Here is a 56,168-nt window from a genome sequence, read left to right as displayed (position 1 = left end):
CTCAGAAGCCACGATTTCGACATGGCCCTGTCCTGGGTTGGCATGGAACAAATCGACCTTCCGGTGGAGGTCGCGGGGCGCCCGCTGACGGCGAAAGTCAACGCCGGGATCAATCTTCTCCGTTCCCCGGAAGCGGAAAAGGGCATTCATATGTCCCGGATCTATCTGCTGCTGGACGAGCTAACCCAGGGCGAAATTACGCCGGCGGTACTGCGCCGTTTACTGGGAGAATTTTTGGTTTCGCACCAGCGCAGCAGCGACCGCGCCAGCGTGGAAATCACCGGCGAACTGCTGCTGTCCCGCAAATCTTTAACCTCAAACCACTTTGGCTGGAAGGCTTACCCCATCCGCATCCTGGCGGAGCGTGGGGAAAGTTTTGCCGTCACGCTTCGGGTGGGGATCCCGTATTCATCTACCTGTCCGGCCTCGGCGGCGCTGAGTCGCAATCTCGCGCAGCAGCAGTTTCAGCGGGACTTTGGCTCGCGAAAGGAGGGGGTGTCCGTCGAAGAAATGCTGGCCTGGCTGGGCGAGAAGGGCATGCCGGGCACGCCCCACAGCCAGAGAAGCTGGGCGTGGGTTAGCTGCCAGCTGAAGCCGGATGTTGCTACGTTGCCTTTCGAGGAACTTATCGACCGCTGCGAGGCTGCGCTTGGCACGGCGGTGCAAACGGTGGTTAAGCGTAGCGACGAGCAGGCCTTCGCCCTGGCCAATGGCCAAAATTTGATGTTTTGCGAAGACGCCGCTCGCCGCCTGAACAAGGCGATGCAGGACGCGCCTTTTAGCACCGCTTTTAGCCTTCGCGTTGAGCATCAGGAAAGCCTCCATGCGCACAACGCGGTGGCCCGTATTCACTGGACAGGAAATCACCATGCTGCGTAAAAACCCTTCAGGCCATCTGCCACAGGTCTCTCCCAAAGCGTACATCGATCCCACGGCGGTGATTTGTGGCCGGGTCATTATTCATGACTATGTTTATGTCGGGCCTTACGCGGTGATCCGCGCCGATGAGCTGAACGCCGAAGGCGACATGGATCCTATCGTGATCCATTCCCATTCGAATATTCAGGATGGCGTGGTTATTCACTCGAAAAGCGGGGCGCCGGTGACCATTGGCAGCGGTACGTCGATTGCGCACCGGGCGATTGTGCACGGCCCTTGCCGGGTCGACGAGCGGGTGTTTATCGGCTTTAACAGCGTACTTTTTAACTGCCACGTACAAACCGGCTGCGTCATTCGCTACAACGCGGTGGTTGATGGGGTGACACTGCCGAAACAAACGTATATTCCGTCCACCGAGCGCGTGGGGCCTGACTCTGATTTAAGCCACTATTCACGGGTTGACCCCGCTTCGGTGCAGTTTTCTGAAGAGGTGGCCAACACCAACGTCAAGCTGGTGGAAGGTTACCAACTGCTGCGCAACGAGTTCTGAGCATGCCTTTTTCCCCCGGAGAACCAGCAGCCGAGTTAAGCGTTTCCCTGCGGGCGATTGCCCGTCCGCAGGGCGCAGCCTGGCCGGTGGCGATTAATTTTCACCTGACAAAAGGTGAGCGGCTCAGCGTGATTGGGCCAAACGGCAGCGGCAAAACGTCGCTGCTGCGGGCGCTGAGCCAGGAACTAAAGGCCGAGGGGGAAATAACGCTGGCGGGCCGCCCCTTAAATAAGCTCAACCCGCAGCTGCGGGCGAAGCTCGTGGCGGTCATGTCGCAAAACGATCTCCCCGATTTGCGTCTCTCCATTGAGGATTATGTCGCGTTAGGCCGGCTCCCGTTTGCCCGTGATATGCCGGAGCCAGAACATCGCTGCATTGTGTGTGGGGCGATGAAAGAGGTTGGTGTGCTCGGGATGCGGCATAAATCGCTGGCCTGTCTGTCCGGCGGGGAAAGGCAGCGGGCAATTCTGGCGCGAACGCTGGCGCAAACCTCCCGGTTGCTGTTACTGGATGAGCCGACTAATCATCTGGACCTGGCGGCACGGGAAGAACTGTTAGCGCTGGTGAAAGCTCGCGGCACAACGGTTATCGCCGTCCTGCACGATCTCAACTTAATCGAAGGGTTTGCGGACAAGGTCCTTATTTTGTCGGCGGGGCGACAGCAGGCTTTTAACGTGCCCGACGCCGCGCTGAATACCGAAACACTTCGCCCCATTTTCGGCCTCGACAGCTTTACCGTTGACCATCCAGGCCAGCAAGGCAGACGAGTCCGTTTTTTTGAACCTTCGCGCCCACGGTAAATTTTCAGGGATCGCTATGATGTTAAAAATCGCTACCGGCTTCTGGCTGGCCTTTACCTCCTTTACTGCCTTTGCCTCCGGTTTCCCGGTGACCATTGAGAGCTGCGGTAAACCCATTGTCTTTACCGCAGCACCAAAGCGGGCGGTAATCAACGACCTGAACATGTCGGAGATGGCTTTTGCTCTGGATTTACAGCCGCAGATTGTGGGTCTGATCGGCATCTCCGGCTGGTACAAAATGACGCCCGAATTTAAGCGACAAATGGGGACGATCCCTGAGCTTGCGCCCAAATACCCCTCGCTTGAAACGCTGCTGGCCGCCGAGCCAGATTTCTTTTTCGCGGGCTGGAATTACGGCATGAAAGTGGGGGGCGACGTTACACCTCAAAGTCTTGCCAAATACGGCATCAAAACCTTTGTGCTCAGCGAAAGCTGCGCGATTTCCGGGGAAAGCAAAACCAAGGCGACCCTGGATCTGCTTTATAACGATGAGCTTACGCTTGGCAAAATTTTTGGTAAGGCGGAGGTTGCTCAGAAGCTGGTTGACGGCTGGAGAGCGCGGCTGGCGGCCCTCCCCAAAGCACTACCGGGCGCAAGGCCACTGAAAGTCTTTGTGTATGACTCCGGGGAAGACAAACCGTTTACCAGCGGAAAATACGCCATGCCGCAGGCCATTATCGAGGCCGCTGGCGGTAAAAACGCCATGGAAGGGCTGGACACCAGCTGGGGGACAACCTCCTGGGAAAATGTTGCGTCGGCCGAGCCGGATGTCATCATTCTGCTGGATTACCAGACCGGCGGGGGCGCTGATTCGCTCCGCCAGTTCCTTGAGCGCCACCCGCTGATGAAGCTCACCCCGGCGGTGAAACAGCATCGATATCTAAAACTGCAGTACGCCGAGTTGACGCCCGGCCCGGCAAATATCGCCGCGGTTGAGAAGCTCGCTCGCGTTCTGTTCGCGGCACAGTGAGGGTTTTAGCCTGGCGTTACCGCCGGGCCGCATGCCTGGCGGGGTTTCTCGTCATATTGTTTGCGGTGCTTAGCTTAACGGAAGGCTCGGTCCGGCTCAGCCTGAATCAGGTGGTAAACGCGCTGCAACCGACGGCAACGGACATTTCACCGATGATTCGTGGGATCGTGCTGGACATCCGGCTGCCCAGAACGCTTCTCGCCCTGATGACCGGCGCGGGGCTGGCGGTGGTGGGCACGCTGCTGCAAACGGCCACGCGCAATGAGCTGGCGGACCCTTTTTTGTTCGGGCTTTCTTCGGGCGCGTCTGCCGGAGCGGTGCTGGTTTTTACCCGCTTCGGCGACTTCTTCGGCGTCTGGACGCTACCGGCGGCCGCTTTTGGCGGCGGGCTGCTTTCTTCGGTTGCGGTGCTGTCTTTATTCCAGCTCAAACGCGAACGGGGTGCCGAAACGCTGATTATTTGCGGGCTGGCGATCTCTTTCTTGTTCGGGGCGTTAACCAGCTACCTGATATTCGCCGGTGACCAGCGTACGGCCAGCTCGGTTTTATTCTGGTCGCTCGGCGGCCTGGGGTTGGCGCGATGGGATAACCTGGGATTTGCGCTGGGCGGTTTGCTGCTGCTGGCCACATTTTGCCTGTTGAGATGGCGATCGCTGGATGGATTGCTCGCGGGGGATCGCACCGCATTTTCGCTGGGCATTAACGTGACCCGCCTGCGCACCGAAATTTTTCTTTGCTGCGCTTTTTCGACCGCCATTTTTGTATCGCTGACCGGCGTGATTGGCTTTGTCGGGCTGATGGTGCCGCATCTTTGCCGCCATTTTTCCGCCATTAAGCACGCCAGGCTGCTGCCTTTGTGTGCCCTTGTCGGGGCCTGTTTGTTGTGCGGCGGCGATTTGGTCAGCCGGGTGCTGGTTGCGCCGCAGGAGCTGCCCATCGGCATTATTACCGCCGGAATTGGCGGGCTGTTTATTGTTGTGATGGTTGCCCGACGCTAGCGCAGCCTTTTTAAGCCGGAGAAAACGACTAATGAAACCTCTGTTACTGACCAACGCGCTGATGATGAATGAGGATCGGCGTTACCAGGGCGATCTGCTCATTGTGGACGGGCGAATTGAAAAAATAGCCGCTGCGATCCCGGCTCGTACCACGTGGAATGTGCGCGATCTTGCCGGGAAGTGGCTGCTGCCGGGCATGATAGACGATCAGGTACATTTTCGTGAACCGGGGTTGATGCATAAGGGCACGATTGCCAGCGAGTCACGCGCGGCGGTGATGGGCGGGATCACCAGCTATATGGAAATGCCCAACGTTTCGCCGCCAACCACCACCAGACTGGCGCTGGAAGGTAAATTTCAACGAGCCGCCGAGTGTTCGCTGGCCAATTACAGTTTCTATTTCGGTGCCACCAACGACAATCTGGAAGAACTTAAGGCGCTGCCAGCCGATGCCGCCTGCGGCGTAAAAGTGTTTATGGGTGCCTCCACCGGCAACATGCTGGTGGATGACGAACGCATTCTGGAGGCTATTTTCCAGCATGCGCCGGGGCTGGTGGCCACGCATTGCGAAGATACGCCGACTATCAAACGTAATGAGGCGCTGTGGCGAGAGCGATATGGGGAGCAGATCCCGGCCGCAGAACACGCAGCTATTCGCTCGGTTGAGGCCTGCCTGCTTTCATCTTCCCGGGCGGTCGCGCTGGCGAAAAAGCACGGCACGCGGCTGCATGTGCTGCATATCACCACGGCCGATGAGCTGGCGTTGTTTGAGCCCGCGCCCACGCTTGAAGCCTTACGCAGAAAAACGATCACGGCGGAAGCCTGTATCCATCACCTCTATTTTAATCAGGATGATTACGCGGCGCTGGGGCACAGGCTGAAGTGCAACCCGTCGGTGAAGGGCCAGGAACACCAGCGGGCGCTATGGCAGGCAGTTAAGACTGGCGTGATTGATATTATTGCGACCGACCATGCGCCGCACTTGCTGGCGGAAAAGCAGCATGATTATTTCTCGGCTCCGTCGGGATTGCCGCTGGTGCAGCACGCGCTGCCCGCGCTGCTGGATATGTGTGCCAGAGGGATTTTCACGCCTGAACTTATCGTCAGAAAAACCAGCCACGCGGTAGCCGAACGTTTTCAGATTAAGGATCGCGGCTATATCCGGGAAGGTTACTGGGCCGATCTGGCGGTGATCAACCCCTGGAAACGCGCCAGCATTGAGGGCAGTAATGTTGCCTACAAATGCGGCTGGTCACCCTTCGAAGGGCACACCTTGCAGGGCGGCGTGGTTGAAAGCACGCTGGTGAACGGGCACCTCGTCTGGGACGGCGAGTCAGTTGCCGAGGGGATTTACGGCCAGGCGCTGGCGTTTAACCGCTAGCGTTCGCGAGGTTTGAACAAATCTTCGATGTAGTGCATCAGCTCGGACATTTGTTGCAGGATATTGGCGCTGTCCACAATCAGCGCTCCCCAGAGGACAATCAGCGCAGCAACCATGCCTGCGGCTGAATAGTAAAACAGTTTCATCACAGCATCATATTGGCAGGAATTTGCCTCATTATAGCGAGACATGGCGGCCTGTCAGTAAATGATGGGCAGATGCCGGCGACATCTGCCCGGGAAAATTAGCGGGCGTAGCGAGGCGCTGGCTGCCCTACGCCTGCCGCATCAAACATCGCCTGCGCCGTAGTGGCGTAGGTTTCCCACAGGCTGAGATCGTGCAATGGCGGGATGGTGACAGCTTCCCCGCTGTCCAGTCCGGCCAGGGCGGAATCCACCAAATCATCCACTTTCATGACCGCACCTTCAGGCAATGAGTCCACCGACACGCCCGCACGATCCCAAATTTCGGTTGCTGTAGCCGCGGGCAGCACCGCCTGAATACGAATGCCGGTGCCGGCAGCTTCGGCCTGCAGAACTTTCGTCAGGTTCAATACATAGCCCTTTGTGCCGCTGTATACCGCGCTGCCCACCCAGCTCTGTACTGCCAGAATCGACGAGATATTGATCAGCGTGCCGCTGTTCTTTTGCTGGAAATTAAGCAGGGCGGCATGGCTCAGGCGAGTTAACGCCGTGATGTTCAGCGTGATAAGCGCCTGATGTTGTTCCACGCTGGCGGCGGTAAACGCTGCGCTGTGGGCGGTGCCCGCGTTGTTAACCAGCACGCTGATGCGCGGATCTTTCAGGGCCTCCTCAACGGCGGCAATGTCCTGGTCGTTAACCAGATCGGCTTTTAGCGTAGTCACGGTTATGCCGTGGCGGGCTTCAAGCTTCGCGGCCAGATCGCGCAGGCGATCTTCGCGCCGGGCAACCAGCAGCAGATCAAAACCTCGGGCCGCAAAACGATCGGCATAAACCGCACCAATACCGGAAGATGCGCCGGTAATGACCGCAATAGAACGAGAGTTAGCCATAAAACACCTCACATGAAGGAGAGTAACGTTAATGTGGTTTCATAATGAAACTTTGAGGTAAATGTAGATTTGTTGGTTTTATTATGCAACCAATATGAGGGATGTTTTTTCGTTATGCGCAGGAATTGCTAAAGGGAATATTAATAAGCACCTGAATAACAGATGCTTATTGGTCAGGAGGAGGAACGTGCCTGAGTGATTATTTCGTCCGGTTTTAGCTCACGACCATCTTCGGCCTGTAAGGTTAGCTTGCGGATAGGACGATGCTGCTGGCTGTCGACGAGGACGCTGCGTGTCTCATCTTTGGCGTAGAGGTTTTCGCAGCCCCACTGTGAGAGGGCTGCTAAAACGGTCTGCAGCGCCCGGCCTTTTTCCGTCAGCACGTACTCGTGCCAGGCGCTGCCGTCCGATGCCGGGCGAAGCTCAAAAATACCGTTATCGACGAGCTGTTTCAGGCGAACGGTCAGCATATTTTTGGCGATGCCGAGGTTTTTTTGGAACTCACCGAAGCGAGACATGCCGTTCAGCGCATCGCGCACGATCAGCAACGACCACCAGTCGCCGATCACGTCCAGCGTGCGGGCAACCGAACAGACGCTGTCTTCAAGGCTCTTACGTTTCATCATTCCTCCGATGGGTTTGCCGGGTTCTATTATAAAACTTTTTGTATGAGAGGCTGAGCGGTAATTTCAATGATACCAGGCGGCCAGCGTACGGCGCAGGCTGTCTATCAGACGCTGTTTCCATTCCACGGTGGAGGTCCGGTACTGCAAAAACAGGCTACCAATAGCCTGGTCGCCGGACAGCGGCAGCGTAAAAAGCTGGGCTTTGTTATTCAGGGTATCAAACCATGGGGCCGGCACGATAGCCATCAGCGGGGCATTGCGCAGGGCGGGAGCGAGCTGTCCGTAGTCGCTACAGGTAAAGGCCAGGCGGCGTTCGAGCCCGGCACGTGCCTGCTGGCGATCGAGCTCGTTAATGCCCTGTGGCCAGGGGTGACAATAGAAATGATCAAACTGCGGCAGTTCGTCAAAGGTCAGAGTTTCACGCCCGTTAAGTCTGGAGGACAGTGGTTCGCCGAAAACAGCAATCAGGCGCGTGCTGCCTACGCGCTCATAATGCAGGGCACTGACGCGTTTTTGATGATCGCCAATCGCAATCAACAAATCTATTCGTCCCTCCAGCAGCTCATCACGCCACGCACGCCGTTCAAACGTCAGGCATTCAATAATGGCCCCAGCCTGATGCCCTTTGCGGGCGAGTTCCGGCGTGAGCAACACATTCAGCGCCGGGGGCAGAACCAGACGAAATCGGCGCTCCTCCGCATGCTCTTCGCCAAATAATTCTTCATTCAGGGACACGAAGAGCGGGATCAGGCGTTCTTTAATACCGAGTGCGAAAGATGTGGGCACCTGGGCATTGCCTTCCCGACGAAAAAGCGGATCGCCCAGGGCATCACGCAGGCGGGCGAGAGCATGGCTGACGGCGGACGGGCTAAGCGCCAGCTTTTGCGCCGTTCGGCTGGTCGAGCCGGTGGTTAACATCACGTACAGCACCTTCAGCAGATTCATGTCTAATTGCAGGATATTCACGCCATCATTTCTCAATTGCATCGGACTAAATTGCCCGGCAGTATACTGCGCCTCCTGACCAAAAGGAGCCACCTGTGAACCGTTATAGTCTGTTATTTACCTGCATGATTTCAGTCTTCTCTGCCGGCAGTTCTGCGGCATTAAATCCAACCCAACCGCTGTCTGCCGCGCCGCCTTATTCGCTTTTTGAAGGCTGGGCCAAACCGGTCAAACCGTTCCGTATGGCAGCGAACGTCTGGTATGTCGGCACCGAAAATCTCTCGTCCATTTTGATTACCACGCCTGAGGGGCATATTCTCGTCGACGGTGCGCTGGACGCAAGCGCCAGCGGCATCAAAGAGAACATTGCTTCTCTGGGTTTTGATATTCGCGACGTGCGGTTCATCCTCAACAGCCATGCCCGGCTCGATCAGGCCGGGGGCATTGCCAAACTGAAAAAGTGGAGCGGGGCAAAGCTGGTTGCCAGCAGGGAGAATGCTGACCAAATGGCGCGGGGAGGCAAAGAGGATTTTGCGCTGGGAGACGCGCTGCCCTTTCCACCGGTCACCACGGATAAAATCATTCATGACCACGAGACGCTAAAGCTGGGTGGCGTAACCGCGACAGCGCTGCTGACACCGGGGCATCTGCCGGGCAGCACGTCATGGCTGTTTGCGCTGCCAGGTGGGTACACGCTTATTTACGCCGACAGTCTCGCCACGCCGGACTATTATCTGGTGGCGAACAAGAATTACCCGACGCTGGTGAACGACATCCGCCACAGTTTTGCCACGCTCGCGGCACAAAAAGCGGACATTTTTGTGGCGAACAAAGGGGAACGCTTTGGTCTGGCGGAGAAACAGGCCCGGCTTGCCGCCGGAGATAGCAACGCCTTTATCGACAGAGACGGGTTACAACGCTATGTGGATCTCTCTCGCCAGCGCTTTGAAGCGCAGCTGAAACAACAAACGGAATAATAGGGCTTTTTGCGATCCGCCAGGCAGGTCAGCTGTCATTTTTCTGTCACAATATATTCTTCACATTTTATTAATCACTCCCTGAGGAATAAGTAATGAAGAAAAAAATTGTTGCCTCATTGCTGGCCGCCGCCTGTCTTGCCCCAGGCCTGGCGAAAGCGGACACCGTGCCGGACGGCTACCAGCTGCAGCAGGTTTTGCTGATGAGCCGTCATAACCTGCGCGCGCCGCTGGCCAACAACGGCAGCGTGCTTGAGCAGTCTACCGCGCAGGCATGGCCGGAGTGGGATGTGCCTGGCGGGCAGCTCACCACCAAAGGCGGGGTGCTGGAAGTCTATATGGGGCATTACATGCGTGAATGGCTGGCGAGCCAGAATCTGGTAACCAGCGGCGAATGCCCGGCGCCGGAAAGCGTTTATGCCTATGCCAACAGCCTTCAGCGCACCGTCGCTACCGCGCAATTCTTCATTACCGGGGCTTTCCCTGGCTGCGATGTGCCGGTACATCACCAGGAAAAAATGGGCACCATGGACCCGGTGTTCAACCCGGTGATCACCAACGACTCGCCGGAGTTTAAAGCCAAAGCCGTTCAGGCGATGGAAAAACAGCGCACTGAATACAAGCTGGCCGACAGCTATAAACTGCTGGAGCACATTGTCGGCTATAAAAACTCGCCAACCTGCAAAGAGAAGCAGCTATGTGAGCTGAACGGGCCAAAAGACGTCTTTAGCGCCAATGCAACTCAGGAGCCGGGCGTTAACGGTTCCCTGAAGGTGGGCAATGCCCTGGTCGATGCGTTCACGCTGCAATATTACGAAGGTTTCCCGATGGACCAGGTCGCGTGGGGAAAAATCAAAACGGCGGAACAGTGGCGCGTGCTTTCCCAGCTCAAAAATAGCTATCAGGACACGCTGTTTACTTCCCCGGAAGTGGCCCGCAACGTCGCGGCTCCGCTGGTGAAATACATTCAGAACGCGTTAACGTCCAAAGCAGCCGCTTCAGGGCCGAAAGTGACGCTGATGGTGGGGCATGATTCGAACATTGCGTCGCTGCTGACCGCGCTGCAGTTCAAGCCTTATCAGCTGCCGGGGCAGTATGAGCGTACCCCGATTGGCGGCAATATTCTGTTCCAGCGCTGGCATGATAAGACCAACAACCGCGACCTGCTGAAAGTGGAATACGTTTACCAGAGCGCCGACCAGCTGCGCAATGGCGATGTGTTAACCCTGAAGCACCCGCCAAAACGTGTGACGCTGGAGCTGGAAGGCTGCCCGACGGACACCAGCGGCTACTGCTCATGGGATAAGTTTAGCGAAGTGCTGAATGAAGCCGTGAAGTAAGAAGAGGCTGCCCCCGAAAGGGGGCAGCAGAAGGATTAAACGTTTTTGCGCTCGATGGTCTGTTCGCCCCAGAAGAGCGAGTCCTTATCGGTTTTAGCAAAGGCGAGCGGCAGGACTTCATCGCTCCCTTCTTCCCAAATTTTTTCGGCCAGCTTTTCGTCATACTTCGCCAGCTCAAAAATGGCTTCTGCAATTTCTGGTGAGGTGTTGCGAAGACTCGCCCACTCGCCAACGTGGTGGGCTTTTGCCTGAGATGTGGTCATCACTCCTCCGTTAACCTTTCAGTTTAACCGCCAGGCCTGCGACGTGCTCTCCCTGATAGCGGGCGATCGCCAGTTCTTCCTGACTTGGCTGGCGTGAGCCGTCGCCGCCGGCAATGGTTGTTGCGCCGTAAGGCGTGCCGCCGCGAACCTGAGAAACATCAAACAGCTCCTGTGCCGCATAGCCGATAGGCACAATCACCATCCCGTGGTGGGCGAGCGTGGTCCAGGTGGAGGTGATGGTCTGCTCCTGGCCGCCGCCGGTGCCGGTAGAGCTGAATACGCTGCCCAGTTTGCCGTAAAGCGCGCCGGAAGCCCAAAGGCCGCCCGTTTGATCGAGGAAGGTGCGCATCTGGCCGGCCATATTGCCGAAGCGGGTAGGGGTACCGAAGATGATAGCGTCGTAGTCGGCCAGCTCCTGCGGCGTAGCGACCGGCGCGGTATGGGTTTTGCCCCCGGCTTTAGCAAAGACTTCCGGGGACATGGTTTCGGGCACGCGCTTTATCGTCACTTCCGCCCCATCGACTTTCTGTGCACCTTCCGCCACGGCTTTAGCCATAGTTTCGATGTGTCCATACATTGAATAATAAAGCACCAGTACTTTAGCCATCTTGCTTCACTCCTCAGTTGAACTGCAGTTTTACTGCACTCCTTTAAAGATATGACCTGTGGCGCAGAGTGCAAACCTGAATGGCCTTTCCTTGATACATCACAAGCGCAGATGAAATTTTGACCCTGTAGCATTAGCTAACATTTTACTGGCTGTTTTTTGACCATGTAGAAGAGGGGCTTATCGCGCCGCAGTGGAAGGATAAAAAGATAAGCTCACCGGCATGTTTCTGGATATGTCTGAACAGAAGCCCGACCGCGCCGGTGCACTAAGCTTAGAGCCACGCGGAAACGTTGGCGGCAGGCCCGCCTGGCCGCGTGGCAAAAGCGTTCTCTTTTATTGAATGCAATATGATGTCCTAAATCCGGAGGTTAGAAATGGCAAACCATCGTGGTGGTTCAGGTAATTTCGCTGAAGACCGTGAAAGAGCATCAGAAGCAGGTCGTAAAGGTGGCCAGCACAGCGGCGGTAACTTTAAAAACGATCCGCAGCGCGCCTCAGAAGCTGGTCAAAAAGGGGGTAAAAACAGCCACGGCAGCAAAAATAAATAGCCGTGACTTTGTGAAGCGCAGGGCGAATTAACGCTTGCGCCGAAATACCCCGACCGCCGGTTAGCCGGCGGTTTTCTATTTTCCCATTGCAACAAAATGTGACTGGAAGCACTATAGCACATCGACTTTCACCCTGATTTTTCCGGTCTCCCTCATGTCTGCGCCATTAAGCCGTTATAAATTCTCCGTTAAGCCGCAGGAAGCGCTGCTTATCCTCATCACCATGTTCTGGGGCGGCACATTCCTGGCGGTGCAGTACGCCATGACGATGAGCGACCCGTTTTTCTTTGTTGGTCTGCGCTTCGCCACCGCCGCCATTGCCGTCGGGCTGCTGTCGCTGAAATCTCTGCGCGGGTTAACCTGGCTGGAAATCAAAGCGGGGGGGCTGATCGGCGTGGCGATTGCCATCGGCTACAGCATGCAGACCTGGGGACTCCAGACAATTCCCAGCAGCAAATCCGCCTTTATTACCGCGATGTACGTGCCCGTTGTGCCGCTCCTACAGTGGATTTGCCTTGGCCGTATGCCGGGGCTGATGTCCTGGATTGGCGTCGTGCTGGCCTTTGTTGGCCTGATTTTTCTTGCCGGGCCGGAAGGCACCAGCCTCTCGCTGGGGGCCGGGGAAATCATTACGCTTATCGGTGCCGTGGCGATTGCCGCTGAGATAATCCTGATCAGCGCCTGGGCGGGGAAAGTGGATATCAAACGTGTGACTGTAGTACAGCTGGCCACGGCTTCGCTGGTGTCGTTTGCAGCGATGGTCCCTGCCGGGGAAAGCGTGCCGCATTTCAGCCCTGGGCTGGTGATGATTGCCCTGGGGCTTGGGATTTTCAGCGCCATCATTCAGGTGACGATGAACTGGGCGCAGCGCAGCGTGTCGCCGACACGAGCCACGGTAATTTATACCGGCGAGCCGGTTTGGGCGGGGATCTTTGGCCGCATGGCGGGCGAGCGCCTCCCGCTGCTTGCGCTGGTTGGCGGGGCGTTGATCGTCCTCGGGGTGCTGGTTAGCGAACTGAAGCTCAAGCGCAAGAAAGCGGCAAACGCGAAGCGCGACTGGCAGGAAGATACCGAAGGCGAGGGCGTCTGAGCTATACTTCAGGCCAGCGAAAAAAAGGAGAACTCGCATGGCCGCCACCGACATCAAAACCCCTGGACGCCGATCGAAAGCCGTCGCCGCCAAAAAACAGGCCATTCTTGACGCTGCGCTGGCGTTTTTTTCGCAATATGGCATCCACGGCACCAGCCTTGAGCAGGTTGCCGAGCGGGCCGAAGTGTCAAAAACTAACCTGCTTTATTACTACCCTTCCAAAGAAGCGCTCTACATCGCAGTGCTGAAGCAGATCCTGGATATCTGGCTGGCGCCGCTGCGTGCCTTTCGGGAAGATTTGCAGCCGCTGGTGGCGATTGGGGAATACATTCGCCTCAAGCTTGAAGTTTCAAGGGATTATCCGCAGGCGTCGAAGCTGTTTTGCCTGGAGATGCTGCAGGGTGCGCCTTTGCTGAAAGGCGAGCTGACGGGCGACCTGAAGGCCCTGGTGGATGACAAATCGGCGATCGTTGCGGGTTGGGTAGCCAGCGGTAAACTTGCTGCCGTTGACCCGCATCACCTTATTTTTATGCTTTGGGCCACGACCCAGCACTACGCGGATTTTGCCAGCCAGGTTGAGGCCGTTACCGGCAATACGCTGCAGGATGAAGACTTTTTCCGCCGCACGGTGGAAAACGTGCAGCGGATGATTATTGAGGGGATTCGGGTGCGCTAATCGCGCTTACTTAGGGGGCAGGACGCAGCTTACGTCGCCCTCTTCGCACTCCAGCGTGCCCTTCAGCAGCTCGGTACGTTCCAGCGTTTTATCCGCCAGGCAGTTGGCACGTACCATCGGGTAGACCGAACCTTGTTCCGCGCCAGAACTCATAAAATCACAGTCCGCATCGCGGAAGGCAATCCACGCGTTCTGCGCCTTTTTAAGCAGTTCTTTTTGCTTGTCGGTTGCCCGGGACATCACTTCTTTATAGGTTTTATTCAGCCGCTCGTCCTGCTTTTTATACTCTGCGGCATAGCACTGGTTCATATCGGCCTGGGTGGCGGCGGAATCACAGCCATCGGCCAGGGCGGCCCCGCTCAGCAGCAGCCCGCCAACAAGTAAACACACGCGTTTCATTCTGGTGTCCTCATCAAAAAAAAGGCTCTCATGACGAGAGCCTTTGTATCCTGACAGACTGTTAACCGATTGTCATCAGGCTGGCGTTGCCGCCCGCGGCAGCGGTGTTCACGCTCAGAGAACGCTCCACGTAGAGACGCTCAAGCAGGATGTTACTTTCCCCGCGCGCGAAGCCCTGAACGGAAACAATCGCCCCGGTGCGAGCCGCGACGGCTTCGCAAAGTTTGCGCAGCTGGTCGGAGTCGCCGTGGTAAATCACCGCCTCAAACGGCTGCTTCAGCAGATCTTCCGGCTTGGCAAAATCAACCTGCTGCTGCACGGCTTTAGGCAACTGCTTCGCCAGGTCGCGATGCAGGCTGTCATCCGCCCACAGCACGCGGCTGCCCACGCTGGTTACCGCCGCCAACTGTACTAGCGCATCGCGCTCATCGTCGGCGACGCAAAGAATGCGTTCACGCGGCAGCAGAGCATATGTATTGCGCTCTCCGGTTGGGCCAGGCAGCACGCGCAGCGTTCCGCTTTGCGCCAGCTCACCAAACTGCTGGCAAACGGCTTTCAGTTCCTCGCGGTTGGTCGCCCACTCGCTCAGTGCCTGATGGGCAACCTGCAGATCGCTCTTCAGGGAGGCATCCACCGGGGTTTCCGCATCGTGGCGGTTGAAAGTGGTTTGCAGCGCATTTTCAGGGCGATTCGCCAGCAGGCGGTACAGGTACAGCGGACCACCGGCTTTAGGGCCGGTACCGGACAGGCCTTCGCCGCCGAAGGGCTGAACGCCAACCACGGCGCCGACCATGTTGCGGTTAACGTACATGTTGCCGACGTGGGCGGAGCCGGTGACCTGGGCAATCGTCTCGTCGATTCGGGTATGCACGCCGAGCGTCAGACCATAGCCAGCGGCATTGATCTGCTTAATCAGCGATTCAAGATTGTTGCGGCTGTAGCGCACCACGTGCAGCACCGGGCCGAACACTTCTTTCTTCATCTCGTCGAAGCTTTCCAGCTCGATAAGGGTTGGCGCTACAAAGGTGCCGGACTGCCATTCGCGCGCGTCCACGCTGTTTTCACGCACGGCCTGGAACACGGTGCGGCCTTTGGCGCGCATCGCCTGGATGTGCTTCTCAATTTTCTGCTGCGCTTCGGCGTCAATCACTGGCCCAATGTCGGTGGTCAGGCGGCCTGGGTTACCCATGCGGCATTCCGCCATGGCACCACGAAGCATTTGCAGCGTGTGGTCAGCCACGTCTTCCTGCAGGCAGAGTACGCGCAGGGCGGAGCAGCGCTGCCCGGCGCTGTCGAAGGCGGAGGAAACCACGTCCACCACAACCTGTTCGGTTAGCGCGGAGGAGTCCACGATCATCGCGTTAAGGCCGCCGGTTTCCGCAATCAGCGGCGTTGGGCGGCCCTGAGGATCGAGGCGGTCGGCGATATTGCGCTGCAGCAGAGACGCGACTTCAGTTGAGCCGGTGAACATCACACCGCGTACGCGGGAGTCGCCTGTGAGCTGCGCCCCGACGGTTTCACCGCGGCCGGGCAACAACTGGAGTACGCCCGCAGGTACGCCTGCTTCAAGCAGGATCGCCACGCCCTGGGCGGCGATCAGTGGAGTTTGTTCCGCAGGCTTGGCCAGCACGCTGTTCCCGGCGGCAAGCGCGGCGGCAATCTGGCCGGTAAAGATAGCCAACGGGAAGTTCCACGGGCTGATACAGACCACCGGGCCAAGAGGACGATGCGTTTCATTGTCGAAATCGTCACGCACCTGGCCTGCGTAATAGTGCAGGAAGTCCACGGCCTCACGCACTTCGGCAATGGCGTTGCTGAAGGTTTTACCCGCTTCACGCACAAGGATGCCGATCAGCTGCTGCATGCGGCTTTCCATCATCACGGCGGCGCGTTCGAGAATAGCGGCGCGCTCCTGCGGCGGGGTGGCAAACCAGATTGGCGCGTGGTTGACGGCATTCTCAAGCGCGAGGGAAACCTCTTCGCTCGTGGCTTCACGGGTGTAGCCCACAATGTCGGTTGGCTCGGCCGGGTTTTTCACCGGCGTTAATTCACCTTCAATAACCGGCTGTTCCAGCACCGGTGTGGCGTGCCATTTCTGTGCAGCGCTGTTCAGCAGGGCGGAAGAAAGCGACGCCAGGCGGTGTTCGTTAGCTAAATCAAGGCCGCTGGAGTTGGCGCGTTCCGCCCCGTAAAGCGCATTCGGCAGGGCGATTTTAGGATGCGGCAACCCTGGCTGGCCCTCTTTGGCGGCCATGGCTTCCACCGCGCTCACCGGGTCCGCAACCAGCTCGTCCAGCGGCAGGGTGGCGTCGGCAATGCGGTTGACGAAAGAGGTGTTGGCGCCGTTTTCCAGCAGGCGACGCACCAGGTAAGCCAGCAGCGTTTCGTGCGTACCCACCGGGGCGTAAATGCGGCAAGGGCGGTTCAGTTTGCCGTCTGCGACTTTCCCCACCACCTGCTCATACAGCGGCTCACCCATGCCGTGCAGGCACTGGAACTCGTACTGGCCTGGGTAGTAGTTCTGCCCGGCCAGATTATAGATAGCAGCCAGCGTGTGGGCGTTATGGGTCGCAAACTGCGGATAGATCAGGTTCGGCACGGCCAGCAGTTTCTTGGCGCAGGCGAGGTAGGAGATGTCGGTGTACACCTTGCGGGTATAGACCGGGTACCCTTCCAGACCGTCGACCTGGGCGCGTTTGATTTCGCTGTCCCAGTAGGCGCCTTTGACCAGGCGAATCATCAGGCGGCGACGGCTGCGGGTGGCCAAATCAACCAGGTAATCAATCACAAACGGGCAGCGCTTTTGGTAGGCCTGGATAACAAAGCCGATGCCGTTCCAGCCCGCCAGCTCAGGTTCAAAGCAGAGTTTTTCCAGCAGATCGAGGGAGATCTCCAGGCGATCTGCCTCTTCGGCGTCAATGTTAATGCCAACGTCATACTGGCGAGCCAGCAGCGTGAGGGACTTCAGGCGCGGGTACAGCTCTTCCATCACGCGGTCGTACTGCGCACGGCTGTAACGTGGGTGCAGAGCGGAAAGCTTGATGGAAATACCCGGGCCTTCATAAATCCCGCGGCCGTTGGACGCTTTACCGATGGCGTGAATCGCCTGCTGGTAGGAAACCATATAGGCCTGCGCGTCGGCGGCGGTCAGCGCAGCTTCGCCCAGCATGTCGTAGGAGTAGCGGAAACCTTTCTCTTCCAGCTTGCGGGCGTTAGCCAGCGCTTCGGCGATGGTTTCGCCGGTCACGAACTGCTCGCCCATCAGGCGCATCGCCATGTCCACGCCTTTACGCACCAGTGGTTCACCGCTTTTGCTGATGATGCGGTTCAGGGAGCGGGAAAGGCTGGCTTCGTTATGGGTGGACACCAGGCGGCCGGTAAACAGCAGGCCCCAGGTTGCCGCGTTCACGAACAGCGACGGGCTGCGGCCAATGTGCGAGTGCCAGTTCCCGTTGCTGATTTTGTCGCGGATCAGCGCGTCTCGGGTGGCTTTATCCGGGATACGCAGCAGCGCTTCCGCGAGGCACATCAGCGCCACGCCTTCCTGGGAAGACAGGGAGAACTCCTGCAGCAGGCTCTGAACCATGCCCGCGCGGCCGGACGCCGTTTTCTGGTTGCGCAGCTTGTCGGCCAGCTGGTAAGCCAGCTTTTGCGTCTGTTCGGCGATGGCCGGCGCCAGGCGAGCCTGCTCAAGGATCATCGGGACTGCATCGGTTTCAGGGCGACGCCACGCGGCGGTAATCGCGGCCCGGCTGACGGACTGCGGCAGGATCTGCTCGGCAAAATCGAGGAACGGCTGCGCCACTTCTTCAGGCTGCACCGGAGATTCTTCGCTCTCATTGGCCGCCCCGGCCAGCAGGGCTGGTAGCTCAGGCAGCTCATCGCTGCTTTCCAGGCGCTCGAGATAATTAAAAATCGCCTGCTTAATCAGCCAGTGTGGGGTGCGGTCAATGCGTGAGGCGGCTTCTTTAATGCGGTCGCGCGTCGCTTCATCCAGTTTTACGCCCATCGTGGTGGTGCCCATACGACAGTCTCCAGGTTAATGATGATTCGGGGTTGTGCTTTGTTAGCCAGCAATATCTATGAAGTTGCAACTTTGTGCAACCTTGTTAAATCGAAGCCGATAAAGGGCCCGCAAAAAAGAGGAATTGTTACCAGTAAGATAAGAAAATCGTCTGACGTAGCGGGAAGCGGAACGCTAGATTTATTGATGAAGTTAACACTTTTTAACGGTGCAACCGCTAAAAGTGTGAGTAAGTGCAACCTGGTGAAAAATGCTTACCTAAGGCAGATGCAAACGATGTAAATGCCGTGTTAAATCGTTTGTGAAAAATAAAGGGTTCCGGCAGGATGCATTCCCCATTACATCACGATAACAACACAGCGCCTCGTTCCGGCGCGAAGCAGCCTGGTCAGAGAGAGCAGGCGTAATAGCTATGGAGAAGTCTGAATGACAATTAGCACACCGATGCTGGTGACCTTCCTCGTTTATATCTTTGGCATGATTCTCATCGGCTTTATCGCCTGGCGTTCAACCCGCAGTTTTGACGACTACATTCTTGGCGGCCGTAGCCTCGGGAGCGTGGTGACCGCGCTGTCGGCGGGCGCCTCGGATATGAGCGGCTGGCTGTTAATGGGGTTGCCGGGCGCGATCTTTATCTCCGGGATTTCAGAAAGCTGGATCGCCATCGGCCTGACCTTAGGGGCGTGGATCAACTGGAAATTAGTGGCGGGGCGCCTGCGCGTTCACACGGAATTGAACAACAATGCGCTGACGTTGCCGGATTACTTTACCGGGCGTTTTGAAGACTCCAGTCGCCTGCTGCGGATTATCTCGGCGCTGGTGATCCTGCTGTTCTTCACCATTTATTGTGCTTCCGGCATCGTGGCCGGGGCGCGCCTGTTTGAAAGCACCTTTGGCATGAGCTACGAAACGGCGCTGTGGGCCGGGGCGGCCGCTACCATCCTCTATACCTTTGTGGGCGGGTTCCTGGCGGTGAGCTGGACGGATACCGTGCAGGCCAGCCTGATGATCTTCGCGCTGATTCTGACGCCGGTGATGGTGATCATTGCCGTTGGCGGCCTCGATGATTCCCTGATGGTGATTAAGCAAAAGAGCATCGAAAACGTCGATATGCTGAAAGGGCTGAACTTTGTCGCTATCGTTTCGCTGATGGGCTGGGGCCTGGGCTACTTTGGCCAGCCGCATATTCTGGCGCGCTTTATGGCGGCGGATTCACACCACACCATCGTGAACGCACGGCGCATCAGTATGACCTGGATGATCCTCTGCCTGGCGGGTGCCTGCGCGGTGGGCTTCTTTGGGATTGCCTACTTTAACAACAACCCAGAGCAGGCCGGGGCGGTGACGCAAAACGGCGAACGGGTGTTTATCGAACTGGCGCAAATCCTGTTCAACCCGTGGATTGCCGGGGTGTTGCTCTCCGCGATTCTGGCGGCGGTGATGTCCACGCTGAGCTGCCAGCTGTTGGTGTGCTCCAGCGCGATTACCGAAGATCTGTACAAAGCATTCCTGCGTAAAGGCGCGAGCCAGAAAGAGCTGGTGTGGGTAGGGCGCATGATGGTGCTGGTGGTGGCGCTGGTGGCGATTGCCCTGGCCGCTAACCCGGAAAACCGCGTGCTGGGCCTGGTCAGCTACGCCTGGGCCGGTTTTGGCGCTGCGTTTGGCCCGGTGGTGCTGTTCTCGGTGATGTGGTCACGCATGACCCGCAACGGGGCGCTGGTAGGGATGATTGTCGGGGCGGCAACCGTGCTGGTCTGGAAGCAGTTTGGCTGGCTGGGGCTGTACGAAATTATCCCTGGTTTCGTTTTCGCCAGCCTGGCGATTGTGGCGGTGAGCCTGCTGGGGAAAGCACCTTCAACGTCCATGCAGAAGCGTTTCGCCGAAGCTGATGCGGTTTATCACACCGCGCCGCCGAGCAAGCTGCAGCCTGAGTAACAGGTGATCTTTTACAGGGCCGATTAATCCGGCCCTTTATAGGTTGCTGACAAAGAGGAAAAAAGCGTGGTTTTTCCCTCTTTGTGGTGAGTAGCCGAAAATCAATGAATTGATTTTCCTGTTTTTTAACGAGCTGTCTGATATTTCTTCTTTCGTCAGAGGGTTGTCATCAGTCTGAAGGGCCGGTTAATCCGGCCCTTTATAGGTTGCTGACAAAGAGGAAAAAAGCGTGGTTTTTCCCTCTTTGTGGTGAGCAGCCGAAAATCAATGAATTGATTTTCCTGTTTTTTAACGAGCTGTCTGATATTTCTTCTTTCGTCAGAGGGTTGTCATCAGTCTGAAGGGCCGGTTAATCCGGCCCTTTTTACATCTGGTCATAAATATGTAATCCCCGTCTCTTGTTTTTCTTTTCAGCGCTAATGATAATCACAATCGTTATGGTTTACTTTTCTTTACGTCAATTGACTTGTATTCACATCTGAGGTGTCAGGCATGTTTGTTCCGTTTCTCATCATGTTACGCGAAGGGCTGGAGGCTGCGCTCATCGTTAGCCTGATTGCCAGCTATCTGAAGCGTACCCAGCGCGGCCAGTGGATAGCCGTGATGTGGATTGGCGTTTTTGCCGCCGCTGCACTTTGCCTGGGCCTCGGTATCTTCATCAATGAAACCACCGGCGAGTTCCCGCAAAAAGAGCAGGAGCTGTTTGAGGGGATCGTGGCGGTTATTGCCGTGTTTATTCTGACCTGGATGGTGTTCTGGATGCGTAAAGTGTCCCGTAACGTCAAGGTGCAGCTGGAGCAGGCGGTGGATAACGCGCTGCACAGCAAAGGCAACCACGGCTGGGCGCTGATCATGATGGTCTTTTTCGCCGTCGCGCGTGAAGGTCTGGAGTCGGTGTTCTTCCTGCTGGCGGCTTTCCAACAGGACGTGGGCATTTGGCCACCGCTGGGGGCGATTATGGGCCTGGCCACCGCCATCGTTTTAGGCTTCCTTATTTACTGGGGCGGGATTCGTCTCAATTTAGGCGCGTTCTTTAAATGGACCAGTCTGTTTATTCTGCTGGTGGCCGCAGGCCTTGCAGCCGGTGCCGTGCGCGCATTCCACGAAGCCGGGCTGTGGAACCACTTCCAGGACATCGCGTTTGATATGAGCAACACGCTCTCCACCCATTCGCTGACCGGCACCTTGCTGGAGGGGATTTTTGGTTATCAGGAAACCCCAACCGTGAGCGAAGTGGCGATGTACTTCATCTATCTGATTCCGGCGCTGGTGCTGTTCTTTATGCCGCCGCGCGTGAACAACCAGGCGACCAATACGGCTCGTTAATTGATTTCCGGCGGGGCGATCCGCCGTTCAGTGATAACTACTCATTGTTTAATAGGGATAGGTCATGACCAAACATTTTCGTCTGAAGGCACTGCACGTTGCGCTGCTCGCGCTTGTCTCTTCCACGTTTGCCGCGCAGGCGGCGGATATTCCCCAGGTAAAAGTCACCGTCACGGATAAACAATGTGAGCCGATGAATGTGACCGTGAACGCCGGGAAGACCCAGTTCATTATCCAGAATAACAGCCAGAAAGCGCTGGAGTGGGAGATCCTGAAAGGGGTGATGGTAGTGGAAGAGCGTGAAAACATCGCGCCGGGCTTCTCCCAGAAGCTGACCGCTAACCTGCAGCCGGGTGAATACGACATGACCTGCGGTCTGCTGACCAACCCGAAAGGCAAGCTGGTGGTGAAAGCGACCGGCAAACAGGAAGCACCTAAATCCGATCTGCTGGCGCTGACCGGTCCAATCACCGAATACAAAGCCTACGTGACCGCTGAAGTGGCTGAGTTGGTGAAAGGTACCAAAGCCTTTACCGACGCGGTGAAAGCCGGCGATTTAGAGAAAGCCAAAGCCCTGTATGCGCCAACTCGTCAGCATTACGAGCGTATTGAGCCGATTGCTGAGCTGTTCTCAGACCTCGACAGCAGCATTGATGCCCGTGAAGACGACTTCGAGAAAAAAGCGGATGACCCGAAATTCACCGGTTTCCACCGTCTGGAGAAGATCCTGTTTGGCGACAACACCACCAAAGACGCCGCGCAGTTTGCCGACAAGCTGAACGCCGACGTGCTGGATCTGCAGACTCGTGTTTCCGAGCTGGCCTTCCCGCCGAGCAAAGTGGTTGGCGGTGCAGCTGGCCTGATTGAAGAAGTCGCTGCGACCAAAATCAGCGGGGAAGAAGACCGCTACAGCCACACTGACCTGTGGGACTTCCAGGCGAACGTCGACGGCGCGCAGAAAATCGTTAACCTGCTGCGTCCTCAACTGACTAAAGAGAACCCGGCGCTGCTGGCGAAAGTGGATGCCAACTTCAAGAAAGTTGACGCCATTCTGGCGAAGTACCGCACCAAAGACGGGTTTGAAACCTACGACAAGCTGACGGATAACGATCGCAAGGCACTGAAAGGGCCGATCACGACGCTTGCGGAAGACCTGTCTCAGCTGCGTGGCGTGATGGGCCTGGACTAAGCATCATGAGCAATAAAGACAACACCGGCGCGCACCAACCGGCGCGCCGCCAGCTGCTGAAAACACTGGGCGCCCTTGGGGGCGCTTTTGCCGTGGGCGGCGGGTGCCCGATGGCGGTCCATGCGGCGAATCCGGCCTCTTCGCCGGGCACGCTGCCGCCGGATGGTCGCCTTGAAAGCCAACCGCTGTATGGTGAACACCAGGCCGGGATTCTGACACCCCAGCAGGCCGCCATGATGCTCGTGGCGTTTGACGTGCTGGCCAGTGACAAAGCCGACCTCGAACGTCTGTTCCGTCTGCTGACCGCCCGCTTTGACTTCCTGACCCGCGGCGGCCCGGCACCGGAAACGCCAAATCCACGGTTACCGCCGATGGACTCTGGCATTCTTGGGGCGGAAATATACCCGGATAACCTGACGATCACGGTGTCTGCCGGCAGCTCGCTGTTTGACGAGCGTTTTGGCCTGCAAAAGCAGATGCCGAAAAAGCTACAGCCAATGACCAGTTTCCCGAATGATTCGCTGGATGCCAGCCTGTGTCACGGCGATTTGCTGCTGCAGATTTGTGCCAACACCAACGACACTGTGATCCACGCGTTGCGCGATATTATCAAGCACACGCCAGATCTCCTCAGCGTGCGCTGGAAGCGGGAAGGGTTCATCTCCAACCATGCGGCGCGCAGCCGAGGGAAAGAGACGCCCATCAACCTGTTAGGCTTCAAAGACGGCACGGCCAACCCGGACAGCCATGATAAACCACTGATGGACGACGTGGTTTGGGTAACGAAGCAACAGCAGGAGCCAGCCTGGGCTACCGGCGGTAGCTATCAGGCCGTGCGCATTATTCAGTTCCACGTTGAGTCCTGGGACCGTACGCCGCTGAAAGAGCAGCAGACTATCTTCGGGCGAGAGAAACACTGCGGTGCGCCGCTGGGTATGACAAATGAGCATGATGTGCCGGACTACGCCGCCGATCCGGACGGCGATGTGATTGCGCTGGATGCCCATATCCGCCTTGCAAATCCAAGGACCAAAGAGACGCAGTCGGGGCTAATGATGCGGCGGGGCTACAGCTATTCACTGGGCGCCACCAAATCCGGTCAGCTCGACATGGGGCTGCTGTTCGTCTGCTACCAGCATGACCTTGAAAAAGGCTTCCTGACGGTGCAGGGCAGGCTGAACGGCGAGGCGCTGGAAGAGTACATCAAGCCGATCGGCGGTGGGTATTTCTTCGCGCTGCCGGGCGTGCCGGATAAACAGCATTATCTGGGGCAGGGGATGATTGAGGCGTAATTATTGCCGTACCGGTGATGAGAGCCGGGAACGAATCTTCCCCTAACCCCGGCCCTCTCCCCACAGGGGCGAGGGAGAAAACAGTCGACGGGAGCATTATTTATTCCCTCTCCCTGCCAGGGAGAGGGTAAATCCAGAAGCGACATTGTGACTGAGGGAAACCTTAGCCGTTCTTATCGAGAGTGGTTTATGTAGATTTTCATTTGCTAACAATTCGCTCCCCCAATTATTCATGACAATTCCCTATGACTATCCCGCTGATATATTTCTGTAATATTGATGTGCGAAAACGGTACACAGCAGCGGATTGCGATTAAACGTTACTTAAAAGTGAAATTTATGTTGCATTTTGGGTGATGTTTGGTGTACTTAAAGCATGAGCGGTAGTTCCCTGCTGTGGCGTTTAATCACTACGGAGATCGCGAATGGTTGGGTCCTGTACTGGACGGTTACTTAAACACTTTACCCGCACTACCCAGCGCGGAGGCCTCTCCTCCGGCTTCGCTATCTTCACCGCTAAATTTCCCCATTCAGAGTCAAATCAGCGTCCTAACGGTGCGTCAGGCAACGTTTCGCGTTCGCTTAACGCACCCTCTCAACCGGCAGTTAATGGCTTACAAGGAAGCCAAACCTCATCCGTTAGTGGCCATAATCGCGCCTGTCCAGACGGCGCGGGAAATGAAACCAACTGTAAGGTGCCATCCATGGGAAGACAGAAAGCTGTGATCAAAGCTCGTCGCGAAGCAAAACGTGTGCTGAGACGGGATTCGCGTAGCCACCGGCAGCGTGAAGAGGAATCGGTCACCACGCTTGTGCAGATGAGCGGCGTAGAATCTATAGGCATGGCGCGCGACAGCCGCGACCATTCACCTATCGAAGCGCGGAATGAAGCTCAGGCGCACTATCTCAATGCCATCGAGAAAAAGCAGCTGATATTTGCTACCGGCGAAGCCGGCTGTGGCAAGACGTTCATCAGCGCGGCAAAAGCCGCTGAGGCCCTGATACATAAGGATGTCGACAGGATTATTGTTACCCGTCCGGTGCTGCAGGCCGATGAAGATCTCGGCTTCCTCCCCGGTGATATCTCAGAAAAGTTCGCCCCGTATTTCCGCCCGGTGTATGACATCCTGGTGCGACGTTTAGGGTCGTCTTTTATGCAGTATTGCCTGCGGCCTGAAATTGGTAAGGTTGAGATTGCGCCGTTCGCCTATATGCGCGGACGCACTTTTGAAAATGCCGTGGTTATTCTGGATGAGGCGCAGAATGTCACCGCAGCGCAAATGAAGATGTTCCTCACCCGCCTCGGGGAAAACGTGACGGTTATCGTCAATGGCGATATCACGCAGTGCGATTTACCTGCGGGCGTACCGTCCGGTTTAAGCGATGCGTTGAACCGTTTTGAAGAGGATGACATGGTCGGCGTTGTTCGCTTTGGTAAGCAGGATTGTGTGCGCTCGGCCCTCTGCCAGCGCACGCTGAACGCCTACGACTGACGGTCTTCAACGATTTAGACAAAAGCCCAAACTTCGGTTTGGGCTTTTTTATTTGCGCGAATTATTTGGCCAAACTGTGAAGGGGGTCATAACGCCAGGTCAAGGAGAGACAATTTATGAGGCATGAGAATTATCTCTCTTCAGAATGCATGCCGTATACTTTCCTCAAGCAGAGACAATAGTCTCTCTCCACAAACCCGCTTTGGAACAGCAACAATACGCCACGGAAGTCCGTTACAGCGTATTGAGACTTGAGGAACAACTTATGCAAAAGAAAAAAATTTACCTGTTCTGCTCCGCTGGGATGTCAACCTCGCTGTTAGTGACCAAAATGCGAGCGCAGGCCGAAAAGTATGAAGTGCCGGTAGAAATTGAAGCTTTCTCTGAGTCTTTGGCCAGCGAGAAAGGGAAACATGCGGACCTGGTATTGCTCGGGCCACAAATTGCCTACATGCAGGCAGATATCAAGAAATTGTTGCCCACCAAGCCTGTAGAAGTTATCGATTCTGCTCTGTACGGTAAAGTCGATGGGCTGGGTGTGTTGAAAGCGGCTGTGGCAGCAATTAAGAAAGCAGCGGCCGAGAGTTAATTTTTTATTCTTGTTTTGTTTAATTTTCCGTCAAAGAGCGACTTACACCTACAGCCGTAAGTAATTACGGCTTTCAAGGATATTTATAATATGAGTAAAGTCATTGATTCACTTGAGAAGGTTCTCCTGCCTTTTGCTGTAAAAATAGGAAAGCAGCCTCACGTTAATGCCATTAAAAACGGTTTTATTAAATTAATGCCATTAACCCTAACGGGGGCAATGTTTGTTCTGATCAACAACGTATTCCTGAGCTTCGGCGCAGGGTCATTCTTCTACTCGTTAGGCATCCGTTTAGACCCCGAGACCATTGAAACCCTGAATGGGTTTAAAGCTATCGGCGGCAATGTGTACAACGGTACGTTGGGCATAATGTCGCTGATGGCGCCTTTTTTCATTGGCATGGCATTAGCTGAAGAAAGAAAGGTCGATCCTTTGGCCGCGGGCTTATTATCCGTCGCAGCCTTTATGACCGTTACGCCATATAGCGTAGGCGAAGCCTATGCCGTGGGCGCTAACTGGTTAGGCGGCCAGAATATTATTTCCGGTATGATTATCGGTCTGGTTGTCGCGGAGCTGTTTACCTTTGTTGTGCGCCGGAACTGGGTAATTACCCTGCCGGACAGCGTACCGGCCTCAGTATCCCGCTCGTTCTCGGCGTTAATCCCAGGCTTCCTGATTCTGTCTATCTTCGGGATCATCTCCTGGGCGCTGTCTCACTACGGCAGCAACTTCCACCAGATCATCATGGACTCCATTTCGACTCCGCTGGCGTCAATGGGGAGCGTGGTTGGCTGGGCATACGTGATTTTCAACTCCCTGCTGTGGTTCTTCGGTGTTCACGGTTCCCTGGCGCTTACCGCTCTGGATAACGGCATCATGACCCCATGGGCGCTGGAAAACGTGGCGCTGTACCAGCAGTACGGTTCTGTTGAAGCCGCTATCGAAGCGGGCAAACAGTTCCACTTCTGGGCGAAACCAATGCTCGACTCCTACATCCTGCTGGGGGGGTCCGGTGCGACGCTGGGTCTGATTATCGCTATCTTCATCGCCTCTCGCCGCGCCGATCACCGTCAGGTGGCTAAGCTGGCTCTGCCGTCAGGCATCTTCCAGATTAACGAACCGATTCTGTTTGGTCTGCCGATCATCATGAACCCGGTCATGTTCATCCCGTTTGTGGCGGTACAGCCGATTCTGGCCGCGATCACCCTGATTGCGTACTCCATGGGCATTATCCCGCCGGTCACCAACCTGGCACCGTGGACCATGCCTACCGGCCTGGGCGCCTTCTTCAACAGTAACGGCAGCGTCGCTGCACTGCTGGTGGCGCTGTTCAACCTGGGTGTTGCAACGCTGGTGTACATGCCGTTCGTTATCCTGTCCAACAAGGCACAGGCGGTTATTGAAGAAGAAGAAAGCGAAGAAGATATCGCTAACGCACTGAAATTCTAAGTTCAGCCGGGGGAGGGAATGCCTTCCCCGTTTTCAGAATCCGGGGAGCACGCTTATGTTTGATTTAGATAATGTTGTTGAAACTGAAGTAGAAGTGGACGATCTCGAAGAAGTGGTGATGGGCTTAATCATCAATTCAGGCCAGGCCCGCAGCCTAGCCTACGGCGCGCTCAAAAAGGCCAAGCAGGGTGACTTCGCCGGGGCTAAAGAGATGATGGACCAGTCCCGCACGGCGCTGAACGAAGCGCACCTGGTGCAGACTAAGCTGATTGAAGGCGACCAGGGCGAAGGCAAAACCAAAGTGAGCCTGGTGCTGGTACACGCGCAGGACCACCTGATGACTTCGATGCTGGCGCGTGAGCTGGTCACCGAGTTGATTGAATTGCACGAGAAAATGGACAAGTAGCAGGTCAGCATATGCAGCCAGAGATAGACAATATGGAAATTAACATTGTTCGTGAAAGCCAGCTGTTTAACGGCAAGTGTTTCCATGCGTTTATCTACACCAAAGAAGAGAGCGTGAGCGGGCTGCACCAGCATGACTACTACGAATTCACAATCGTGTTGACCGGGCGCTACTACCAGGAAATTAACGGTAAGCGCGTACTGATGGAGCGAGGCGATTTTGTCTTTATTCCGGTCGGTTCCCATCATCAGAGTTTCTACGAGTTTGGTGCGACCCGGTTATTTAACGTGGGGATCAGTCAGCAGTTCTTTGAACAGCATTATATGCCGCTGCTGCCGTCCCATTTGGTGGCCTCACAGGTTTACCAGATTAAGGATGAATTCCTGGCGTTTATGGAATCGGTGATTGCCTCGTTTAATTTCCGCGAAGGGGAATTTAACGAGTTCCTCGAAATGGTGAGTTTTTATGTCGTCAATCGACTGCGCCATTATCGGGAGTCGGAAAATCAGGATGATATTCCATTGTGGTTAAAATCCACCGTTGAAGGGATGCACGACAAAATGCGTTTTGGTGACAAAGCCTTATTAAACATGGTCGCGCTTTCGGGTAAGTCGCAGGAATATTTAACGCGCGCCACTCAGCGCTATTATGGCAAAACGCCGATGCAGATTATTAACGAAATCCGCATTAATTTTGCCAAGAAGCAGCTGGAGATTACTAACTCATCGGTGACCGATATTGCCTTTGAGTCCGGCTACAGCAGCCCCAGCATGTTTATTAAGAACTTTAAAAAGGTCACCTCTTTTACGCCAAATAGTTATCGGAAGAAATTGTACAGCATTAATTAAGGTGCTGGTTAATTACCACGGTCAATATTGCGTTTTTATTAACTTATTCAATTTTCTAAATACGGCGCGTGGCGCTGTACGGGAGCCTGTATGACTAAGAAATTAAAAGTTGTTACTATCGGTGGCGGCAGCAGCTATACCCCAGAATTACTTGAAGGTTTTATTAAGCGCTATCATGAACTACCGATTACCGAACTTTGGCTGGTGGATGTCGAAGCCGGTAAAGAAAAGCAGGATATAATTTTCAATCTTTGCCAGCGCATGATTGAGCACGCCGGTGTGCCGATGACGGTACACAAGAGCCTCGACCGCCGTGAAGCGCTGAAAGACGCGGACTTCGTGACCACCCAGCTGCGCGTGGGCCAGCTGAAAGCGCGCGAGCTGGATGAGCGTATTCCGCTGAGCCACGGTTATCTTGGCCAGGAAACCAACGGCGCGGGTGGCCTGTTCAAAGGGCTGCGCACCATTCCAGTGATTTTCGACATCATCAAAGACGTGCAGGAAATCTGCCCGGATGCGTGGGTTATCAACTTCACTAACCCGGCCGGGATGGTGACTGAGGCGGTATTCCGCCACACCAACTTCAAAAAATTCATCGGCGTGTGCAACATTCCTGTTGGCATGAAGATGTTTATTACCGACGTGCTGAAGCTGACCCCGGAAGATGACCTGGGGATCGATCTCTTCGGCCTGAATCACATGGTGTTCATCAAAGATGTGCTGGTGAACGGCGAATCCCGCTTTGCTGAACTGCTGGACGGCGTAGCCAGCGGTAAACTGAGCGCTAACTCGGTGAAAAACATCTTCGATATGCCGTTTAGCGAAGGGCTGATCCGTTCTCTGAACCTGCTGCCGTGCTCTTACCTGCTGTACTACTTCAAGCAGAAAGAGATGCTGGCCATCGAAATGGGCGAGTTCTACAAAGGTGGCGCGCGCGCTTCCGTGGTGCAGAAGGTCGAGAAACAGCTGTTCGAACTGTATAAAGATCCTAACCTGGATGTGAAGCCGAAAGAGCTGGAGCTGCGCGGCGGGGCTTACTACTCTGACGCCGCATGCGAAGTGATCAGCGCTATCTACAATGATAAGCAGACCGAGCACTACGTGAACATCCCGCACCATGGGCACGTGGACAATATCCCGGCGGACTGGGCTATCGAAACGACCAGCATCATTGGCCGTGATGGCGCAAGACCGCACCCGCGCGTGACTCACTTCGACGAGAAAGTGATGGGCCTGATTCATACCATCAAAGGCTTCGAAGTGGCGGCGAGCCAGGCGGCGCTGAGCGGTGAATTTAACGATGTGCTGCTGGCGCTGAACCTGAGCCCGCTTATCCACTCTGACAAGGATGCGGAAGTGATTGCCAAAGAGATGCTGCTTGCCCATAAAGCCCATCTGCCAAACTTTGCGAAAACTATCGAAAAACTGGCGTAATGCCTTGCCCTCCCCGGACGGGGAGGGCCACTCAAGAGGGATGCTATGGACCGCTTACTGATTATCAACGCCGATGACTTTGGCCTGAGTAAGGCGCAAAACTACGGCATCATCGAAGCCTTTCACCACGGTGTGGTGACGTCAACCACCGCGATGGTTAACGCTGAAGCCATTAAACACGCTGCCGGGCTGTGCGCACGCTATCCGGGGTTGGGGGTCGGCATGCACTTCGTGCTGACGCTGGGACAGCCGCTGACCAACATGCCGGTACTAACCCGCGAAACGGGCTTACTGGGTAAATGGATTTGGGAGATGGCCGAGCAGGGGCAGTTGGATCGGGACGAGATCAAACGCGAACTGGAAAGCCAGTATCAGCGCTTTATCGAGATTTTTGGTATTGAACCAACCCATCTTGATAGCCATCATCACGTGCATATGATTCCGGAAATTTTCCCCATCGTTGCGGCGTTTGCCAGCGCGAAAGGGATCCCGCTGCGTGTCGATCGTGATGCCGCAGCCCGGGACAACATTTCCCTGGATGGCGTGCGGACTACGCAAGGGTTTAGCAGCGAGTTTTACGGCGATTCTATTTCTGAAAGCCTGCTTCTGGAGTGCGTGGATGCTTCGGCTAAGCGAGAGGAAGCCTCGCTGGAAGTGATGTGCCACCCGTCATTTGTGGATAACACGCTGCTGAAAAGCAACTACTGCTATCCGCGCCTTGCGGAGCTGGAAGTGCTTACCTCCGCGGCGTTGAAGTACGCGATTGCCGAGCGAGGCTACCGTCTGGGCACGTTCCGCGATCTCTAACCCCTATTCGTACTTCGGCCTGCTGTCGATAAGGTGTATTGTTGCTGCATCTTATCGACAATCATTGACCGGACGTTTGTACCGGTTAACGAGGTGCAGCTATGTCCGGAAAACGCATCCAACGCGAAAAGCAAACCATCGCTAAAATGCTCGCCCTGTACGAGCGCAAAAACCCAGCTGCCAGCCCCGATCCAGACCACTACTCACGGCTATACGACTACGCTGCCAAAAGGTTGGATCGCTGCGCTTTTGGCGAAGAAAAGCCCGCCTGCAAGCAATGTCCTATCCACTGCTATCAGCCCTCAAAACGTGAAGAAATGAAGCGGGTGATGCGCTGGAGTGGTCCCCGAATGCTGTTTCACCACCCGATTCTGACCGTGCTTCATTTGATGGACGATCGCCGTCCGGTTCCGCCGCTGCCGGAGAAATACCAGCGTAAGAAAGAGTGACGGAGTCAGTCATGTCGGTTTCATCTTAATCGTGTATAAACGCTGACAATAACGCGGCGTTATGCCCGGAGGGTAGGCGATGGGATACGTGGAAGAAATGAGGGCGCTGGTAGGCCACCGGCTTTTATTACTGGCCGGGGCGAATGTCATCATCACCGATGATCAGCAGCGCATTTTGTTGCAGCTGCGGCGTGATGGCGGCTGGGGATTGCCCGGCGGTTTGCTTGAGCCCGGTGAAAGTTTTGAAGAAACGGCTATCCGTGAAGTGAAAGAAGAGACGAATCTTGATGTTCACGACCTGACTTTACTCGGCACTTTTTCGGGTTCGGACTATACGTTTACGCTCGAGAATAAAGACAGGATTAACGTCATTACTTCACTGTTCGAAGTGACAAGCTGGTCAGGCCATATGATTAATGACCCTACAGAAGGTCTGGCGCTCACCTTCTTTGCGGAAAGCGAGATCCCGGCAGAAACAAAGGATGAATACAGGGGTTATATAAACCACTACCTGGCGCAAAGAGTTGCTAAAAAGTAACTGCAGGTTATATTCGAACCCATCCCTCATAGTGAAACATGCGAAAAAAAGCCCGCATTTGCATGCGAGCTCTTCTTTAAATATGGCGGTGAGGGAGGGATATCACTCGCGCCGTCCATGGCGCTCGCCCTGCGGGTTGCCGAAGGCAATGCAAAACGGCTGTCCTGCCGTTTTGTCGAACCCTGGTCGAGGGTTCTCATCCGTCCCTCGTGGTGCAACATGCGAAAAAAAAGCCCGCATTTGCATGCGAGCTCTTCTTTAAATATGGCGGTGAGGGAGGGATTCGAACCCTCGATACGTTGCCGTATACACACTTTCCAGGCGTGCTCCTTCAGCCACTCGGACACCTCACCATATTGTTTTGCTGCACACCTTAGGTGGGCAACGGGGCGCTACTATAGGGAGTCAGCCCTCTTCGGTCAAGCCTAATTTATGGATTATGCCGCGTTCGGTTAAGGTGTGAGCGGTTGAGACGGTTTTAAGGCAAATTCGTCGAAAAAAGCTCCCGCCCGGCTAATTCCTGTAGGCGGGAGAGGGTTAATCATCGCGCTAGCTGGCATTACCTCCCAGCGACTACCAGAGCGTAATGCGGTTCTCCAGCGCCGTTAAGGCTGTCAGATAATCGCCGATGCCAATCTGCTGCTGTTTTTGCACTATCTTCAGTGAGGCTTCCGCACTGGACATCGTCTGCTGTGCCAGCTCAAGGCTGCTGGTTTTTAACCTGCTAAGGTTTTCTTGTCGGAATCAAATCAAGGTCGACGTACAAATATTGGGTGAATTGTGAAGGGTATATGGCGGTGAGGGAGGGATGATTCTCGCGCCGTCCGTGGCGCTCGCCCTGCGGGTTGCCGAAGGCAATGCAAAACGGTCATCCTGCCGTTTTGTCGAACCCGGTCGAGGGTTCTCATCCGTCCCTCAAGGGGTTACGGGTAATAAAAAAGCCTGAACGTGAGTTCAGGCTCTCTTATCGAATATGGCGGTGAGGGAGGGATTCGAACCCTCGATACGTTGCCGTATACACACTTTCCAGGCGTGCTCCTTCAGCCACTCGGACACCTCACCATATTGTCGCTCCAGCGCTGCTGGAACGGGCGCTAATTTAGGGAAAATGGGCTTCGCCGTCAATGCTAATTTCATGTTTTTGGTGCGTTTAGCCAAACTTCGTCCAACTTGATTCTTAAACCACCACAAGATGCTGCTTTTTATTACTTTGGGGCTTGCATGGCGAGTCGATTCGCGCAAGCCTAAGAAAAAAGGAGGCAGTATGGACATTATTTTTCATCACCCCACTTTTGACACCGAGTACTGGCTGAATCGCCTTCAGCTGGCTTTGCCTGGCGCTCGCGTTCGCCAGTGGAAGCAGGGCGACCAGCAACCCGCAGACTATGCCCTTGTCTGGCATCCTCCGGTGGAAATGCTTAGCGGCCGTAAAGGGCTGAAAGGCGTATTTGCGCTGGGAGCGGGCGTTGACGCTATCCTCAGTAAACTTCAGGCTCATCCTGACATGCTGCCTGACGGCGTGCCGCTGTTCCGCCTCGAAGACACCGGCATGGGGCTGCAGATGCAGGAGTATGCGGTCAGTCAGGTGCTGCACTGGTTCCGTCGTTTTGACGATTACCAAAGGCAAAAACAGCAGGGGCAATGGCAGCCGCTGGACGATTATCGTCGCGAGGATTTCACCATTGGGATCCTCGGTGCAGGCGTGCTGGGCGGTAAAGTCGCTGAAAGTCTTGTGGCCTGGGGCTTCCCGGTTCGCTGCTGGAGCCGCAGTAAGAAAGATTTCCCTGGCGTAGAAAGTTTTGCCGGTGGCGAAGCGCTGCCTGCCTTTTTAAGCGGCACCCGCGTGTTGATCAACTTGCTGCCTAATACGCCGCAAACCGTCGGCATCATCAATCGTGAATTGTTGAGTCAATTGGATAAAGAGTCCTACGTGATAAATCTCGCGCGCGGGGTTCACCTTGTCGAAGCCGATCTGCTTGCGGCGCTGGATGCCGGGCAGCTCAAGGGGGCAATGCTGGACGTCTTCTCTAAAGAGCCGCTGCCGGAAAATAATCCGCTATGGGCACATCCTCGCGTGGCAATTACGCCGCATGTTGCAGCGGTAACTCGTCCTGATGAGGCGATTGCCTATATAGCAAAAACGATTACTCAACTGGAAAACGGTGAAGCCGTTTCAGGTGAGGTCTCACTTCAGCACGGCTATTAAGCATCAAGCCCGGCCCTGGCCGGGCTGATAACGTTCCAGAAGCAGGCTAAAAATTGTCATAGATTGCTGGTATCCTTACTTCAAAATAGAAAAGGAGAAAGCCATGTATCCCGTTGACCTGCATATGCATACCGTTGCCAGCACCCACGCCTACAGTACCCTCCACGATTATATTGCCGTTGCGAAAGCCAAAGGTATCAAGCTGTTCGCCATTACCGACCACGGCCCGGATATGGCGGATGCGCCGCATTACTGGCACTTTATTAATATGCGTATCTGGCCACGACTGGTCGATGGCGTCGGCATTTTGCGCGGTATTGAGTCGAACATTAAAAATACCGCCGGGGAAATAGACTGCACCGGCCCGATGCTGGACGCGCTGGATTTAATTATCGCGGGCTTCCATGAGCCGGTGTTCCCGCCCAAAGATAAAGCCACCCACACCGAAGCGATGATCGCGACGATGGCGAACGGCGACGTACATATCATCAGCCATCCGGGGAATCCTAAGTTTGAGATTGATATCCCAGCTGTTGCGGCGGCGGCGGCGAAGTATAACGTCGCGCTGGAGCTGAATAATTCTTCGTTTACCCATTCGCGTATTGGCAGCGGCCCAAACTGCCGCGCTATTGCCGAAGCCGTGCGCGATGCAGGTGGCTGGCTGGCGTTAGGATCCGACTCTCACACTGCCTTTACGCTGGGTGATTTCACCGAATGCCGTAAAATCCTCGACGAAATCAATTTCCCGGAAGAGCGGATCCTTAACGTCTCTCCGCAGCGCCTGCTGGGCTTCCTGGAAGCCCGTGGCATGGCGCCAATTGCTGAATTTGCCACACTGTAATTAACACCCGTAATGGATAGAGCCAGTCATGAATGAATTTTCAGTTATTTGCCGCGTACTCGGATCGCTTTTTTATCGCCAGCCGCAGGATCCCCTGTTGGTGCCTCTTTTTACGCTGATCCGTGAAGGGAAGCTGGCGGCAAGCTGGCCACTGGAGCAGGATGAGCTGTTGGGCCGGCTGCAAAATAGCTGCGATCCGCAGCTGCTGGCGGCCGACTTTAACGCTTTGTTTGTTGGTGAAAAATGCAGCGTGCCGCCATTCCGTTCCGCCTGGGAAGAGGGGAGCGATGAAGGCGAAGTGCGCCAGTTCCTGAAGCAGCGTGGCATGCCGCTGGGTGAGTCCCCGGCCGATCATTTTGGGACGCTATTGCTGGCGGCCTCGTGGCTTGAAGACCAGTCTCAGGAAGATGAGTTTGAAGCGCAGGTGACGCTGTTTGATGACTACCTGATGCCGTGGTGCGGGACTTTCCTGGGCAAAGTTGAAGCCCATGCCACAACGCCATTCTACCGTACGCTGGCGGCGATCAGCCGTGAGGCGCTGCAGGCCATGCGCGATGAGCTGCAGGAATCAGAGGATGAGTAATTGTGATGTTAATCACAATTAAAATGTAACGCTGATTTCTTATTTGCAAAAAACGTGCGCCAGATCGTAGTGGTTGGTCCGGCCTCTGCTATGATACGGCGCTATGAAGACACTTATTCCATTAGCAATCACCACCGGTATTCTCTCCGGCCTTTGGGGCTGGGTGGCGGTGAGCCTCAGCCTGCTGGGCTGGGCCGGTTTCCTCGGCTGTACCGCTTATTTTGCCTGTCCGCAGGGCGGTATGAAGGGGCTTTTTATTTCCCTGTGTACGCTGTGCAGCGGCGTGCTGTGGGCGCTGGTGATTATTCACGGCAGCGCGCTGGCGCCGCAGGCGGAAATCCTGGGCTACATCATGACCGGCGTAGTCGCCTTCCTGATGTGTATTCAGGCGCGCCATATTTTGCTCTCGTTTGTCCCCGGGACGTTTATCGGCGCCTGTGCAACCTTTGCCAATCAGGGGGAGTGGCACAACGTTGTGCCTTCATTGCTTTTAGGCCTGGTGTTTGGCTTTGCCATGAAAAACAGCGGGTTGTGGCTCGCTGCCCGGCGGGACAAGCCAAAACCGAAAGCCAGCTCATTGCTAAGCGAATAAAAAAAACCAGCGAAAGCTGGTTTTTTTATCGATGCACAGAGCCTCATGAAGTGGGCGGCGTTGAGAGCTGTTTGTATTTCACCAGCACCGGATTGTTAATATCGGCCGGGTTCTGTAGATCCCAGAGTCCCCGGTCGATACCGTCGTTGACCAGATAGATGACCCCCGTTTCAATGGCGGACATCAGGCACAGCATGACCGGCTCGTTGCTGGTATAGCCCACTTCACCTTCCAGCAGACGCTGATAATCAATAAACCGGAAGACGCCGGCTTGCACCTCGTATGACAGGATCGTTTTGCTGGTGTTGACGGACGACATAACTTCGCCGGTACTGACGTCCACCACCCTTAAATTAACGGCAATTTGATCAAGCTGGTACTGCGTGTCGGCCCCAATGCCAAAGTAGCGAGCGCCCGCACCACCCGACTTGACGTTACTCTCGTAGCCAATGATCGAGCCTTCAATCATCACATTGGCCGCCATCAGAGAGTGCAGCGGGGCGCGGTTATTATCGGCCACGGTGCCATTTTCCTGGGCGGCACGAATAATTTTGCGTTCGTTCAGCAGGTTTTGCAGCCCCTGGCGTTCAAGGGGGATAAACCAGCGGGAATCCTTCAATGCCGTGACCAGCATAGACGTCGCGCTCTGCGGTACGGCGGTAGAAAAGTTGCTGGCAGGATAGGGCTTGAACTGGCCCGTTTCGTCCTGAATGTTATACACCGAGACATAAAGCTTCCCTTTTGCTTCCGGCAAATGCGTCAGGTCGAGGTAGCTTTGCGCGCGCGGTAATAACGTTGGTTTGGCGGCCTCTTTTGGCGGAGCCGTTAAACAACCACTTAATAAAAACACCGCCATAATCAGAAGTATGCGCTGCATGATAGTGATCCTTTCAGAGGTATTATGATTTTAAGCCACTAAAAATTCGTGGAATTTGCCTGCAGGCCGGATACCTGAATGGTTGACGTTTTGCCGGTTTTGCGGTCGGTGACGTTGAGCTGAAGCTGGCCGTCAGTGTTGGCAATATCGACGATAAAATCATTGGTGACCATGCGCCCTGGTTTGCCAGTATTAATATTGGTCAGCAGCCCGCCCAGCACCTGCGACTGCAGCGCCTGGGTGAAGTTATCCAGCGCGCTGGGCATTTGAATGCCGAGATCGCTGCTGTAGCTGGGATCTTTATAAGAGTTTTGCGCCTGGGCCGAATTTAACAAATAGGCGCCGTTATTGGGGTTACCGCCAAAATTGGGGTTCACAAACTGGAAAACCATATTCCCGCCCCAGGCCAGCGGCGTAAATAACAGCACGGGCAGTACGGCATGATAAATACGCATCATCGTCTCCTAGAATTCATCGTGGGTTAAATCGCTGGTGCTCAAGAGTTGCTTATCGATCAGCCTGCGTTTAAGCGCCTCATCGGTATGGACCAGTGCAACGTCAACGTTTTTGTCAAAGTCGCGCTTTGTGGGGAAAAGAAAAGCCTGATAAACAACATCCTGGCCTGCGGTAATCGTTATCCAGCTCCCCCAGCGGGCGCTGGGGCGCTCGTTGATGGTTAAATTACCGGTATAGTTGCTTTCCCATTTATCGCTGAAGGCGCGATAAAAGCTGTGGCCAACGGAGGTGACGGTATGGTCTGTCAGCAGTCCAGGGATCTCGACTTCTTCGGCCAGGACACTGCTTATCAGGCAGCAGCAAGCTGCCAGCGTAAATGCAGCTGAACGTTTCATGGGGCTATCGCCGAAGATTATCGTTGGCCCAGGAAACCGCCTGAGTTCGGTTCTTGACGGCTATCTTTCTGAACAGGTTATACAGGTGCGTTTTGACCGTGTTCTCGCTGATAAACAGCGAACGCGCGATTTCAACATTGGAAGAACCAACGCGCAGCTTATTCAGTATTTCCTTTTCGCGCTGCGTCAGGCGGGATGACTCGGCGTTGTTAAACCGGTAGTTGCCGGAGTGGCTGATCAGATAACTGGCCAGTTTCTGCGAGAAGTAACATTCGCCAGCCAGTACCCCGCGCAGTCCCTCGATGACTTTGGGCTCTTCTACAGCAAGATAAAAAACGCCATTGATGTGCGGCCAGCTTTCAATCTCGCGGAAGGGATACTCCTCCGGCGTATTGAGTAACAACAATTTTATCTGACAGTTTTTACGACTTAGTTTATCCTGCCAGAACAGAATGGTCTTTTTATCTGTTTCCGCCATATCAAATAAAATCAGAACATTACCGGGAAATTCATCCAGTGGCCGCTGAATATTATGAATACGGCCATTTATTTCTAACGAGGCGCGCAGGTGCTGTAATAAGGCTGAAGCCTGGAGAGAGGGTTTTGTCATTAACAATAACGTAGGGCCCTGAAGGGCATGGACTTCATTATACATGATGAAACTCCACCTGGTTTATGCCGCTACCTTTTGAATTAATAAGAATTAATTCTCTATAACGTGACGAGTGCCGCGACGGTGCTGTATGTTAAATATTTTTAATCGCCGAAATGATTTTATTTCGGTCAGCAAAAGAAAATTAACTAAAGAAGTGGTAACTGTTTCCAATTTAGCGATTGGATATTTTAACGCAAGTGTTAACTATGTAACCAAATGTTTCTTTGGATATTAAAATGTTTCAATTGAGAGTGTTCGCTATTTAATTTTAAGCAGAAAGTTGTACGTTTTTTGCTTTCTGTATAGAAAATTAATTTTGATTTTTAATTTTAAATAATTGTATTTTATGTATTTTATTTTTTATTTTTTTGTTTTCCTCACTCTGTTCATAATTTTAAAAACTGCGTTCCCAGCATTCAACCGCTTCGCTTAAGAAAACTGATCATGATGACAAGGTTTTTTCATAAACTGACTAAGCATCGCTTAAGTTGTGCTAAGTCAGTGAGAGTTAAGGTGACTTTAAATAAGTGTGCTAATGATTATCCGATCCCTGGATCAGGGGGTTGTAATAGTGATGATTGTCTGTTTTTATTTCGTATTAATACTTTGGTGTGAATTTTATAATGCAAAATACCACCCCAGCATGAGATATTTTTAATTGTTGCCGTAACATACTCATTTGCGTAACGATGCAATAACACATTATTGTTGGTCCGTTATGCTTGACCTGAATGTTACGCGTCATATTGTTCCGGCATTATCTGGTTCAGGGTGACAGAATGAAAAAATATTTTATTTCTATAATGTTCGCTGGCCTGGCGAGTCATTGTTTTGCGGCGAGTAACGATCTCGCCACTGCTGAGTATAATTTTGCTGTCAATGAATTGAGCAATCCTCAATTTAATCAAACGGCCATTATTGGCCAATCTGGTAGCAATAATAATGCTGCAGTAGTTCAGCGGGGTCAGAAGCAACTTTCTGAGGTTACGCAAAGCGGAGCAGGCAACCGGGCAAACATCGAACAATCAGGCAGTTATAACCTGGCTTATATCTCGCAAGAAGGTAACGCCAACGAGGCGGGTATTAAGCAGGATTCATTTGGTAATGCGGCGCTTATTATCCAACGAGGTTCTGGTAATAAAGCAAACATTACCCAGTACGGTACCCAGAAGTCAGCAGTTGTTGTGCAAAACCAGTCACAAATGGCGATTCGCATTATTCAGCGATAAGCAAAATATTTGGGCTGAAACTATCAATCCGATGGGGGTTTTAGTATGAATCTTTTCAAAGTGGCAGCATTAGCAGCACTGGTTGTTTCCGCAGGTGCAATGGCGACCTATCCGCAGCAGGCTCAGCACTCGACCTTGAAAATATATCAGCAGGGTAACGGAAATAATGCCACAGCGCTGCAGTCGAATGCGTTCTATTCGAAGACTGAAATTAAACAGCTGGGCACGGTGAATGGGGCAAAAGTTGGCCAGGGCTCTGACAGCAGCGATATTAAACTGCTGCAGGATGGCTACGGTAACAATGCCACCATCAGCCAGTGGAACGGGAAAAACGCGCAGATTGATGTTCAGCAGTTCGGGACCAACAACGGAGCAGTGGTTAATCAGACGGCATCCAGCTCTCTGGTGTCGGTCACCCAGTTCGGCAACGGTAACCACGCCACTGCGTCTCAGTACTAAAGCGACCTGGCTATCGCGTGAACAGGGCCGACGGCCCTGTTTTTCTTTGGAGGTTGTATGCATACCCTGGTATTGCTTGCCGCACTCTCAAGTCAGCTGACGTTTAATACCCGGCAGCAGGAAAACATCTACACAATAACGCCTGTCGCGACGCTGGCGGCGGATTGCCAGTGCACCTTGACGCTGGTGGCAACCAAAACCGGCCCGTCGGGGAAAAGCTCCAGCCACCAAAGCAGCGAACTGTTTATAAAAGCACATCAGGCCGTCGATCTGTCGCAGCTAAGTTTGAATATTGACCCCGGAGACAGCGTCACGGTCATTGTTACCCTGAGCGACGGAAAAGCCTTTCACCTTGAGCAACAGTGGCAAAAGCCGGGGAAGTCTTGACCGCAAACAAATATATGTGACGGAAGTATTGCAAGAACAAAAAACATGGATCACTGTTTAATTATCTTTGATTTTCTGCCGATAACCTTCAGGGACGACAGCAATCGAGGAGTAATAAACGTGAAAGCAAGTTTTCAGCAGTATTTGCTTTGTCTGGCGATGGGCATCGCGGTTTCACCGCTGTCTCAGGCTGCATCCTCTGGCATCATTCATTTTCGAGGTGAAATAGTAGAAGGCGGCTGTCAGTGGACGTCGGCCAGCTCCAATGTCGCCATGACCTGCACCGAAAAAGGCAAACCCGTCACTCAGACCGTTGCCCTTAGCTCTCTGGATGGTATTACCCTTCATAATGACAGTACGATGCAAACCCGTGTGAAATACCTCGACCCACAGCACAAAACAGCAGTGCTGTACGTTACCTATCAATAACGCCACGGCCCGTTTAACGCGGGCTGTGTATTTTTGGTTTCAGACCACATAGCAGAGTAAACTAACGCGGATCGATTTCAGTTGAACGCATAGGGTTATTGCTGTGAAAAAAAGTTTGCTCCTTTCTCTTCTGCTGGTGGCGCAGGTGACCGGGGCGGTAACGCTGGATGACATCCAAAAGCGATTTGCCGCCGTGCCGGTAATGCGGGTGCAGTTTGAGCAGGAGCGCCAGATAAAAGGCATGGCGCAGCCGCTGCATTCCAGCGGGCGGATTGTGGTGACAAAGCATAAAGGGCTGTGGTGGCAGCAGCGTCAGCCTTTCCCGATGGGACTGGTTGTTGGGGAGAATCGGATGGTTCAGGTGATGGGTAACCAGCCGCCGCAGGCAATCACCGCGGAGAACAATCCGCCAATGTTTCAGTTCAACCAACTGCTGCGTACGCTGTTTTATCTCGATCGAAAAGCGCTTGAGAAAGACTTTATCAGCGAGTTTTCCGACCTGGGGGAGGGAAGATGGCGGCTGGTATTAATTCCCTTTGAGAAAACGCTCAGCGGGCTGTTCCGCTCGATTACGCTTTATGGTGAGAAGTCGCTGGACCGAATTGAGCTGAATGACGTGGAGGATGACGCTACGGAAATAACGTTTACGCACCATCAGTTTGAACCCCGCAGACTTAGTCAGGAAGAGCGCAAACGCCTTGTCTTCTAAATAATGCCCGGCCGCTAGCTGAGTTTTTGATTGCGTTGGCGGCGGCTGGCGGCATAATGTGTAAAACTTAATTAGAACGATAACTATTGCTATTTATATGGACGTTTCTTTAAGCCGCCGACGCCTGCTGGCGCTAGCCTCCCTGCTGCCTCTGGCGGCCATTCTTCCCTGCCAGGCTGATGCCCGCCGCTTTGATGTCGCACGTATTATTGCCCTGGAATGGCGACCGGTTGAAATGTTGCTGGCGCTCGGGATTATGCCGATGGCGATTGCCGATAAGCGTAATTATCACCGCTGGGTAGGGGAGCCAACGTTGCCTGAAACCGTCGTTGACGTTGGGCTGAGAAACGAGCCTAACCGCGAGCTGATGCAGCGTCTCACCCCTTCTCTTTTTCTCATCTCCAAAGGCTTCGGGCCGGCTGAGTCAGATTTAACACCTATCGCTCCCTGCTGGTCGACGGCCTTTAATGATGCCTCTGGCCGCCCGCTGGCGCTGTTGGAAAAAGATCTTCTGAGGCTCGGGCAGTTTTTAGGGCGGGAGCAGCAGGCTACCGAACATCTGGCCCATTTTCACCAGCAGATGGCCGCCACCCGCGCAAAGCTGCCGGGTAATCCCAACCCGCTGGTGATGTTTTCATTTCTTGATAGCCGCCGGGTGATGATCTTTGGCCGCAACAGCCTGTTTAACGACCTGCTGGAACGGCTGGGGATGCGTAACGCCTGGGACGGGAAAACCAATGCCTGGGGAAGCGCCATTGTGGGCATTGAAACCCTGGTCAGGCTGGAAAACGTCACGGCAATTTGCTTTATGCACGGCGATGACGATCCGGTCAAAACGGTGGCGAAATCTGCGCTATGGCAGGTTATGCCTTTCGTGCGCGAGGGCCAGTTACACCTGCTGCCAGCGGTATGGTTTTACGGCGGCAGCTTCTCGGCGCTGCGTTTTTGCCAGCTCCTGCCGGAGGCACTGTGCGCATAATCCTGCTTATACTCTGTGCCTTCACGCTGTTTTTGACCGGCTACAACTTCCAGCAAATGCTGCCTGCCGGGCTCTGGTGGCAAGCGATAACGCTGCCTCAGGTGACCGATGTTTCGCAGATGCTGTTTCACTACAGCCTGCTGCCGCGAACCGCGCTTGCGCTGCTTACCGGCGCCGGGCTGGCGCTGGCCGGCTGCCTGTTTCAGCATATTCTGCGTAATCCTCTGGCCGAACCGGCCACCCTTGGCGTTGCGGCTGGGGCACAGCTGGGGCTGACCCTTGCAACGCTGTTTTTGGCGGGGGCAGGGGAAACCGGCAAACAGCTTGCGGCGCTGGCTGGCGCAATGGCCGTAGGCAGTATTGTGCTCGGGGCTGCCTGGGGTAAACGAATGTCGCCGGTTACGCTAATCCTTGCCGGCCTGGTATTGGGACTTTATTGCGGGGCCGTAAAAAGCTTCCTCGTATTGTTCAACCATGAACGCCTGCAAAATCTGTTTATCTGGAGCAGCGGGATGTTGAACCAGTACGACTGGGCTGGCGTGGAGTTTCTTTGGCCGAGGCTTCTGGCCGTGCTGGTACTCATCGTACTGATGATTCGCCCGCTGGGTATGCTGGCCCTGGATGACACCGTATTACGTGGACTGGGGATGAAGCTGGCTTTAGTGCGCGTGGGCGGGCTATTTTTGGCCCTGCTGCTGAGTTCGATGCTGGTCAGCGTGGTGGGCGTGATCGGATTTATTGGCCTGTTTGCTCCGGTCCTGGCCGGCATGTTTGGCGTGAGACGTCTGCTGCCTAAACTCCTGGCTTCGATGGCGACGGGGGCATTGCTGCTGTTACTGAGCGATCAACTGGTTCTGTGGGTTGGACGCTATTGGCAAGAACTGCCCACCGGCGCCGTGACGGCGCTGGTGGGGGCACCTTTAATGCTGTGGTTATTGCCACGCCTGCGCCATCAGCGGTTGGCGGCTTCTGATGATGCCAGCGCGATTGCGGAACGCCAACTTTCCCCCGCTACGGTATTGCTGATTATTGCTGTTTTGGCGCTGGTTGCCTTGCTCGCGCTGGGCGTTGGGCGGGAAAGCGCAGGCTGGTTTATCGGCATACAAGAAATGTGGCAGTGGCGCTGGCCGAGGGTGCTGTCGGCGCTTGCCGCGGGCGCAATGCTGGCGGCGGCCGGTACGCTGGTACAAAAAATGACCGGCAATCCGATGGCCAGCCCCGAAGTGCTGGGCGTGAGTTCCGGCGCGGCCTGCGCCATCGTGTTATTGATATTTCTCGTCCCCGGCGACGTCAGCGCCTGGCAACTGCCGGCGGGCTTTGCCGGCGCGGCGCTCACGCTGCTGGCGATGCTCGTTTTAGCCCGCTCCGGGCTGGCTCCGGGAAGGCTTTTACTGACCGGTGTGGCGCTGAGTACCGTATTCGCCACGCTGCTCACGCTTTATCTGGCCAGCGGAGATCCGCGCAGCGGGTCGGTGCTGACGTGGCTGTCCGGCTCCACCTGGAAAGTAACCGGGCAGCAGGCGCTGGTGAGCGGGGGCATGGCGCTGGCGCTGATTGGGCTTACGCCCCTGGTGCGCCGCTGGCTCGCTATACTCCCGCTGGGCGGTGAGACGGCTCAGGCCCTGGGCATTGCCCTGAGTCAATCGCGCATCAGCATTCTGGTGCTGGCAGCCGGACTAGTTGCTGCCGCAACGCTCTGCGTGGGGCCACTAAGTTTTGTTGGGTTGATGGCACCGCACATGGCAAGAATGCTCGGCTTCCGCCGCGCAATGCCCCAGCTTATCGTGGCTATTGCTATCGGGGCCGGGCTGATGCTGCTGGCCGACTGGCTGGGCCGAAGCCTTATCTTCCCATTCCAGATCCCGGCAGGATTGTTAGCCACGCTCTGCGGGGCACCGTACTTTATCTGGCTGTTACGCAAAGCGTGACAGGCCTTAAAAGCAGGCTCGTTCCGGGCGTGCCTGCTGTTTGAGTTCCTCTCTATTTCCGTGGCCAGGCGTTTTTACTGGTCAATCTCCCTCTGGGCATTTTTCTTGCAATTTCTAATGATGAAACGATAATCACGATCAAAATCATAATCGTTCTCATTAATTGTTTTTATTTTACCAGGAAATTTCAATGCCTCACCAACCACCTCGCCAGGCCGGGTTTAAACCGCGCCTGATCGCAGCGTTGATCGCTGCCGCCTGCATGCCTGTTGCCGCTGCGCCACAGGAAAATCTTCAGCAAAAAGCTTTAGTTAAAGAAGAGACCATTACCGTCACGGCGACCCCGGATATGCAGTTCCGCGAAGGCGGTAACGAGCTGGTGCCTGCTTATCTGGACGGGCAGGTGGCCAATGGCGGTCGCCTGGGCATGCTCGGTGAGCAGGATGCGCGCAACGTGCCGTTTAACGTCATCGGCTATACCTCCAAAATGATCGAGGATAAGCAGGCCAATACCCTCAGCGACATTGTCCGTAATGACGCGACTATTCAGCCCGTGCGCAGCTACGGTAACTTTGGCGAGTCGTACCGCGTGCGCGGTTTCCTGTTAGACGGGGATGATATTTCTTACGGCGGTCTGTATGGCGTATTGCCGCGGCAGATCACCAGCACGGCTCTTGCGGAACGCGTCGAGGTGATTAAGGGCTCCACGGCCTTCCTGAACGGTGTTCCTCCGGGCGGGTCTGGCGTGGGCGGGGCCATTAATATTGAGCCCAAGCGGGCAGGTAGTGAACCACATACCCAACTTGGCGTGGATTACACCGGGCGTTCGCAGGTTGGGGGCTCTTTGGATACTGGCCGCAGGTTTGGGGATAACGACCAGTTTGGCGCCCGCGTGAACCTGCTGCACCGTGAAGGCGAGAGTGAGGTTCGCGAGCAGAAGAACAGAACATCGTTGGCAAGCGTTGGGCTGGATTACAAAGGCGACAGGCTGCGGACGTCGTTCGACGGCGGCTACCAGAAGATGACGGTACACAATGGCCGTATCGGGGTGGGGGTTGGCGCTATTACGCAGATGCCTGAGGTGCCGGATAACCGCACAAACTACGGGCAGCCGTGGGTTTATTCAGACATGAGCTCTCGCTTTGCCGCGCTGCACAGCGAGTATGATGTGGCGAACAGCTGGACGCTTTATGGCGCGCTGGGCACCAGCGAAACCGACGAAAGAGGCAATTACAGCGTGCCTAAGTTTGTTGATAACAAGGGCCACACCAGCCAGACTCGTTTGTCTACGCGATACATCGCCGACGCTTTCTCCGGCATGGGCGGCGTGCGGGGGAAATTTGATACCGGCTTTATCGGCCACAGCGTGAACCTCGGCTATTCCGGTGTTTACCGTAAAACCCGCGCGGCCTACACCATGTCATCCAGCAAAACCGCCGTTGGGAATAATATCTACGATCCGTCTTATCTCGACCTGAGCCGTTTCCCGACTGTCGCTTCCGGTAGCAATATGGACGATCCGACCCAGCGGAGCCGCACGATAACAAGCGGGGTTTCGCTGTCCGATACGCTCTCCGCGCTGGACGATAAGGTGCTGTTGACCGTGGGCGCTCGCCGCCAGGACGTGCGGGTTCGTAACTACAGCTATACCGGTGTGGAAGACCCTAAAACACGCTTTGATGCTTTCAAGATTACGCCGGTTTATGGCCTGGTAGTGAAGCCGTGGGAGCCGGTTTCTTTTTATGCGAACCACATTGAAGCGCTGCAGCCTGGGCCGACAGCAACCTCTAAAGCAACCAATGCCGGAAACGTGGTCGGGGTTGTGCAGTCGAAGCAGAACGAAGTGGGCATGAAGATGGACTTCGGCCGCGTGGGCGGCAGCCTGGCGCTGTTTGAGATCGAAAAGCCGGTGGGGATGCTCGACAGCAACAATCTTTACGGCCTGTATGGCGAACAGCGCAGCCGCGGTATGGAACTGAACGTATTTGGTGAGCCACTGTACGGCGTGCGCCTGTTGGGAAGTGCCCTTTGGCTTCAGCCAGAAATGGTGAAGACTAACGGCGGGACAAACGACGGTAAGGATGCGATCGGCGTTCCGCGTTACTCCTGGTCCGTGGGCGGCGAATGGGATCTGCCTTGGGTGCAGAACCTGACTGCGACGGGGACGCTAATTCGCACCGGGTCACAATACGCCAACGCCGACAACAGCATTAAGCTGAACGGCTGGACTCGCCTCGATCTCGGCGTGCGCTACAGCACCAAGGTTAACGAACAGACGCTGACCTGGCGCGCCAACGTCGAAAACGTGACTAACGAAAAATACTGGGCTTCTGTCGACGACAGCGGGGCGTATATTACGCAAAGTGACCCACGCACCCTGAAACTTTCCATGACTGTTGATTTCTAATCCAATAACAAAGGCCCCGTGAAGGCGGGGTTTTTTGTGGCTGATATCCGGAGATTTTCAAAAGTTGAAATGTCCGGAAACGATAATAGTCATGTACGCGCCCCGTCTGACGAGAATAGACTACGGCAAAGTACAGTTGGAGAATGGTTAATGAGTGAACGCATACAGGTCGTCCAGGGAGACATCACGCAGATTGAGGTCGATGTGATCGTCAACGCGGCAAACCCTTCGCTGATGGGCGGTGGGGGAGTGGATGGGGCGATACATCGCGCCGCCGGACCTGCGCTGCTGGAAGCCTGTAAAGCGGTACGCCAGCTGCAGGGCGAATGCCCCCCGGGTCAGGCGGTGATTACCGAGGCCGGGAACATTCCGGTAAAAGCGGTGATTCACGCCGTGGGGCCAGTCTGGCACGGCGGCGAGCAGAACGAAGCCGAGCTTTTGGAACTGGCCTACCGTAACAGCCTGGATTTAGCCGCCGCTAACGGCTACCGCTCAATTGCTTTTCCGGCCATCAGCACCGGCGTGTATGGCTTCCCAAAAGCGCAGGCCGCACGCATAGCGTGGGATGTTGCTTACAAATACATTGGTCTGCGCCCGCTGCCGGAGCGCGTGGTATTTGTTTGCTTTGATGATGAGAACACGCAGATTTATCAGCATATTGCGGCTGAGTGTCATAAATAAATCACGACTGCTTCATAAAACTTCAATCTGTGGCCGCTATGATTTCTGTCGCAGAGATAAAAAAGGCCGGTGTTCATACCCGGCCTTTAGTGTGTTATCCCGCAAATGATTGTGGCGTCGCCGCCTTCTCCTTCGGCTTGCCTGAAAACAGGAAACGAAGCAGGGGAATGCGCAGGTGCAGCTCGTAAAGCAGCAGCGCGATGCCGACTACAAAGACCAGCCCGCTGAAGAAACCTAAAATATTGGACGTGATGTGCGGCGTGATAAACGCGCCGAAGAACAGCGTGAGCGGATGGTGTACCAGATAGATAAACAGCGATGCATTAACGAAATAGGTCACTCGCGCGGATTTAAAATTCAGCATTTTATAGCCCAGCGAAAACACGACGTTGACCATCCATAGCCCCATCAGCATGGTGATCACGCTTTCCGTTTCGTACATCCAGGCATCGCCGCTGCCGTAGCGCTGGTTTAATAAATAGGCGGCAAACGCAAAGACCGCGCCCACCTGACTCCAGCGTGAAGGCGTGGTGAACAGGATTTTCAGCGACTCGCGTTTGAATGTCAGCGCGCCAAGCATAAAGAACGGCAGATAAAACAGCGTTTGCATCACCACGAAATTAAACAGCCCGTCGCTTAATAACGGCGCGTGGATAATAAAAATAGTCCGGCGAATAGCGGCGTATAAAATGCCGAAGCCGAGAAATAAAAGTGAGAGTTTTCCCAGGGTAATTGGTGAATTATTATTCTGTTCGTTTCTAATTATAAAATTATTAATTTTTTGAAACAAAACCATGCCCAGGGTCGTTAATATCACCAGGACCAGTAAAAACCACAGGTGAGACACAAGCTCCCACACCAGCGTATTGTATTTTTGATAGCCGGTGAGCGTATGCCACAGGCCAGTTTTGTCGTTGATGTACTGCAGCATCATGAACTGAGGCAGGGTCAGCAGCGGTATTGCGGTGAGCATCGGGATGCCGACGCGCTCTACGCGCACTGTCCACCAGCGTTTCAGCGGGTAGCGCAGAAATAACATGTAGGAAAAATAGCCAGAAATAACGAAGAACACCTGCATACGAAACGCGTGAATAAAATCATTAAACAGCGTCAGGCTCGCGGAGGGTTCTGCGCTATTGACGTGCCAGTGATGGCTCGAATAGATGAGCGAAATGTGGAATGGAATGCCCAACAGCATCAGCCATGCACGAATAGAATCCAGGAAAAACTCACGTTGTTGCGGTGCGTTACTCATAATACTCCAGACATTTTCAGACTATTCGTCTTATCCTTAAGACCCTATCCCATCAGGCTAAAAGTCCAGTTCAGTCTACATATTCGTGGCAACCCTACACTAAGCATGTCATCCTGTCGCCAGGATGAACTCTTAAAGCGTAAGCAGTTGTCTTTATTTTGCTTAAACCCTGAGCCAGTACGCTGAACAAAGCGGTGATTTGGTTGTCGGAAAGCAAAACTTTCCATTAAAATGGATAGATTGATTTAAGCACACAAAGGGGGATGTGCTGGTTAATATGAAACATAAAGCAAATATGATGAAAGTGTCCTGGCTTGGCGCTGCGGTAATGTTGTCCCTTTATACCACCTCGGTTTGGGCGTTCACTATCGACGATGTCGCAAAACAGGCGAAAACCTTAGCGGGCAAGAGCTACGAAGCACCGAAAAGCAACCTGCCTTCGCAATTCCGCGAGATGAAATACGCGGACTACCAGCAGATCCAGTTTAATCACGACAAAGCTTACTGGAGCAACATCAAGACCCCATTCAAGCTCGAGTTCTACCATCAGGGTATGTACTTCGACACGCCGGTTACCATCAACGAAGTGACCGCCACCGCGGTGCACCAGATCAAATACAATCCGGACTATTTTAACTTCGGTGATGTAAAGCACGATAAAGATACCGTAAAAGATCTCGGTTTTGCCGGGTTCAAAGTGCTCTATCCGATCAACAGCAAAGATAAGAACGACGAAATTGTCAGCATGCTCGGAGCGAGTTACTTCCGCGTAATTGGCGCCGGCCAGGTGTATGGCCTGTCTGCCCGAGGACTGGCGATTGATACTGCTTTACCGTCTGGTGAAGAGTTCCCTCGCTTCCGCGAATACTGGATTGAACGTCCAAAGCCAATGGATAAAACGTTAACCCTGTATGCACTGCTTGATTCCCCACGAGCGACCGGGGCTTATCGTTTCGTTATCACCCCTGGACGCGATACCGTGGTGAACGTGCAGTCGAAAGTTTACCTGCGTGACAAAGTAGGCAAGCTGGGCGTTGCGCCGCTGACCAGTATGTTCCTGTTCGGGCCAAATCAGCCTTCACCAACCACCAATTTCCGCCCGGAACTGCATGACTCCAACGGCCTGTCTATTCACGCCGGCAACGGGGAATGGATCTGGCGTCCGCTGAACAACCCGAAACACCTGGCCGTTAGCTCTTACGCTACGGAAAACCCGGTCGGCTTTGGCCTGCTGCAGCGTGGTCGTCAGTTCTCCCGCTTTGAAGATTTAGACGATCGTTACGACCAGCGCCCTAGCGCGTGGGTTGCACCGGTCGGGGATTGGGGTAAAGGCCGCGTAGAGCTGGTTGAAATCCCAACCAACGATGAAACGAATGACAACATCGTTGCTTACTGGACGCCGGATCAGCTGCCTGATCCAGGCAAAGAGATGAACTTTAAGTACACCATCACCTTTAGCCGCGACGAAGACAAAATGCATGCGCCGGATAACGCGTATGTGTTGCAAACTCGCCGTTCTACCGGGGATGTGAAGCAGTCTAACCTGATCCGCCAGCCGGACGGCACCATTGCGTTTGTGGTGGACTTTACCGGGGCAGAGATGAAAAAACTGCCAGCCGACACGCCGGTCACCGCACAGACCAGCATTGGCGATAACGGTGAGATCGTTGACAGCCAGGTGCGCTATAACCCGGTCAACAAAGGCTGGCGTTTAACGCTGCGCGTGAAGCTGAAAGACGAGAAGAAGACGACGGATATGCGTGCTGCGCTGGTTAACGGCGAGCAGACATTGAGTGAAACCTGGAGCTACCAGCTGCCTGCCAATGAATAAGTCTACTGAATTCTCGCCTGACTACATCGAAGCACTCCCGCTTTCTGCTGAGCAGAAGGCGGCTTTGCCTGCGTCCGATCTTCAGGCGGTGCATGAGGCGCTTGATGCGCAGCATCACCACTTTGAACGAGCGGATGATTCTCCTCTGGCTTCGGTAAAAGCTCGTCTCGAGGCGAGCTGGCCGGGTTCTCTCGGCGGCGAACAGCTGATCACCGATGATGAAGGGCGCACCCAGCTTCAGGCTATGCCGAAAGCGACGCGTGCTTCTATGTTCCCGGACCCGTGGCGTACCAACCCGATTGGCCGCTTCTGGGATCGCCTGCTTGGGCGTGAAACGAAGTCTAAGTTCGCGTCTAAAGAAGAAGAGGCCTCTGAGCAGAAATGGCGTACCGTCGGCACGATTCGCCGCTACATTCTGCTGATCCTCACGCTGGCCCAAACCGTGGTCGCAACCTGGTACATGAAGACGATCCTTCCGTACCAGGGCTGGGCGCTGATTAACCCGGCGGACATGGGGGGCCAGGATCTGTGGGTCTCCTTTATGCAGCTGCTGCCGTACATTCTGCAAAGCGGCATCCTGATCCTGTTTGCCGTGCTGTTCTGCTGGGTCTCTGCCGGTTTCTGGACCGCGCTGATGGGCTTCCTGCAGTTGCTGATGGGCAAAGACAAATACAGTATTTCTGCGTCAACGGTGGGGGACGAGCCCATCAACCCCGAGCACCGTACCGCGCTTATCATGCCGATTTGTAATGAAGACGTCGATCGCGTGTTTGCCGGCCTGCGTGCGACGTGGGAATCCGTCAAAGCCACCGGGCAGCAGGCGCACTTCGATGTGTATATCCTGAGCGACAGCTACAACCCGGATATCTGCGTTGCGGAGCAAAAAGCCTGGATGGAGCTGATTGCGGAAGTGCAGGGTGAAGGGCAGATCTTCTATCGCCGTCGTCGTCGCCGCGTGAAGCGTAAAAGCGGCAACATCGATGACTTCTGCCGTCGCTGGGGGAACCAGTACAGCTACATGGTGGTGCTGGACGCCGACTCCGTCATGAGCGGGGATTGCCTGACCAACCTCGTGCGCCTGATGGAAGCGAACCCGAAGGCCGGTATTATTCAGTCTTCGCCCAAAGCCTCCGGCATGGACACGCTGTATGCGCGCTGCCAGCAGTTTGCTACCCGCGTCTACGGGCCGCTCTTTACTGCGGGCCTGCACTTCTGGCAGTTGGGGGAATCCCACTACTGGGGCCACAACGCCATTATTCGCGTGAAGCCGTTCATTGAACACTGTGCGCTGGCCCCGCTGCCGGGTGAAGGTAACTTTGCCGGGTCGATTCTTTCCCATGACTTCGTCGAAGCCGCGCTGATGCGCCGTGCCGGCTGGGGCGTGTGGATTGCTTACGATCTACCTGGCTCATACGAAGAACTGCCGCCGAACCTGCTGGACGAGCTGAAACGCGATCGCCGCTGGTGCCAGGGTAACCTGATGAACTTCCGTCTGTTCCTGGTGAAAGGGATGCACCCGGTTCACCGCGCGGTGTTCCTGACCGGCGTCATGTCCTATCTGTCTGCCCCATTGTGGTTTATGTTCCTGGCGCTCTCTACCGCGCTGCAGGTTGTACACGCTTTGACCGAGCCGCAGTACTTCCTCCAGCCTAGACAGCTGTTCCCGGTCTGGCCGCAGTGGCGTCCTGAGCTGGCGATTGCGCTGTTTGCCTCGACCATGGTTCTGCTGTTCCTGCCTAAGCTGCTGAGCATCATTCTTATCTGGTGCAAAGGCTCTAAAGAGTATGGCGGTTTCCTGCGTGTGACCTGTTCACTGCTGCTTGAAGTGCTGTTCTCCGTGCTGCTGGCACCGGTGCGTATGCTGTTCCACACCGTGTTTGTGGTCAGCGCGTTCCTGGGCTGGGAAGTGGTCTGGAACTCGCCGCAGCGTGACGATGACTCCACGCCGTGGGGTGAAGCCTTTATGCGCCACGGCTCTCAGCTGCTGCTGGGCCTGGTCTGGGCAGTGGGCATGGCCTGGCTGGATCTGCGCTTCCTGTTCTGGCTGGCACCGATTGTCTTCTCGCTGATCCTGTCGCCGTTCGTCTCCGTGCTTTCAAGCCGGGCGAGCCTCGGCCTGCGCACCAAGCGCTGGAAGCTGTTCCTGATCCCGGAAGAGTATTCCCCGCCGCAGGTGCTGGTGGACACCGAGAACTATCTGGAGCTGAACCGCAGCCGTACGCTGGACGATGGCTTTATGCACGCGGTATTTAACCCGTCGTTTAACGCCCTGAGCACGGCGATGGCCACGGCTCGTCACCGTAAGAGTCTGGTGCTGGAGATTGCCCGCGACCGTCACGTTGAGCAGGCGCTGAACGAAACGCCGGACAAACTCAACCGCGACCGCCGCCTGGTTCTGCTGAGCGACCCGATGACCATGTCGCGCTTGCATTACCGCGTGTGGGCGAACCCGGAGCGTTATTCTTCCTGGGTGGAGAGCTACAGAAAGCTGCAGCTAAACCCGTTGGCGCTGACGGCAAAGTAAGGCCTTAAAGAAGTGATAATGCCGACCTTAGGGTCGGCATTTTTTTGCCTTTTATTCGGCGATGGTTATACTCAGCGCGTTCTGAACAGGAGTGCATGTGTGGGTAGAATAATTGCGGTACTGATGATGGCGTTTCTGCTAAGCGGCTGCGGCAGCATTATTAGCCGGACGGTGCCGGGGCAAGGGCACGGGAACCAATATTACCCCGGCGTGCGCTGGGATGTACGCGAGGGCGCATGGCGCTATATTACCGTGCTCGACCTGCCGTTTTCGCTGATCTTTGACACTTTGCTGTTGCCGATTGACGCCAGCCACGGGCCGTATGAATAACGGCTAGCGCTCATCCCACTCGTCTGCCGCCGTGCGACCTTCTTCGGTGTCCAGCGGCGGCTCGAGCTGAAATTCACCTTCGTCCCATTCGTGCAGCGTATTCTCTTCCAGCCATTCCTGGCGCAGTTCAATCTCATCGAAATCACCGTCAAACACGCTTTGCGCCGCTTCCCCACTGAGCATCGGCAGGCATTCGCCTTCCTCGCTGTCGTCGGTAAAGAACTCGGCCTGCCACATGATGTCACCATCCTGCAAAACGTACTTCTGGAAATTGAATTGCTCGACGCTGGCGCTCTCTTCATCCACGCTCGGGTTGTCGGCAAGATACTGCTCCCGCGCGGCATCAATGGCTTCTTCCAGGGTTGCATACATGCTCATGGTTATCTCCTTGTGGCAAAGGTCGGGGAGCGGCTGCTCCGTTACGATTTCCAGTTAATTGTTGACGCTGTTGGCAAATCTGCAAGTCGGAGATTTATTCCCCCGGAATACGGAGTCGTTCGGCAGGCTGGCGCAGCGTCATCCATGAGTAAAGGGCGTTAAACAGCACCACGCTGGCGGTGACCAGGAATACGGTGCGGAAGCCGTAGCTGGCGGAAACGGCGGCGCCGAGCAGCGGGCCGGTGACGTTGCCAATATCGCGGAAGGACTGGTTGTAGCTGAAAATCCGGCCCGAGATTTGGCTGGAAGAGTTATAGACCAGCAGCGTTTGCACGGCAGGGAGCAGCGCCCCGTCGGCGGCACCGAGCAAGAAGCGTAAGACCCCGAGCTGCCACGGGTTTTGTACCAACGACATCGGGATGAGCAGCAAAACGGAAATTACCAGCGCACCAATCAGGATCTTTTCCGGCCCGATACGATCCCCCAGCTTGCCGAGTCTTGGGGCACTGATCAGCGCTGCTACGCCGGGCACGGAAGCAATCATCCCGCTAATAAACGCCAGATTGCTGACGTTACCGGCCAGATCGCGCACGTAGAGCGTCAGGATAGGCGCGATAGAACCGGTGGCAACCTGGATGATCATCGTGGTGACAAACAGACTCAGTACCAGGCGGGGATTTTTTAATGAGGTGAGTACCTGGCGGGCGTGCAGCATGTCTTTTTTGGAAACGGGCGTGAACGACTCGCGAATAAAAAACAGCGTCATCACGAAGCAGATAAACAGCACCAGCGAGGTGATGAAGAACACCGAGCGCAGCCCGTAGCTGTCCGCCATCAGGCCACCCATCAGCGGGCCTAGCAGCGCGCCGCTGACCGCTCCCGTAGACAGCGTGCCAAGTGCCCAGCCGCTTTTATGGCGCGGTATCTGAGTGGCTATCAGCGCGTTGGCATTCGGCACAAACCCACCCAGCAGGCCAAGTAAGGCCCTAAGCGCCAGAAATTGCCAAATGTTTTGTGCGAGACCCATCAACAGCATGACGACAGACATGCCAAGCGCGGAACGCAGCAGCATAAGTTTTCGGCCTTTACGGTCGGCAAGCCCACCCCAGAAAGGGGATGCCACGGCAGAAAACAGGAAGGTAATGCTAAAGACCAGCCCGGACCACATGTTCAGCTGGCTATGGCCGGTGACGCCGAGTTGCTCAACGTAAAGCGGGAGGAACGGCATGACCAGGCTGAATGCCGCGCCGGTCAGGAAGCAGCCAACCCAGACGACGGCCAGATTACGCTTCCAGTTGATAGTGCTGTCAGGGGGAGTCATACCGCTCCGAAGTTGCCAGTGCCAAAGAGAAGAGAGGGAATTATTACTCTGCTAATTATGCGCCTGTTGGCATTGGGCTGGCAAATCAAAGGGCTTTTTCGATCAAACTACGGCAAAAAAAAACCGCCTGAAAAGGCGGCTGTTAAGCGTTATTGGTAACGGTCGGGCATGCCTTCCGGGCGCGTCTTAAAGCGGCGGTGCAGCCACATATACTGCTCCGGTGCCATCAGGATGCACTTCTCTACAATTTTGTTCATCCAGCGTGCCGTTGCTTCCGGGCTGTCAAGCGGTGGGTTCAGCTCTGGCTGAATAATCGTCAGCTCGTAGCCTTTGCCGCCCGGCAGGCGACGCGGAACAAACGGCACGGCGCAGGCGCCGGAGAGTTTGGCGAGCGTGTAGGTTCCCGTGGTGGTCGCAGCTTGTTCAACGGCAAAGAACGGCACAAACTCGCTGCCTCTCGGGCCGTAATCGTGGTCCGGGGCATACCAGATGATGTCGCCATTTTTCAGCGCGCGGATCATGCCTTTCAGATCTTTGCGGTCAATCATGCTCTTATTGGAGCGCATGCGCCCCCAGGTCTGCAGCCAGTCCAGCAGTGGGTTGTCGTTTGGGCGGTAAACGCCGATGCCCGGCGTTTTAATGCCGAAAATACGGGCGCCCAGCTCCAGCGTCAGGAAGTGAATGCCAATCAGCAAAATGCCCTGGCCCGTTTTCTCGATGCCTTTAACAATATCCACGCCTTCGTAGTGGCACCATTTATTGATGCGCTCCGTAGACCAGAACCAGGCCATGCCGGTCTCAATCAGCCCCATACCGACTGACTCGAAGTTGGCGATCACCATCTGCTCGCGT

Annotated in this window: 56 protein-coding genes and 2 tRNA genes (2 of these 58 running past the window's edge); 40 read left to right on the top strand and 18 right to left on the bottom strand. The window is 55.1% G+C overall.

The annotated features are described in order from the left end of the window. The 6 genes in view from folE2 to WFK85_RS01700 are tightly spaced (at most 35 nt apart) and all read left to right on the top strand, a layout consistent with a single transcriptional unit that may run on beyond the window. Positions 1-879: the 3' portion of a GTP cyclohydrolase FolE2 gene (folE2, locus tag WFK85_RS01725; RefSeq protein WP_336709670.1), read on the top strand. The gene continues 51 nt to the left of window position 1, outside the view; the window shows 879 of its 930 coding nt (coding positions 52-930); its start codon lies beyond the left edge, outside the window; its stop codon occupies positions 877-879. Next, the gene (locus WFK85_RS01720) at positions 869-1,429 is read left to right on the top strand and encodes a carbonate dehydratase (protein ID WP_008455674.1); all 561 of its coding nucleotides are present in this window, start codon (positions 869-871) and stop codon (positions 1,427-1,429) included. The genes folE2 and WFK85_RS01720 overlap by 11 nt, the downstream gene beginning before the upstream one ends. Positions 1,430-1,431: 2 nt before the next feature. Then, positions 1,432-2,229: an ABC transporter ATP-binding protein gene (locus tag WFK85_RS01715; RefSeq protein WP_336709672.1), complete on the top strand. Its 798-nt coding sequence runs from the start codon at positions 1,432-1,434 to the stop codon at positions 2,227-2,229. Positions 2,230-2,248: 19 nt separating this feature from the next. Continuing rightward, positions 2,249-3,199 (top strand): ABC transporter substrate-binding protein, encoded by a 951-nt coding sequence (locus WFK85_RS01710; protein WP_336709684.1) that lies wholly within the window; start codon positions 2,249-2,251, stop codon positions 3,197-3,199. Positions 3,200-3,234: 35 nt separating this feature from the next. Beyond that, positions 3,235-4,197, top strand: coding sequence for a FecCD family ABC transporter permease (locus WFK85_RS01705; protein WP_336709686.1), 963 nt, complete (start codon positions 3,235-3,237; stop codon positions 4,195-4,197). A 31-nt stretch (positions 4,198-4,228) separates the two neighbouring features. Then, positions 4,229-5,578: a dihydroorotase gene (locus WFK85_RS01700; RefSeq protein ID WP_336709674.1), complete on the top strand. Its 1,350-nt coding sequence runs from the start codon at positions 4,229-4,231 to the stop codon at positions 5,576-5,578. Here WFK85_RS01700 and WFK85_RS01695 read toward each other — a convergent pair. The 4 genes from WFK85_RS01695 to WFK85_RS01680 form a co-directional block, all read right to left on the bottom strand. Next, complete coding sequence (locus WFK85_RS01695; RefSeq protein ID WP_157141384.1) at positions 5,575-5,724, bottom strand: hypothetical protein; 150 nt, start codon at positions 5,722-5,724, stop codon at positions 5,575-5,577. The genes WFK85_RS01700 and WFK85_RS01695 overlap by 4 nt on opposite strands. A 98-nt stretch (positions 5,725-5,822) precedes the next feature. Beyond that, entirely contained in the window at positions 5,823-6,611 is a 789-nt protein-coding gene (locus WFK85_RS01690; RefSeq protein WP_166993686.1) for an SDR family NAD(P)-dependent oxidoreductase, read from the bottom strand. A gap of 173 nt (positions 6,612-6,784) precedes the next feature. Further along, the gene (locus WFK85_RS01685; protein ID WP_008455662.1) at positions 6,785-7,234 is read right to left on the bottom strand and encodes a winged helix-turn-helix transcriptional regulator; all 450 of its coding nucleotides are present in this window, start codon (positions 7,232-7,234) and stop codon (positions 6,785-6,787) included. Between the two features lie 66 nt (positions 7,235-7,300). Continuing rightward, positions 7,301-8,203, bottom strand: a complete 903-nt coding sequence (locus tag WFK85_RS01680; RefSeq protein ID WP_336709688.1) for a LysR family transcriptional regulator — start codon at positions 8,201-8,203, stop codon at positions 7,301-7,303. A gap of 74 nt (positions 8,204-8,277) precedes the next feature. On the opposite strand from WFK85_RS01680, the gene WFK85_RS01675 reads away from it, so the two are divergent. Together WFK85_RS01675 and agp are read left to right on the top strand one after the other, a co-directional pair. Next, complete coding sequence (locus WFK85_RS01675; protein WP_336709677.1) at positions 8,278-9,159, top strand: HARLDQ motif MBL-fold protein; 882 nt, start codon at positions 8,278-8,280, stop codon at positions 9,157-9,159. Positions 9,160-9,254: 95 nt separating this feature from the next. Continuing rightward, positions 9,255-10,499, top strand: a complete 1,245-nt coding sequence (gene agp / locus WFK85_RS01670) for a bifunctional glucose-1-phosphatase/inositol phosphatase (RefSeq protein WP_336709678.1) — start codon at positions 9,255-9,257, stop codon at positions 10,497-10,499. A gap of 35 nt (positions 10,500-10,534) precedes the next feature. Here agp and WFK85_RS01665 read toward each other — a convergent pair whose 3' ends face one another. Continuing rightward, positions 10,535-10,762: a YccJ family protein gene (locus tag WFK85_RS01665; protein ID WP_008455653.1), complete on the bottom strand. Its 228-nt coding sequence runs from the start codon at positions 10,760-10,762 to the stop codon at positions 10,535-10,537. 10 nt (positions 10,763-10,772) lie between these two features. Then, complete coding sequence (gene wrbA, locus WFK85_RS01660) at positions 10,773-11,369, bottom strand: NAD(P)H:quinone oxidoreductase (RefSeq protein ID WP_166993692.1); 597 nt, start codon at positions 11,367-11,369, stop codon at positions 10,773-10,775. 377 nt (positions 11,370-11,746) lie between these two features. Between wrbA and WFK85_RS01655 the strand changes: the two genes are divergently transcribed. The 3 genes from WFK85_RS01655 (at position 11,747) to rutR (ending at position 13,686) form a co-directional block, all read left to right on the top strand. Continuing rightward, positions 11,747-11,920 (top strand): general stress protein, encoded by a 174-nt coding sequence (locus WFK85_RS01655; RefSeq protein WP_008455651.1) that lies wholly within the window; start codon positions 11,747-11,749, stop codon positions 11,918-11,920. Between the two features lie 154 nt (positions 11,921-12,074). Continuing rightward, a complete protein-coding gene (locus tag WFK85_RS01650) occupies positions 12,075-13,010 on the top strand; it encodes a DMT family transporter (RefSeq protein WP_008455650.1) in 936 nt (311 codons plus the stop codon). 37 nt (positions 13,011-13,047) lie between these two features. Further along, a complete protein-coding gene (gene rutR / locus WFK85_RS01645; RefSeq protein WP_008455649.1) occupies positions 13,048-13,686 on the top strand; it encodes an HTH-type transcriptional regulator RutR in 639 nt (212 codons plus the stop codon). 6 nt (positions 13,687-13,692) lie between these two features. Here the strand turns inward: rutR and WFK85_RS01640 are convergent, their stop codons facing one another. Further along, a complete protein-coding gene (locus WFK85_RS01640; RefSeq protein ID WP_008455648.1) occupies positions 13,693-14,085 on the bottom strand; it encodes a lysozyme inhibitor LprI family protein in 393 nt (130 codons plus the stop codon). A 61-nt stretch (positions 14,086-14,146) separates the two neighbouring features. Next, entirely contained in the window at positions 14,147-18,109 is a 3,963-nt protein-coding gene (putA, locus tag WFK85_RS01635; protein WP_336709680.1) for a trifunctional transcriptional regulator/proline dehydrogenase/L-glutamate gamma-semialdehyde dehydrogenase, read from the bottom strand. A gap of 426 nt (positions 18,110-18,535) precedes the next feature. Between putA and putP the strand changes: the two genes are divergently transcribed. From putP to WFK85_RS01570, 13 genes are all read left to right on the top strand, one after another. Then, a complete protein-coding gene (putP, locus tag WFK85_RS01630) occupies positions 18,536-20,044 on the top strand; it encodes a sodium/proline symporter PutP (protein ID WP_336709681.1) in 1,509 nt (502 codons plus the stop codon). Positions 20,045-20,536: 492 nt separating this feature from the next. Beyond that, the gene (efeU, locus tag WFK85_RS01625) at positions 20,537-21,370 is read left to right on the top strand and encodes an iron uptake transporter permease EfeU (protein ID WP_336707860.1); all 834 of its coding nucleotides are present in this window, start codon (positions 20,537-20,539) and stop codon (positions 21,368-21,370) included. Between the two features lie 64 nt (positions 21,371-21,434). Beyond that, complete coding sequence (gene efeO / locus WFK85_RS01620; protein WP_166875266.1) at positions 21,435-22,559, top strand: iron uptake system protein EfeO; 1,125 nt, start codon at positions 21,435-21,437, stop codon at positions 22,557-22,559. Between the two features lie 5 nt (positions 22,560-22,564). Continuing rightward, entirely contained in the window at positions 22,565-23,851 is a 1,287-nt protein-coding gene (efeB, locus tag WFK85_RS01615; protein WP_336707861.1) for an iron uptake transporter deferrochelatase/peroxidase subunit, read from the top strand. A gap of 704 nt (positions 23,852-24,555) precedes the next feature. Next, on the top strand, positions 24,556-25,344 hold the full coding sequence (phoH, locus tag WFK85_RS01610; protein ID WP_008455641.1) for a phosphate starvation-inducible protein PhoH: 789 nt from the start codon (positions 24,556-24,558) through the stop codon (positions 25,342-25,344). Positions 25,345-25,609: 265 nt separating this feature from the next. Further along, entirely contained in the window at positions 25,610-25,933 is a 324-nt protein-coding gene (locus WFK85_RS01605; protein WP_008455640.1) for a PTS sugar transporter subunit IIB, read from the top strand. A 90-nt stretch (positions 25,934-26,023) separates the two neighbouring features. After that, positions 26,024-27,382, top strand: coding sequence for a PTS N,N'-diacetylchitobiose transporter subunit IIC (chbC, locus tag WFK85_RS01600; protein ID WP_008455639.1), 1,359 nt, complete (start codon positions 26,024-26,026; stop codon positions 27,380-27,382). Between the two features lie 55 nt (positions 27,383-27,437). After that, positions 27,438-27,788: a PTS N,N'-diacetylchitobiose transporter subunit IIA gene (chbA, locus tag WFK85_RS01595; protein ID WP_008455638.1), complete on the top strand. Its 351-nt coding sequence runs from the start codon at positions 27,438-27,440 to the stop codon at positions 27,786-27,788. Positions 27,789-27,799: 11 nt separating this feature from the next. Then, positions 27,800-28,636 carry a transcriptional regulator ChbR gene (chbR, locus tag WFK85_RS01590; RefSeq protein ID WP_034808027.1) on the top strand — a complete coding sequence of 279 codons (837 nt, stop codon included), beginning with the start codon at positions 27,800-27,802 and terminating at the stop codon, positions 28,634-28,636. Between the two features lie 90 nt (positions 28,637-28,726). Beyond that, positions 28,727-30,070, top strand: a complete 1,344-nt coding sequence (locus tag WFK85_RS01585; RefSeq protein WP_008455636.1) for a 6-phospho-beta-glucosidase — start codon at positions 28,727-28,729, stop codon at positions 30,068-30,070. Positions 30,071-30,115: 45 nt separating this feature from the next. Next, the gene (gene chbG / locus WFK85_RS01580) at positions 30,116-30,877 is read left to right on the top strand and encodes a chitin disaccharide deacetylase (protein WP_166993702.1); all 762 of its coding nucleotides are present in this window, start codon (positions 30,116-30,118) and stop codon (positions 30,875-30,877) included. A gap of 101 nt (positions 30,878-30,978) precedes the next feature. Then, positions 30,979-31,326 (top strand): nitrous oxide-stimulated promoter family protein, encoded by a 348-nt coding sequence (locus tag WFK85_RS01575; RefSeq protein ID WP_008455634.1) that lies wholly within the window; start codon positions 30,979-30,981, stop codon positions 31,324-31,326. 79 nt (positions 31,327-31,405) lie between these two features. Continuing rightward, entirely contained in the window at positions 31,406-31,864 is a 459-nt protein-coding gene (locus WFK85_RS01570; protein WP_166993706.1) for an NUDIX hydrolase, read from the top strand. Positions 31,865-32,129: 265 nt separating this feature from the next. Here WFK85_RS01570 and WFK85_RS01565 read toward each other — a convergent pair. Then, positions 32,130-32,217, bottom strand: a tRNA-Ser gene (locus tag WFK85_RS01565). 621 nt (positions 32,218-32,838) lie between these two features. Further along, positions 32,839-32,926 (bottom strand) — tRNA-Ser (locus tag WFK85_RS01560). A 202-nt stretch (positions 32,927-33,128) separates the two neighbouring features. On the opposite strand from WFK85_RS01560, the gene ghrA reads away from it, so the two are divergent. The 4 genes from ghrA to WFK85_RS01540 all read left to right on the top strand — a co-directional run bounded on the left by ghrA (position 33,129) and on the right by WFK85_RS01540 (position 36,086). Beyond that, on the top strand, positions 33,129-34,070 hold the full coding sequence (gene ghrA / locus WFK85_RS01555) for a glyoxylate/hydroxypyruvate reductase GhrA (RefSeq protein ID WP_336707866.1): 942 nt from the start codon (positions 33,129-33,131) through the stop codon (positions 34,068-34,070). A 103-nt stretch (positions 34,071-34,173) separates the two neighbouring features. Beyond that, positions 34,174-34,911 (top strand): phosphatase, encoded by a 738-nt coding sequence (locus WFK85_RS01550; protein WP_008453572.1) that lies wholly within the window; start codon positions 34,174-34,176, stop codon positions 34,909-34,911. A gap of 28 nt (positions 34,912-34,939) precedes the next feature. Beyond that, on the top strand, positions 34,940-35,494 hold the full coding sequence (locus WFK85_RS01545; RefSeq protein ID WP_336707870.1) for a TorD/DmsD family molecular chaperone: 555 nt from the start codon (positions 34,940-34,942) through the stop codon (positions 35,492-35,494). A 103-nt stretch (positions 35,495-35,597) separates the two neighbouring features. Then, positions 35,598-36,086: a DUF1097 domain-containing protein gene (locus WFK85_RS01540; protein WP_336707872.1), complete on the top strand. Its 489-nt coding sequence runs from the start codon at positions 35,598-35,600 to the stop codon at positions 36,084-36,086. Between the two features lie 43 nt (positions 36,087-36,129). On the opposite strand, the gene csgG is transcribed toward WFK85_RS01540, so the two are convergent. The 4 genes from csgG to csgD are packed head-to-tail and all read right to left on the bottom strand — an operon-like array spanning position 36,130 to position 38,469. After that, a complete protein-coding gene (csgG, locus tag WFK85_RS01535) occupies positions 36,130-36,963 on the bottom strand; it encodes a curli production assembly/transport protein CsgG (protein WP_166993716.1) in 834 nt (277 codons plus the stop codon). Positions 36,964-37,001: 38 nt separating this feature from the next. Then, positions 37,002-37,418: a curli production assembly/transport protein CsgF gene (gene csgF, locus WFK85_RS01530; RefSeq protein ID WP_008453564.1), complete on the bottom strand. Its 417-nt coding sequence runs from the start codon at positions 37,416-37,418 to the stop codon at positions 37,002-37,004. A 9-nt stretch (positions 37,419-37,427) separates the two neighbouring features. Continuing rightward, positions 37,428-37,814, bottom strand: coding sequence for a curli production assembly/transport protein CsgE (gene csgE, locus WFK85_RS01525; protein WP_008453562.1), 387 nt, complete (start codon positions 37,812-37,814; stop codon positions 37,428-37,430). Between the two features lie 4 nt (positions 37,815-37,818). Beyond that, a complete protein-coding gene (gene csgD, locus WFK85_RS01520; RefSeq protein ID WP_008453560.1) occupies positions 37,819-38,469 on the bottom strand; it encodes a biofilm master transcriptional regulator CsgD in 651 nt (216 codons plus the stop codon). 779 nt (positions 38,470-39,248) lie between these two features. On the opposite strand from csgD, the gene csgB reads away from it, so the two are divergent. From csgB to ymdB, 9 genes are all read left to right on the top strand, one after another. Further along, positions 39,249-39,698: a curli minor subunit CsgB gene (gene csgB, locus WFK85_RS01515; protein WP_008453558.1), complete on the top strand. Its 450-nt coding sequence runs from the start codon at positions 39,249-39,251 to the stop codon at positions 39,696-39,698. Between the two features lie 45 nt (positions 39,699-39,743). Beyond that, entirely contained in the window at positions 39,744-40,157 is a 414-nt protein-coding gene (csgA, locus tag WFK85_RS01510; RefSeq protein WP_008453557.1) for a curli major subunit CsgA, read from the top strand. Positions 40,158-40,214: 57 nt separating this feature from the next. Beyond that, positions 40,215-40,544 carry a curli assembly chaperone CsgC gene (gene csgC, locus WFK85_RS01505; RefSeq protein ID WP_166993718.1) on the top strand — a complete coding sequence of 110 codons (330 nt, stop codon included), beginning with the start codon at positions 40,215-40,217 and terminating at the stop codon, positions 40,542-40,544. 120 nt (positions 40,545-40,664) lie between these two features. Beyond that, entirely contained in the window at positions 40,665-40,973 is a 309-nt protein-coding gene (locus WFK85_RS01500) for a hypothetical protein (RefSeq protein WP_166993720.1), read from the top strand. Positions 40,974-41,076: 103 nt separating this feature from the next. Continuing rightward, complete coding sequence (locus WFK85_RS01495; protein ID WP_166993722.1) at positions 41,077-41,682, top strand: outer membrane lipoprotein carrier protein LolA; 606 nt, start codon at positions 41,077-41,079, stop codon at positions 41,680-41,682. A 97-nt stretch (positions 41,683-41,779) separates the two neighbouring features. Then, positions 41,780-42,661 carry a Fe(3+)-hydroxamate ABC transporter substrate-binding protein FhuD gene (gene fhuD / locus WFK85_RS01490; protein ID WP_166993724.1) on the top strand — a complete coding sequence of 294 codons (882 nt, stop codon included), beginning with the start codon at positions 41,780-41,782 and terminating at the stop codon, positions 42,659-42,661. Beyond that, the gene (gene fhuB / locus WFK85_RS01485; RefSeq protein ID WP_336707878.1) at positions 42,592-44,589 is read left to right on the top strand and encodes a Fe(3+)-hydroxamate ABC transporter permease FhuB; all 1,998 of its coding nucleotides are present in this window, start codon (positions 42,592-42,594) and stop codon (positions 44,587-44,589) included. Before fhuD ends, fhuB begins: the two co-directional genes overlap by 70 nt. A 190-nt stretch (positions 44,590-44,779) precedes the next feature. Next, positions 44,780-46,996: a TonB-dependent receptor gene (locus tag WFK85_RS01480; RefSeq protein ID WP_336707880.1), complete on the top strand. Its 2,217-nt coding sequence runs from the start codon at positions 44,780-44,782 to the stop codon at positions 46,994-46,996. A 150-nt stretch (positions 46,997-47,146) separates the two neighbouring features. Continuing rightward, entirely contained in the window at positions 47,147-47,677 is a 531-nt protein-coding gene (gene ymdB, locus WFK85_RS01475; RefSeq protein ID WP_166993730.1) for an O-acetyl-ADP-ribose deacetylase, read from the top strand. Positions 47,678-47,771: 94 nt separating this feature from the next. Here ymdB and mdoC read toward each other — a convergent pair whose 3' ends face one another. After that, positions 47,772-48,932, bottom strand: a complete 1,161-nt coding sequence (gene mdoC, locus WFK85_RS01470) for a glucans biosynthesis protein MdoC (protein WP_008453541.1) — start codon at positions 48,930-48,932, stop codon at positions 47,772-47,774. A 295-nt stretch (positions 48,933-49,227) separates the two neighbouring features. Between mdoC and mdoG the strand changes: the two genes are divergently transcribed. From mdoG to WFK85_RS01455, 3 genes are all read left to right on the top strand, one after another. Further along, positions 49,228-50,763, top strand: coding sequence for a glucans biosynthesis protein MdoG (mdoG, locus tag WFK85_RS01465; protein WP_166994047.1), 1,536 nt, complete (start codon positions 49,228-49,230; stop codon positions 50,761-50,763). Next, positions 50,756-53,287, top strand: a complete 2,532-nt coding sequence (gene mdoH, locus WFK85_RS01460; protein ID WP_166993732.1) for a glucans biosynthesis glucosyltransferase MdoH — start codon at positions 50,756-50,758, stop codon at positions 53,285-53,287. Before mdoG ends, mdoH begins: the two co-directional genes overlap by 8 nt. Positions 53,288-53,395: 108 nt before the next feature. Continuing rightward, positions 53,396-53,617 (top strand): YceK/YidQ family lipoprotein, encoded by a 222-nt coding sequence (locus tag WFK85_RS01455; protein WP_409450381.1) that lies wholly within the window; start codon positions 53,396-53,398, stop codon positions 53,615-53,617. Between the two features lie 3 nt (positions 53,618-53,620). Here the strand turns inward: WFK85_RS01455 and WFK85_RS01450 are convergent, their stop codons facing one another. The 3 genes from WFK85_RS01450 to WFK85_RS01440 all read right to left on the bottom strand — a co-directional run. Further along, complete coding sequence (locus tag WFK85_RS01450) at positions 53,621-53,995, bottom strand: MysB family protein (RefSeq protein WP_008453535.1); 375 nt, start codon at positions 53,993-53,995, stop codon at positions 53,621-53,623. A 94-nt stretch (positions 53,996-54,089) separates the two neighbouring features. Then, positions 54,090-55,316, bottom strand: a complete 1,227-nt coding sequence (mdtG, locus tag WFK85_RS01445; RefSeq protein WP_166993734.1) for a multidrug efflux MFS transporter MdtG — start codon at positions 55,314-55,316, stop codon at positions 54,090-54,092. A gap of 149 nt (positions 55,317-55,465) precedes the next feature. After that, positions 55,466-56,168: the 3' portion of a Kdo(2)-lipid IV(A) acyltransferase gene (locus WFK85_RS01440; protein WP_008453533.1), read on the bottom strand. Its footprint extends 221 nt past the window's final position; the window shows 703 of its 924 coding nt (coding positions 222-924); its start codon lies beyond the right edge, outside the window; the stop codon is at positions 55,466-55,468.

It is taken from the genome of Cedecea sp. VD22, from assembly GCF_037150195.1.
Lineage (GTDB): Bacteria > Pseudomonadota > Gammaproteobacteria > Enterobacterales > Enterobacteriaceae > Cedecea.
Note: the sequence above shows the minus strand (reverse complement) of the source record. Positions and strands in the feature narration are given on the sequence as shown.

Bases quoted from the DNA above. Each gene is read 5' to 3' on its own strand.
- WFK85_RS01570 (WP_166993706.1), top strand. From the start codon at position 31,406: ATGGGATACGTGGAAGAAATGAGGGCGCTGGTAGGCCACCGGCTTTTA.
- WFK85_RS01650 (WP_008455650.1), top strand. From the start codon at position 12,075: ATGTCTGCGCCATTAAGCCGTTATAAATTCTCCGTTAAGCCGCAGGAA.
- efeB (WP_336707861.1), top strand. From the start codon at position 22,565: ATGAGCAATAAAGACAACACCGGCGCGCACCAACCGGCGCGCCGCCAG.
- WFK85_RS01715 (WP_336709672.1), top strand. From the start codon at position 1,432: ATGCCTTTTTCCCCCGGAGAACCAGCAGCCGAGTTAAGCGTTTCCCTG.
- WFK85_RS01690 (WP_166993686.1), bottom strand. From the start codon at position 6,611: ATGGCTAACTCTCGTTCTATTGCGGTCATTACCGGCGCATCTTCCGGT.
- agp (WP_336709678.1), top strand. From the start codon at position 9,255: ATGAAGAAAAAAATTGTTGCCTCATTGCTGGCCGCCGCCTGTCTTGCC.
- chbA (WP_008455638.1), top strand. From the start codon at position 27,438: ATGTTTGATTTAGATAATGTTGTTGAAACTGAAGTAGAAGTGGACGAT.
- putA (WP_336709680.1), bottom strand. From the start codon at position 18,109: ATGGGCACCACCACGATGGGCGTAAAACTGGATGAAGCGACGCGCGAC.
- mdoG (WP_166994047.1), top strand. From the start codon at position 49,228: ATGATGAAAGTGTCCTGGCTTGGCGCTGCGGTAATGTTGTCCCTTTAT.
- csgC (WP_166993718.1), top strand. From the start codon at position 40,215: ATGCATACCCTGGTATTGCTTGCCGCACTCTCAAGTCAGCTGACGTTT.
- chbC (WP_008455639.1), top strand. From the start codon at position 26,024: ATGAGTAAAGTCATTGATTCACTTGAGAAGGTTCTCCTGCCTTTTGCT.
- ymdB (WP_166993730.1), top strand. From the start codon at position 47,147: ATGAGTGAACGCATACAGGTCGTCCAGGGAGACATCACGCAGATTGAG.
- chbG (WP_166993702.1), top strand. From the start codon at position 30,116: ATGGACCGCTTACTGATTATCAACGCCGATGACTTTGGCCTGAGTAAG.
- csgF (WP_008453564.1), bottom strand. From the start codon at position 37,418: ATGCGTATTTATCATGCCGTACTGCCCGTGCTGTTATTTACGCCGCTG.
- WFK85_RS01700 (WP_336709674.1), top strand. From the start codon at position 4,229: ATGAAACCTCTGTTACTGACCAACGCGCTGATGATGAATGAGGATCGG.
- WFK85_RS01665 (WP_008455653.1), bottom strand. From the start codon at position 10,762: ATGACCACATCTCAGGCAAAAGCCCACCACGTTGGCGAGTGGGCGAGT.
- WFK85_RS01640 (WP_008455648.1), bottom strand. From the start codon at position 14,085: ATGAAACGCGTGTGTTTACTTGTTGGCGGGCTGCTGCTGAGCGGGGCC.
- efeU (WP_336707860.1), top strand. From the start codon at position 20,537: ATGTTTGTTCCGTTTCTCATCATGTTACGCGAAGGGCTGGAGGCTGCG.
- csgG (WP_166993716.1), bottom strand. From the start codon at position 36,963: ATGCAGCGCATACTTCTGATTATGGCGGTGTTTTTATTAAGTGGTTGT.
- WFK85_RS01450 (WP_008453535.1), bottom strand. From the start codon at position 53,995: ATGAGCATGTATGCAACCCTGGAAGAAGCCATTGATGCCGCGCGGGAG.
- WFK85_RS01545 (WP_336707870.1), top strand. From the start codon at position 34,940: ATGAATGAATTTTCAGTTATTTGCCGCGTACTCGGATCGCTTTTTTAT.
- ghrA (WP_336707866.1), top strand. From the start codon at position 33,129: ATGGACATTATTTTTCATCACCCCACTTTTGACACCGAGTACTGGCTG.
- efeO (WP_166875266.1), top strand. From the start codon at position 21,435: ATGACCAAACATTTTCGTCTGAAGGCACTGCACGTTGCGCTGCTCGCG.
- csgD (WP_008453560.1), bottom strand. From the start codon at position 38,469: ATGTATAATGAAGTCCATGCCCTTCAGGGCCCTACGTTATTGTTAATG.
- putP (WP_336709681.1), top strand. From the start codon at position 18,536: ATGACAATTAGCACACCGATGCTGGTGACCTTCCTCGTTTATATCTTT.
- WFK85_RS01540 (WP_336707872.1), top strand. From the start codon at position 35,598: ATGAAGACACTTATTCCATTAGCAATCACCACCGGTATTCTCTCCGGC.
- mdtG (WP_166993734.1), bottom strand. From the start codon at position 55,316: ATGACTCCCCCTGACAGCACTATCAACTGGAAGCGTAATCTGGCCGTC.
- fhuD (WP_166993724.1), top strand. From the start codon at position 41,780: ATGGACGTTTCTTTAAGCCGCCGACGCCTGCTGGCGCTAGCCTCCCTG.
- csgB (WP_008453558.1), top strand. From the start codon at position 39,249: ATGAAAAAATATTTTATTTCTATAATGTTCGCTGGCCTGGCGAGTCAT.
- WFK85_RS01550 (WP_008453572.1), top strand. From the start codon at position 34,174: ATGTATCCCGTTGACCTGCATATGCATACCGTTGCCAGCACCCACGCC.
- WFK85_RS01480 (WP_336707880.1), top strand. From the start codon at position 44,780: ATGCCTCACCAACCACCTCGCCAGGCCGGGTTTAAACCGCGCCTGATC.
- chbR (WP_034808027.1), top strand. From the start codon at position 27,800: ATGCAGCCAGAGATAGACAATATGGAAATTAACATTGTTCGTGAAAGC.
- fhuB (WP_336707878.1), top strand. From the start codon at position 42,592: ATGGTTTTACGGCGGCAGCTTCTCGGCGCTGCGTTTTTGCCAGCTCCT.
- mdoH (WP_166993732.1), top strand. From the start codon at position 50,756: ATGAATAAGTCTACTGAATTCTCGCCTGACTACATCGAAGCACTCCCG.
- WFK85_RS01585 (WP_008455636.1), top strand. From the start codon at position 28,727: ATGACTAAGAAATTAAAAGTTGTTACTATCGGTGGCGGCAGCAGCTAT.
- csgA (WP_008453557.1), top strand. From the start codon at position 39,744: ATGAATCTTTTCAAAGTGGCAGCATTAGCAGCACTGGTTGTTTCCGCA.
- mdoC (WP_008453541.1), bottom strand. From the start codon at position 48,932: ATGAGTAACGCACCGCAACAACGTGAGTTTTTCCTGGATTCTATTCGT.
- WFK85_RS01575 (WP_008455634.1), top strand. From the start codon at position 30,979: ATGTCCGGAAAACGCATCCAACGCGAAAAGCAAACCATCGCTAAAATG.
- phoH (WP_008455641.1), top strand. From the start codon at position 24,556: ATGGGAAGACAGAAAGCTGTGATCAAAGCTCGTCGCGAAGCAAAACGT.
- WFK85_RS01605 (WP_008455640.1), top strand. From the start codon at position 25,610: ATGCAAAAGAAAAAAATTTACCTGTTCTGCTCCGCTGGGATGTCAACC.
- csgE (WP_008453562.1), bottom strand. From the start codon at position 37,814: ATGAAACGTTCAGCTGCATTTACGCTGGCAGCTTGCTGCTGCCTGATA.
- WFK85_RS01720 (WP_008455674.1), top strand. From the start codon at position 869: ATGCTGCGTAAAAACCCTTCAGGCCATCTGCCACAGGTCTCTCCCAAA.
- wrbA (WP_166993692.1), bottom strand. From the start codon at position 11,369: ATGGCTAAAGTACTGGTGCTTTATTATTCAATGTATGGACACATCGAA.
- WFK85_RS01655 (WP_008455651.1), top strand. From the start codon at position 11,747: ATGGCAAACCATCGTGGTGGTTCAGGTAATTTCGCTGAAGACCGTGAA.
- rutR (WP_008455649.1), top strand. From the start codon at position 13,048: ATGGCCGCCACCGACATCAAAACCCCTGGACGCCGATCGAAAGCCGTC.
- WFK85_RS01710 (WP_336709684.1), top strand. From the start codon at position 2,249: ATGTTAAAAATCGCTACCGGCTTCTGGCTGGCCTTTACCTCCTTTACT.
- WFK85_RS01695 (WP_157141384.1), bottom strand. From the start codon at position 5,724: ATGAAACTGTTTTACTATTCAGCCGCAGGCATGGTTGCTGCGCTGATT.
- WFK85_RS01685 (WP_008455662.1), bottom strand. From the start codon at position 7,234: ATGAAACGTAAGAGCCTTGAAGACAGCGTCTGTTCGGTTGCCCGCACG.